44 protein-coding genes (1 of these 44 running past the window's edge) are annotated in these 47,988 nt (G+C 60.9%); 24 read left to right on the top strand and 20 right to left on the bottom strand.

Annotated elements, in window-relative coordinates:
• Positions 1–84 precede the first annotated feature (84 nt).
• Positions 85–2,037 carry a M13 family metallopeptidase gene (locus MOD31_RS07770; RefSeq protein WP_223940369.1) on the bottom strand — a complete coding sequence of 651 codons (1,953 nt, stop codon included), beginning with the start codon at positions 2,035–2,037 and terminating at the stop codon, positions 85–87.
• 249 nt (positions 2,038–2,286) lie between these two features.
• On the opposite strand from MOD31_RS07770, the gene leuA reads away from it, so the two are divergent.
• The 3 genes from leuA (at position 2,287) to MOD31_RS07755 (ending at position 5,691) form a co-directional block, all read left to right on the top strand.
• On the top strand, positions 2,287–4,026 hold the full coding sequence (leuA, locus tag MOD31_RS07765; protein WP_091467727.1) for a 2-isopropylmalate synthase: 1,740 nt from the start codon (positions 2,287–2,289) through the stop codon (positions 4,024–4,026).
• An 85-nt stretch (positions 4,027–4,111) separates the two neighbouring features.
• Positions 4,112–4,864 carry a DNA repair protein RecO gene (gene recO, locus MOD31_RS07760; RefSeq protein ID WP_142939115.1) on the top strand — a complete coding sequence of 251 codons (753 nt, stop codon included), beginning with the start codon at positions 4,112–4,114 and terminating at the stop codon, positions 4,862–4,864.
• Positions 4,865–4,866: 2 nt separating this feature from the next.
• Entirely contained in the window at positions 4,867–5,691 is an 825-nt protein-coding gene (locus MOD31_RS07755) for an isoprenyl transferase (protein ID WP_142939143.1), read from the top strand.
• A 31-nt stretch (positions 5,692–5,722) separates the two neighbouring features.
• Here MOD31_RS07755 and MOD31_RS07750 read toward each other — a convergent pair whose 3' ends face one another.
• Genes MOD31_RS07750 through MOD31_RS07740 form a run of 3 tightly spaced genes read right to left on the bottom strand, consistent with a single transcriptional unit; the run spans position 5,723 to position 9,510 of the window.
• On the bottom strand, positions 5,723–6,796 hold the full coding sequence (locus tag MOD31_RS07750; protein ID WP_250820239.1) for an alpha/beta hydrolase: 1,074 nt from the start codon (positions 6,794–6,796) through the stop codon (positions 5,723–5,725).
• The gene (locus MOD31_RS07745) at positions 6,793–7,818 is read right to left on the bottom strand and encodes an alpha/beta hydrolase (protein ID WP_250820238.1); all 1,026 of its coding nucleotides are present in this window, start codon (positions 7,816–7,818) and stop codon (positions 6,793–6,795) included. Before MOD31_RS07745 ends, MOD31_RS07750 begins: the two co-directional genes overlap by 4 nt.
• Positions 7,819–7,827: 9 nt before the next feature.
• Positions 7,828–9,510, bottom strand: a complete 1,683-nt coding sequence (locus MOD31_RS07740; protein ID WP_250820237.1) for an FAD-binding dehydrogenase — start codon at positions 9,508–9,510, stop codon at positions 7,828–7,830.
• A 68-nt stretch (positions 9,511–9,578) separates the two neighbouring features.
• Between MOD31_RS07740 and MOD31_RS07735 the strand changes: the two genes are divergently transcribed.
• Positions 9,579–10,658, top strand: coding sequence for a quinone-dependent dihydroorotate dehydrogenase (locus MOD31_RS07735; RefSeq protein WP_250820236.1), 1,080 nt, complete (start codon positions 9,579–9,581; stop codon positions 10,656–10,658).
• A gap of 84 nt (positions 10,659–10,742) precedes the next feature.
• Here MOD31_RS07735 and MOD31_RS07730 read toward each other — a convergent pair whose 3' ends face one another.
• Positions 10,743–11,336: a DUF3043 domain-containing protein gene (locus tag MOD31_RS07730; RefSeq protein WP_142939120.1), complete on the bottom strand. Its 594-nt coding sequence runs from the start codon at positions 11,334–11,336 to the stop codon at positions 10,743–10,745.
• 132 nt (positions 11,337–11,468) lie between these two features.
• Here MOD31_RS07730 and MOD31_RS07725 point away from each other — a divergent pair, with 132 nt between their 5' ends.
• The 5 genes from MOD31_RS07725 (at position 11,469) to MOD31_RS07705 (ending at position 16,648) form a co-directional block, all read left to right on the top strand.
• The gene (locus MOD31_RS07725; RefSeq protein ID WP_142939121.1) at positions 11,469–12,902 is read left to right on the top strand and encodes a dipeptidase; all 1,434 of its coding nucleotides are present in this window, start codon (positions 11,469–11,471) and stop codon (positions 12,900–12,902) included.
• 164 nt (positions 12,903–13,066) lie between these two features.
• Positions 13,067–13,459: an iron-sulfur cluster assembly accessory protein gene (locus MOD31_RS07720; protein ID WP_011774901.1), complete on the top strand. Its 393-nt coding sequence runs from the start codon at positions 13,067–13,069 to the stop codon at positions 13,457–13,459.
• A 183-nt stretch (positions 13,460–13,642) separates the two neighbouring features.
• Positions 13,643–14,515, top strand: coding sequence for a cytochrome c oxidase subunit II (gene coxB / locus MOD31_RS07715; protein WP_062069602.1), 873 nt, complete (start codon positions 13,643–13,645; stop codon positions 14,513–14,515).
• A gap of 10 nt (positions 14,516–14,525) precedes the next feature.
• Positions 14,526–16,250 carry a cytochrome c oxidase subunit I gene (ctaD, locus tag MOD31_RS07710; RefSeq protein ID WP_011774899.1) on the top strand — a complete coding sequence of 575 codons (1,725 nt, stop codon included), beginning with the start codon at positions 14,526–14,528 and terminating at the stop codon, positions 16,248–16,250.
• Positions 16,247–16,648 (top strand): cytochrome c oxidase subunit 4, encoded by a 402-nt coding sequence (locus tag MOD31_RS07705; RefSeq protein ID WP_142939122.1) that lies wholly within the window; start codon positions 16,247–16,249, stop codon positions 16,646–16,648. Before ctaD ends, MOD31_RS07705 begins: the two co-directional genes overlap by 4 nt.
• Before the next feature lie 141 nt (positions 16,649–16,789).
• On the opposite strand, the gene MOD31_RS07700 is transcribed toward MOD31_RS07705, so the two are convergent.
• Positions 16,790–17,083 (bottom strand): HPr family phosphocarrier protein, encoded by a 294-nt coding sequence (locus tag MOD31_RS07700; protein WP_165450194.1) that lies wholly within the window; start codon positions 17,081–17,083, stop codon positions 16,790–16,792.
• 156 nt (positions 17,084–17,239) lie between these two features.
• On the opposite strand from MOD31_RS07700, the gene MOD31_RS07695 reads away from it, so the two are divergent.
• A complete protein-coding gene (locus MOD31_RS07695; RefSeq protein WP_142939124.1) occupies positions 17,240–18,028 on the top strand; it encodes a GntR family transcriptional regulator in 789 nt (262 codons plus the stop codon).
• 82 nt (positions 18,029–18,110) lie between these two features.
• Here MOD31_RS07695 and MOD31_RS07690 read toward each other — a convergent pair whose 3' ends face one another.
• The 4 genes from MOD31_RS07690 to MOD31_RS07675 form a co-directional block, all read right to left on the bottom strand.
• Positions 18,111–19,784 carry a ubiquinol-cytochrome c reductase cytochrome b subunit gene (locus tag MOD31_RS07690; protein ID WP_142939125.1) on the bottom strand — a complete coding sequence of 558 codons (1,674 nt, stop codon included), beginning with the start codon at positions 19,782–19,784 and terminating at the stop codon, positions 18,111–18,113.
• Entirely contained in the window at positions 19,762–20,832 is a 1,071-nt protein-coding gene (locus MOD31_RS07685) for a ubiquinol-cytochrome c reductase iron-sulfur subunit (RefSeq protein WP_142939126.1), read from the bottom strand. Before MOD31_RS07685 ends, MOD31_RS07690 begins: the two co-directional genes overlap by 23 nt.
• Before the next feature lie 93 nt (positions 20,833–20,925).
• Entirely contained in the window at positions 20,926–21,714 is a 789-nt protein-coding gene (locus MOD31_RS07680) for a c-type cytochrome (protein ID WP_142939127.1), read from the bottom strand.
• An 88-nt stretch (positions 21,715–21,802) separates the two neighbouring features.
• Entirely contained in the window at positions 21,803–22,441 is a 639-nt protein-coding gene (locus MOD31_RS07675) for a heme-copper oxidase subunit III (protein WP_142939128.1), read from the bottom strand.
• Between the two features lie 148 nt (positions 22,442–22,589).
• Here MOD31_RS07675 and trpD point away from each other — a divergent pair, with 148 nt between their 5' ends.
• Complete coding sequence (gene trpD, locus MOD31_RS07670) at positions 22,590–23,648, top strand: anthranilate phosphoribosyltransferase (RefSeq protein WP_142939129.1); 1,059 nt, start codon at positions 22,590–22,592, stop codon at positions 23,646–23,648.
• 18 nt (positions 23,649–23,666) lie between these two features.
• Here trpD and MOD31_RS07665 read toward each other — a convergent pair whose 3' ends face one another.
• The gene (locus MOD31_RS07665; protein WP_017197606.1) at positions 23,667–23,945 is read right to left on the bottom strand and encodes an Lrp/AsnC family transcriptional regulator; all 279 of its coding nucleotides are present in this window, start codon (positions 23,943–23,945) and stop codon (positions 23,667–23,669) included.
• A gap of 72 nt (positions 23,946–24,017) precedes the next feature.
• The gene (locus MOD31_RS07660) at positions 24,018–24,407 is read right to left on the bottom strand and encodes a DUF3054 domain-containing protein (protein WP_142939130.1); all 390 of its coding nucleotides are present in this window, start codon (positions 24,405–24,407) and stop codon (positions 24,018–24,020) included.
• A 159-nt stretch (positions 24,408–24,566) separates the two neighbouring features.
• Here MOD31_RS07660 and MOD31_RS07655 point away from each other — a divergent pair, with 159 nt between their 5' ends.
• Positions 24,567–24,989: a VOC family protein gene (locus MOD31_RS07655; RefSeq protein WP_142939131.1), complete on the top strand. Its 423-nt coding sequence runs from the start codon at positions 24,567–24,569 to the stop codon at positions 24,987–24,989.
• A 21-nt stretch (positions 24,990–25,010) separates the two neighbouring features.
• Here the strand turns inward: MOD31_RS07655 and MOD31_RS07650 are convergent, their stop codons facing one another.
• Positions 25,011–25,994 carry an Lrp/AsnC family transcriptional regulator gene (locus tag MOD31_RS07650; protein WP_142939132.1) on the bottom strand — a complete coding sequence of 328 codons (984 nt, stop codon included), beginning with the start codon at positions 25,992–25,994 and terminating at the stop codon, positions 25,011–25,013.
• A gap of 102 nt (positions 25,995–26,096) precedes the next feature.
• On the opposite strand from MOD31_RS07650, the gene MOD31_RS22145 reads away from it, so the two are divergent.
• From MOD31_RS22145 to MOD31_RS07635, 3 genes are all read left to right on the top strand, one after another.
• Positions 26,097–26,978 (top strand): sigma-70 family RNA polymerase sigma factor, encoded by an 882-nt coding sequence (locus tag MOD31_RS22145; RefSeq protein WP_374206980.1) that lies wholly within the window; start codon positions 26,097–26,099, stop codon positions 26,976–26,978.
• Between the two features lie 226 nt (positions 26,979–27,204).
• Complete coding sequence (locus tag MOD31_RS07640; protein ID WP_250820234.1) at positions 27,205–28,380, top strand: site-specific integrase; 1,176 nt, start codon at positions 27,205–27,207, stop codon at positions 28,378–28,380.
• Complete coding sequence (locus tag MOD31_RS07635; RefSeq protein ID WP_250820233.1) at positions 28,332–28,685, top strand: helix-turn-helix transcriptional regulator; 354 nt, start codon at positions 28,332–28,334, stop codon at positions 28,683–28,685. Before MOD31_RS07640 ends, MOD31_RS07635 begins: the two co-directional genes overlap by 49 nt.
• 52 nt (positions 28,686–28,737) lie before the next feature.
• Here the strand turns inward: MOD31_RS07635 and MOD31_RS07630 are convergent, their stop codons facing one another.
• A complete protein-coding gene (locus MOD31_RS07630) occupies positions 28,738–28,947 on the bottom strand; it encodes a hypothetical protein (protein WP_250820232.1) in 210 nt (69 codons plus the stop codon).
• Between the two features lie 114 nt (positions 28,948–29,061).
• Here MOD31_RS07630 and MOD31_RS07625 point away from each other — a divergent pair, with 114 nt between their 5' ends.
• Positions 29,062–30,144 carry a tyrosine-type recombinase/integrase gene (locus MOD31_RS07625; protein WP_250820231.1) on the top strand — a complete coding sequence of 361 codons (1,083 nt, stop codon included), beginning with the start codon at positions 29,062–29,064 and terminating at the stop codon, positions 30,142–30,144.
• 627 nt (positions 30,145–30,771) lie between these two features.
• Here the strand turns inward: MOD31_RS07625 and MOD31_RS07620 are convergent.
• Positions 30,772–33,165 (bottom strand): excinuclease ABC subunit UvrA, encoded by a 2,394-nt coding sequence (locus MOD31_RS07620; RefSeq protein WP_250820230.1) that lies wholly within the window; start codon positions 33,163–33,165, stop codon positions 30,772–30,774.
• Between the two features lie 131 nt (positions 33,166–33,296).
• Between MOD31_RS07620 and MOD31_RS07615 the strand changes: the two genes are divergently transcribed.
• The 3 genes from MOD31_RS07615 to MOD31_RS07605 are packed head-to-tail and all read left to right on the top strand — an operon-like array spanning position 33,297 to position 36,266.
• On the top strand, positions 33,297–34,433 hold the full coding sequence (locus MOD31_RS07615; RefSeq protein ID WP_142939144.1) for a type III polyketide synthase: 1,137 nt from the start codon (positions 33,297–33,299) through the stop codon (positions 34,431–34,433).
• Entirely contained in the window at positions 34,430–35,143 is a 714-nt protein-coding gene (locus tag MOD31_RS07610; protein ID WP_142939145.1) for a class I SAM-dependent methyltransferase, read from the top strand. Before MOD31_RS07615 ends, MOD31_RS07610 begins: the two co-directional genes overlap by 4 nt.
• Positions 35,136–36,266: an NAD(P)/FAD-dependent oxidoreductase gene (locus MOD31_RS07605; RefSeq protein WP_250820229.1), complete on the top strand. Its 1,131-nt coding sequence runs from the start codon at positions 35,136–35,138 to the stop codon at positions 36,264–36,266. The genes MOD31_RS07610 and MOD31_RS07605 overlap by 8 nt, the downstream gene beginning before the upstream one ends.
• A gap of 16 nt (positions 36,267–36,282) precedes the next feature.
• Here MOD31_RS07605 and MOD31_RS07600 read toward each other — a convergent pair whose 3' ends face one another.
• Positions 36,283–36,690: a nuclear transport factor 2 family protein gene (locus tag MOD31_RS07600; RefSeq protein ID WP_250820228.1), complete on the bottom strand. Its 408-nt coding sequence runs from the start codon at positions 36,688–36,690 to the stop codon at positions 36,283–36,285.
• 53 nt (positions 36,691–36,743) lie between these two features.
• On the opposite strand from MOD31_RS07600, the gene MOD31_RS07595 reads away from it, so the two are divergent.
• On the top strand, positions 36,744–37,418 hold the full coding sequence (locus MOD31_RS07595) for a peptide deformylase (RefSeq protein ID WP_250820227.1): 675 nt from the start codon (positions 36,744–36,746) through the stop codon (positions 37,416–37,418).
• Positions 37,419–37,424: 6 nt separating this feature from the next.
• Here MOD31_RS07595 and MOD31_RS07590 read toward each other — a convergent pair whose 3' ends face one another.
• Positions 37,425–39,440 carry a S9 family peptidase gene (locus MOD31_RS07590; protein ID WP_250820226.1) on the bottom strand — a complete coding sequence of 672 codons (2,016 nt, stop codon included), beginning with the start codon at positions 39,438–39,440 and terminating at the stop codon, positions 37,425–37,427.
• Between the two features lie 68 nt (positions 39,441–39,508).
• Between MOD31_RS07590 and MOD31_RS07585 the strand changes: the two genes are divergently transcribed.
• From MOD31_RS07585 to MOD31_RS07570, 4 genes are all read left to right on the top strand, one after another.
• Positions 39,509–40,351, top strand: a complete 843-nt coding sequence (locus tag MOD31_RS07585) for a putative RNA methyltransferase (protein ID WP_250820225.1) — start codon at positions 39,509–39,511, stop codon at positions 40,349–40,351.
• Positions 40,352–40,431: 80 nt separating this feature from the next.
• A complete protein-coding gene (locus MOD31_RS07580; protein ID WP_105691804.1) occupies positions 40,432–40,893 on the top strand; it encodes an NfeD family protein in 462 nt (153 codons plus the stop codon).
• A 92-nt stretch (positions 40,894–40,985) separates the two neighbouring features.
• On the top strand, positions 40,986–41,963 hold the full coding sequence (locus MOD31_RS07575) for an SPFH domain-containing protein (protein ID WP_166840685.1): 978 nt from the start codon (positions 40,986–40,988) through the stop codon (positions 41,961–41,963).
• Between the two features lie 256 nt (positions 41,964–42,219).
• Positions 42,220–42,567, top strand: a complete 348-nt coding sequence (locus tag MOD31_RS07570; protein ID WP_011774875.1) for an RNA polymerase-binding protein RbpA — start codon at positions 42,220–42,222, stop codon at positions 42,565–42,567.
• Between the two features lie 100 nt (positions 42,568–42,667).
• On the opposite strand, the gene MOD31_RS07565 is transcribed toward MOD31_RS07570, so the two are convergent.
• The 3 genes from MOD31_RS07565 to MOD31_RS07555 form a co-directional block, all read right to left on the bottom strand.
• The gene (locus MOD31_RS07565; protein WP_166840687.1) at positions 42,668–43,411 is read right to left on the bottom strand and encodes a polyprenol monophosphomannose synthase; all 744 of its coding nucleotides are present in this window, start codon (positions 43,409–43,411) and stop codon (positions 42,668–42,670) included.
• Between the two features lie 149 nt (positions 43,412–43,560).
• Complete coding sequence (locus tag MOD31_RS07560) at positions 43,561–45,219, bottom strand: amidohydrolase (protein WP_250820224.1); 1,659 nt, start codon at positions 45,217–45,219, stop codon at positions 43,561–43,563.
• Between the two features lie 47 nt (positions 45,220–45,266).
• Positions 45,267–47,988: the 3' portion of an RNA helicase gene (locus MOD31_RS07555; protein WP_142939153.1), read on the bottom strand. It continues 254 nt past the right edge of the window; the window shows 2,722 of its 2,976 coding nt (coding positions 255–2,976); its start codon lies off the right edge, out of view; its stop codon occupies positions 45,267–45,269.

The following is a 47,988-nucleotide window of genomic DNA, read 5'->3' as shown; positions in this document are numbered from 1 at the left end:
GATCAGCAATAGGTTCCATGCATTAGGAGCAAACAACAACGGCCGGCCAGTTTTTGACTGGCCGGCCGTTGTGTCATGCGGATACTACCAGATGCTGACGCGTTCCCCGGGTTCCATCCACATGCCGTCGGTTTCAGTCACGGCGAATGCTGCATGGAATGCGTCGAGGTTACGGGCAATGGCGTTGGTGCGGAACTCGTTGGGGGAGTGGGGGTCGGTAGCCAGTCTCCGGATGGCTTCTTCAGTGCGGATCACTTGGCGCCAGCCGGCAGCCCACGACATAAAGAATCGTTGGAATCCCGTGAAGCCGTCAATGACCTCCGGCTCGGCTCCGTTCAGGCTCAGGAGGTAGGCCTTGTAGGCAATCGTCAGGCCTCCGAGGTCGCCGATGTTCTCGCCCAGGGTCAGCTTGCCGTTGACCTTATGCTCCGGCGCAGCATAGGGGGACAAAGCGTCGTATTGGGAAACCAACTTCGCCGTCAGGGCTTCGAAGGCTGTCCGGTCGTCCTCGGTCCACCAATTGCGGAGCGCGCCGCTGCCATCGAATTGGGATCCTTGGTCGTCGAAACCATGGCCGATTTCGTGACCGATCACCGCGCCGATGCCGCCATAGTTCACTGCGTCGTCTGCATCCGCAGTGAAGAACGGGGGCTGAAGGATAGCCGCAGGGAAGACGATCTCATTGAGCATTGGATGATAGTAGGCGTTGACCGTCTGGGGTGTCATGAGCCACTTTGTCAGATCGACCGGCTTGCCGATTTCATCCAAGTGCCGGTTCACGTCCGCATCATGGGCACGCTCGACGTTGCCAAGAAGATCCGTGGGGTCGATCTCGACGGCAGAGTAGTCGATCCATTTTTCCGGGAAGCCGATTTTTGGACGGAATGCGTCCAGCTTTTTCAGGGCTTCCTTCTTGGTTTCCGCACCCATCCACGCCAGGGAGGAGATGCTCTCCCGGTAGGCTTCGATCAGGTTTGAGACCAGCGTCTCCATTCTTGCCTTGTGTCCCGCAGGGAAGTGCCGATCAACATAGATCTGGCCCACGGCCTCGCCGAGGGCTGCTTCGACCACTGCCACCCCGCGCTTCCACCGCTCTTTGTTCTGTGGCGTACCGCTAAGCGTGGTGCCGTAGAAGTCGAAGTTCGTGGAGACGAACCCTGATGACAGGTACGGGGCGGCCGAGCTGAGAACCCGGAGTGTCAGCCATTCCTTCCATGCTTCCAGCGACTCGGATTCCAGCAAAGCCGCAGCGCCTGCAAAGAAGTCCGGAGTGCTCACCACTATTTCACTCCGCTTTGCTGCGTCTACCCGCGCTGCCTGGAACCACGTGTCGAGCAGGGGGAAGATTGCCACTGCTTCATCTGCGGTCTTGAGGTTGTAGGTCTTTTGGGGGTCGCGCAGGGTGACGTTGTCCCAGTGGTGGGACGCCAGGGCGGTTTCCAGTGCGACGATGCGCTGTGCGGAAGCTTGCGCGTCCGCGATACCCGCGAGATTGAAAAGCTTTGAAATGTATTCACCGTAGGCAGCCACGATGCCCGCGAACTTTTCTTCGCGGTAGTAGGACTCGTCCGGCAAGCCCAGGCCCCCTTGCCCGATATACAGGAGGATGCGTTCGGGGTTGCCGGCGTCCGGAGCAGGATAGATGGAGAAGAGCCCGGAGACGTCTGAGCGGAACAGGCGTCCCATCAGGGCAGCCAGTTCCTCCACAGAGCCCACCGCCTGCACCTCATCAAGGCGGCTTCGCACGGGGTCCATACCTTTTGCTTCGACTGCTTCTTCGTCCATGAAGCTGGCGTAGAGACCGCCGACTTTCTGTTCGACGCCGGTGGCTGACTCTCCCTTGGCGGCCGCTTCTTCGATGATCGCCTTGACGGCCAATTCGGCGCCATCCCGCAAGGCGGTGAAGGTACCTTCCAGCGGCCTGTCGTCGGGGATCGTTGTGCTGTTGAGCCACGCGCCGTTGACGTGCTGATAAAGGTCGTCCTGGGGCCGGACGCTGTGATCGATATTCGAAAGAGAGATCCCCGATTGTGGCACTGTGGCTCCTTGTGTGGACACTGCAGCCGGCGTTGCCACCGTCGCGGCGTCTGCATAGTGGACGTTGCATGAGGTGTTGCACTGTCATCATACGCATCGTGTTACTGTGAATTTGTGCGTACGGCGATGCTTCTTCTTAGCTGCCGCGGCGAGGCCTGAAAGCTATCTGAAGCTGGGCCATCCTCGCCGCGGAGTTCCGTTGTGTCCGGCTAAGCTTTCACTTAGTTCTTAGAGAAAAGGCCACACGTCATGCGTAATGCACAAAAGCCCTCCGGTATGCCGATTCACCGCTACCTGCCGTTCCAGGACCAGATCTCCGTTGAGGTTCCGGACCGTACTTGGCCCGACAAAGTCATCACCAAGGCTCCGCGCTGGTGCGCAGTTGACCTGCGGGACGGCAACCAGGCGCTGATTGATCCCATGAGCCCGGCTCGCAAGCTGAAGATGTTCCAGCTGCTCGTCAAGATGGGCTACAAGGAGATCGAGGTTGGTTTCCCGTCAGCGTCGCAGACCGACTTCGACTTTGTTCGCCAACTCATTGAGGGTGGCCATATTCCGGATGATGTCAGCATCCAGGTTCTGACGCAGGCACGTGAGCATCTGATTGAGCGCACCTACGAGTCTTTGGTTGGCGCCAAGCAGGCAATTGTTCACCTGTATAACTCCACGTCCGTTCTGCAGCGTCGCGTGGTGTTCAACCAGGACGAGGACGGCATTTTGGACATTGCGCTTCAGGGTGCGCGCTTGTGCAAGAAGTACGAAGAGACCCTGACGGATACGCACATTACGTATGAGTACTCGCCTGAGTCCTTCACCGGAACCGAGCTCGAGTACGCCGCTCGCGTGTGCAACGCCATTGCCGACGTCTTCGAGGCATCGGCTGACAAGCAGGTCATCATCAACCTGCCGGCCACTGTCGAAATGGCAACGCCCAACGTCTACGCCGACTCCATCGAGTGGATGCACCGAAACTTGCACCCTCGCGAGGGAATCATCATTTCCCTCCACCCGCACAATGACCGCGGCACCGGCGTCGCTGCTGCTGAACTCGGTTATCTGGCCGGTGCCGATCGCATCGAAGGCTGCTTGTTTGGCAACGGCGAACGAACCGGCAACGTGGACTTGGTAACGCTGGGCTTGAACATGTTCGTCCAGGGTGTGGACCCCATGATCGATTTCTCCGATATTGATGAAATCCGCCGCACCGTGGAGTACTGCAATCAGTTGCCCGTTCCGGAGCGTTCACCCTACGGTGGCGACCTCGTCTTCACCGCCTTTTCCGGTTCACACCAGGACGCCATCAAGAAGGGCTTCGAGGCGCTGGAGAAAGACGCTGCTGCCGCCGGAAAATCGGTTGATGACTTCACCTGGCAGGTGCCGTACCTGCCCATCGATCCCAAGGATCTGGGCCGCAGCTACGAAGCTGTGATCCGCGTCAACTCGCAGTCCGGCAAGGGCGGCGTGGCTTATCTGCTGAAGAACGAGCACAACCTCGATCTGCCCAGGCGGGCCCAGATCGAGTTCTCCGGAGTTATCCAGCGTCGTACGGACGCCGTGGGTGGCGAGGTCAGCGGTGCCCAACTGTGGCAAATCTTCCAGGACGAATACCTGCCCTCTGAAGAAGAGCAAGCACAGTGGGGCCGCTATGGACTGGGCAGTGTAAGCACTGAGACTGACGAGTCGGGTGCTATGACCATGAACGCAAACCTGCGCATCGACGGCGTCGAAGTCCGCCGGACCGGCCACGGCAATGGTCCCATAGCGGCATTGTTGGACATCCTGCACCACGACGGCGTTGACGTGCGGGTGCTGGACTACAGCGAGCATGCCCTGTCCGAGGGCGGCAGCGCAAGTGCGGCGGCGTACGTCGAATGTGCTGTTGGAGAGCGCGTTTTGTGGGGCGTTGGAATTGACCCCAGCACCACCACGTCTTCCCTCAAGGCGCTGATTTCGGCCGTAAACCGGGCTGTCCGCGACGCTCAGGCTTAAGCACATGCCGTGTGGTGACGGGAAATACTGTCACCACACGGTCCGGCGAACACTGCCGGACCCCGGCAAAGTGCGAAGATTAGTTGTGGCCAATCCGTCGTTTGCAGCACGGTCCTATCGGGACGATGCCGTGGTGCTCCGCACCCACAAGTTGGGCGAGGCGGATCGCATCATTACGTTACTGACCAAGCACCACGGCCAGGTTCGTGCCGTGGCCAAGGGCGTCCGCAGGACCAGCAGCCGGTTCGGGGCGCGGCTTGAGCCTTTCATGGTGGCTGACCTGCAGCTTGTTCAAGGCCGGACCTTGGACATTGTGACGCAGGCCGTAGCGAAGGGTGCGTACGGAAGCAGCATCGCCGCCGATTACGGACGTTTCACAGTGGCTGCAGCCATGACAGAGACTGCTGAGAAGCTCACTGATGTCGACACCGAATCAGGGACTGCGCACTACAATCTGCTGGTGGGTGCTTTGGCTGCCTTGAGCCGATCGGACCATCCGCCGGAACTGATTCTCGATTCCTATCTTTTACGGGCGTTGGCCACAGGTGGCTGGGCACCGAGCTTCACCGATTGCGCACGTTGTGGCCGCCCCGGCCCTCATACAGCATTTGCAGCTCCCGTGGGAGGCATGGTCTGCAGCGACTGCAGGCCCCCGGGTTCGCCGGCCCCCGCGCCGGAGACTGTGGTGCTGCTTGGTGCCTTGCTGACTGGCACGTGGAGCGTCGCTGATGCGTCGGACCCGCGGCACAGACGGGAGGCGGCGGGCTTAGTGGCAAGCTACCTCCAATGGCACTTGGAACGGGCCTTGAAATCACTCAAACACGTGGAGCGAAGCTGACAGTGGCACTTGGTAAGAAGAATAAAGCAACCATGGCTAGGACGGCTCCGGTAGTCGCCCCTTACAGGCACCCTTCCGGGGCGGTACCGCCAAGCATTCCAAGTGAGCTCATCCCGCAGCATGTGGCGATAGTCATGGACGGCAACGGGCGGTGGGCCAATCAGCGGGGCCTGCCGCGGATAGAGGGGCACAAGGCGGGGGAGCCGGCCCTCCTGGACGTCATGGCAGGAGCCATTGAACTCGGAATCAAGTACGTCAGTGTCTATGCGTTCTCCACAGAGAACTGGCGCCGATCACCCGAGGAAGTCCGTTTCCTCATGGGATTTAACAAGGATGTACTACGCCGCCAGCGCAACCAGCTGGACGAGTGGGGTGTGCGGATCCGCTGGGCCGGTCGCCGACCCCGCTTGTGGGGTTCGGTGATCAAGGAGTTGGAAGAGGCCGAGGACTACACTCGCGCCAATGACACCTGCACCCTGACCATGTGTGTTAATTACGGCGGCCGCGCAGAAATTGCCGACGCCGTCTCAGCCATCGCGCACGACGTCGCCGCCGGCCGTCTGAAGCCGGGATCGGTGTCGGAGAAGACGATTCAGAAGTACTTGGATGAACCGGACCTTCCTGACGTGGATCTTTTTCTCCGCAGCTCCGGGGAGCAGAGGCTGTCCAACTTCCTCCTGTGGCAATCCGCTTATGCGGAGTTCGTCTTCATGGACACCTTGTGGCCGGACGTCGACCGGCGGACGTTGTGGGACGCCGTCGAAATTTATGCAAAACGGGACCGTCGCTATGGTGGGGCCGTGGACGCTGCGACGGCCGTGAAGTAGCACGCCAGCGAAGTAGCATGCACTTGCTAAATCAGTACGGATAAGCAGCCAGCCACACCGCCACGTCCCGGTAAGCCTGTTGGCGGACGGTCCGCCGTGAGAGAAAGACGTCGTGCAGGGCTCCGGGATAGCGGAACACAGCAGTTCGCCGGGCAAGGCCCAGGGCCCTCCGTGAGGTCTCCTCGACGTCGATGACCGCATCGGCGCGCATTAGGTCCGGAGTCCATTCGGCTTGGATCCGTGTCCGCCCGGACAGAAGAACCAACACGGGCGCGTCGATGTTGAGCTTGCGCTCTACGGCTGCGTGGCCTGCCAGCACCGCTTTTGTCCATCCAGCCCGGATGGGAAACGAAGCCCGCGGCCGCCACACCGGATCCAGGATCCACTCACCATGTCCCTCGTTGCTGACGCTTTCCCAGTACGCAGGCATTTCCGGAAATCTAAAAGGACGCTTGGGATCGGTCCGGGCGAATGGTTCAACCAGATGCATGGCGATGCTGCGGACCAAGCTACTTCCCTGGAGTTCGAGCCATGGCGAGTTCAGGACGAGTGTACCCACCCGGCCGGGATGGCGGTCCGTCCAGAGGGCAGCGATCAACCCGCCCAAGGAGTGGGCGAGCATGTGGATGGTAGGCGACGTGGAACTACCCGTCCTTCGCGCGACATCCCGTTCGATCTCGCGTAAGGCTGCTGCGAGGTCTTCGTCGTAGACGCCGAGGTCCGAGGTGTAGCCAGGTGTCTGCCCTGGCAGCAGGCTGCGGCCGAACTTCCGCAGGTCCAGGGCATAGAAATGAAAGCCGGATGCCGTCAGGTACTCGGCAAGTTCGGTTTGCAGGAAATAGTCAGCCCACCCGTGCAAATAGAGAACTACTCTGGGTGCTCCGCCGGGATCAGCTGGTGCGGGGCGTCGTTTGCGCTTCGTAAAGGAGGCCAGGAAGTCAAGCATCCCTGGCGGGGACGGTTGGGTTGCCGGCGGTGCGTACCTGACGAGCGTGGCCGTGACCGGCCCTTCTTCATCGGCTTTCATAGGCAAGCGCATGCACTCGTATCCGTGGCCAAGAATGTCCGGTTGCCACAGCGAAACCGACTCCTCCGTGGTGGTCATGTGTCTCCTCCCCGCCGATGCTCCGGCTCCTTGTTGTCCATGAATCCGTTGACCCACCGGGCAAGCCGTGCATAGGCGTCTTTCCGCACGGCCGGGGCAGAGAGAAAGACATCGTGGAGGGCTCCATCGATGCGTTCCAGGGTAACTGTCCGCCCCAAAGCCATGGCCCGCAAAGCGATGACACCCACGTCGAGCACGGCATCGGAACGGCGCATCGATTCCTGCCACACCATACCGTTGGCGCTGGTGGTGGACGTCAGCACGAGGACCGGCATCTCCAGCATCAAGCCGCGGGCCACTTGTGCATGGCCGGCAAACACAGCACTCAGCCAGCCGGCTCGGACCGGAAACGCAAGCGGAGGCCGGTAGTTTTCATCCAGGGTCCATTCCCCTTCAGCGGTACTGCTGATGCTCCGGAAGTAGAAGCCGCGCTCAGGCAGCCTCAAGATGGTCTCGGGGCGGATCCTAGCAAGCGGAGACACCATGGCTTGCGCGGCGCGTCGCACCAGTGAACTGCCGTGCATCTCCAGCCATGGGCTGTCGAGGACCAGGTACTGGACCCTATCGGGATGGCGGCTGGCCCACAGCGCTGCCACCAAGCCCCCGGTTGAATGGCCCATCAGTGTCAGGCTTCCGGTTGGGGAAACACCACGATCCGCATGAATGGTGGTGATGGCTTCTTCAATCTCGGCGTCGTAGTCGGTCAGGTTGGCAACATAGCCGCCCGGCATGTCGGCACGGAGGCTCCGGCCATGGTTGTGCATGTCCAGCGCGTAAAAATCGTAGCCTTGGTCGGCCCAGAAGCCCGCCAGCTCCGTATTGAAGAAGTAGTCACTCCAACCGTGCAGGAAAAGTATGGCGCCGTAGCGCTTTGCCGGTGACGGGGGGTCGTCGCTGGCCTGAATTCCTGGCTGGGCCCTGTACCGGATCAGCGTGGCATGCCGGACCACGCCATCCGGGCCCGCGGCCTCAAGGCCGCAGGATTGGAAGTCGGTTCCCAATATGTCAGCGGTCCACTCCATGGCTCCAGCTTAGACACTGGCAGCGGCGTGCCGGCCGGCAGCCCTCCCGGTGAAGAGGCAACCTCCCAGGAATGTTCCTTCCAAGGCCCGGTAACCGTGGATACCACCTCCTCCAAAGCCGGCCGCTTCGCCGGCAGCATAGAGGCCGGGGATGGCCATACCGTCTCCGTCAAGCACCCGGGAGTGCAGATCAGTGGTGATTCCGCCCAGACTTTTCCGCGTCACCACAGAAAGGCGGATGGCAATCAGGGGACCGTGTTGGGGATCAGTCAGTCGGTGCGGGGGAGCAACCCGCATGAGTTTGTCGGTAGCGAATCGGCGCGCCGCCCTGATGGCGGCCATCTGGGGGTCTTTGCCCAAGCCGCTGCTCACCTGGTCATCCCGTGCACGGATCACTGCCCCAAGTTCAGCAGCGTCAATCAAGAAGGCTCCTGAGAGCTGGTTCATACGTTCGGCAAGACCCGCAGGAGATGAGGCCTGAAGAAAGTCAGCGCCCCGGTCCAAGAAGCGTTGAATGGGCGCGTCCGTCGTGGGTCGCAGACGGGATGCGAGCAGCCGTACGTCCTTATTCGTGAGGTCAGGATTCTGCTCGGACCCGGACAGTGCCAGTTCTTTGAGGGCGATGGTGCGGTTCAGGACAAACCAAGAGTATCCATGTCCCGTTCCCACAATGTGTCGAAGTGCTCCCTGTGAGTCGAAGCCCGGGAACAATGGCGCGGGCAGCTGATGGCCTTCTGCATCCAGCCATAGGGAGGAAGGCCCGGGCAGAATCCGGATTCCATGATTGGGCCACACGGGGTGGTAGTTGTGAATTCCTTCAGGGTAATGCCACATTCTGTCGGCGTTGATCAAGGAACCGCCGGCGGATTCAACCGCGGACAGGAAGTCGCCGTCAACGGACGCCGGTACTCCGCTGAGCATGTCATCCGGTGCAGTGTTGCCCGGCCATTGTCGGCGGACTGCAGCGTGGTTACCTCCGATGCCTCCGGTCGTCACCACCACGGCGCCTGCCTTTGCCTCAAAGCTGCCTGCGACCCTGCGTCCGGACTGCTGGCCTCGCGCCGCCGTCGACCCCTCCAGTACGTCGCCGGAAACGCCGGTGACCCTGCCCGCTGCCCTGGTCAGCGACGCTGCGCGGTGCCTGAAGTGGAGACTTATTCTGCGGTTATCAACGCCCTCGCGCACCTTGGCGAGGAACGGCTCTACCAGCGCGGGTCCGGTTCCCCACATGACATGGAATCGGGGGACTGTGTTGCCGTGGCCCCGCGGCCCGTAGCCGCCACGCTCCGCCCATTGCACCAGCGGAAAAATGCCAACACCCAGGCTCCGCAGCCATTGACGTTTCTCGCCTGACGCGAAGTCGACATATGCTTCGGCCCATTTCCTTGCGTTGCCGTCTTGGATCCGATCAAATGCTGCCGACGCAAGCCAATCTGATAGGGCGAGTTCAGTGTTGTCCTTCACTCCCAACCGCCGCTGCTCCGGCGTGTTGACCATGAAGAGTCCGCCAAATGACCAGTGCGCCTGGCCGCCGACGGATGCCTCCGGTTCCTGGTCCAGGACTGCCACGGTCTTGCCGGCTGCATACGCCGTGGCAGCGGCAACCAGCCCGGCTAAGCCCGCGCCTATCACCACAATGTCTGCACTGACCTTTTGGGTTCCATGATCTGCATCACGATTATCCAGCGGCATGCCTACATGCTAGCGCCAGGGCAGGTCACGGGTTTGGTGAGTGGTGGGTAAGCGGGAAAACTAGGATCATGCGTGTTTACCCCACATTCTTTAAGTTGGCCTTCTCCTGGATGGATGCCGAGAAGGCCCACAAGATCGGCTTCCAAGGAATCCGTGCGGCCCACCGTTCCGGTGTTGGGAGGATCCTTGCCAAAATGACAACTCCTGATCCTTCCCTCCGCACGGAGGCGCTGGGGCTTACCTTTCCCTCCCCGTTCGGCCTGGCGGCAGGATTCGACAAGGAGGGCCACGGCATCGAAGCCTTGTCCGAGCTTGGATTCGGACATGTAGAAGTGGGGACCATTACGGGCCAGGCACAGCCCGGTAATGAAAAGCCGCGCCTCTTCCGCTTGATAGAGGACAAAGCGGTCATCAACCGGATGGGGTTCAATAACGACGGCGCCGCCGCAGTCGCGCCCAGACTCAAGGCAGCACGGGCTGCTTTGCAGCGGCTGCACCCGGACGTCCGGCCGATTATCGGGGTCAATATCGGCAAGACCAAGCTGGTTGAGCTCGAGGACGCTACCGAGGACTACCTGGTCAGTGCCCGGAGCCTGGCGCCCGTGGCAGATTACCTGGTGGTGAATGTAAGCTCTCCCAACACTCCGGGGCTGCGTCTGCTGCAGAACGTGGAAAGCCTGCGGCCCCTTCTCCGCGCTGTTGGCGACGCCGCCGACGAAGCGGCCGGGCGGCACGTTCCCCTGTTGGTCAAGATTGCGCCGGACCTCTCCAATGAAGATATCGACGACGTCGCGCGGCTTGCCCTGGACCTGAAACTTGACGGAATCATAGCCACCAACACCACCATTTCCCGCGACGGGCTCGTCTCCGACGCTGCGAAGGTGGAGTCTCTTGGCGCGGGCGGCTTGTCGGGTGCGCCCCTCAAGCAGCGATCCCTCGAGGTGTTGCGCAGGCTCAAGAACTCGGTAGGGGATCAGCTTGTCCTCATTGCAGTTGGTGGCGTTGCCACCCCGCAGGATGTTCAGGACCGGCTCGATGCCGGGGCCACGTTGGTGCAGGGCTACACTGCTTTCCTTTACGAAGGTCCTTTCTGGGCTTCGAGAATCAACAAAGGTCTTGTGAAACTTCGCCGACGGGCGGCCGCATAGTCGTGGCCACCTAACCTGGAAGCATACAAAGAGACCCCGGACCAATGGTCCGGGGTCTCTTTATTTGCTTGAGGGTTGTGGCGCCTAGGCGGGGTACTGTCCGCGCTTCACCTGAGGTTTCGGAAGACGTAGCTTGCGGAACTGAAGGGCGCGCATGCAGCCGTACCAGATGCAACCACGTTCCACTTCACCGAACTTCTCCGTAAGGCGCTTGCGAAGTTTGCGGGAGAGGATGAAGACGTCCACAAAGACTGCAAGGAACATGATCCAGAAGCCAATAAGGACGTAGCTGATGCCGGCGCTGGTGGGCGGGATGATCAGGGAGATCACTACGAACAGCAAAGCGCCGAACATGAGGTACTCACCCAGGCTGAAGCGTGCGTCAACGTAGTCACGTGTGTACCGCTTCTGGGGGCCCTTGTCCCGATAGGGGAGAAATTTCTCGTCTCCCGTATCAAGGGCCTGCCGCATTTTCTGCCGCTGGTCCTGGATGGCCACCCTTTCCGCTGCCTTGGAGGCCTTACGATCGGTGGGAACCAAAGGGCGCTTGCGGGCCGCTTCCTGGTCCTTCCGCTTGGGCGTAGGGGCGCCCTTTCCAGCACCGGGCTCCGGTGCGGTGGCGTAGGCCTGATCTACTACTGATTGAGCGCTGGGCTCTTCCTTTTTGCGTCCGAACACCCATACAGAATACCCCTCAGGAAGGTGGTGCAGGTTACGTGTCCCATAGCCCGGACCCTCTGGCTTATGTGCAGCCTTGTGGTTCGGGCCGTGCTGCCTCGGGGGAGAATCCCCGACGGTAAAGTGTGGCCCATGACTTCAGCACATGCGGACATCCCGCAGAACAAGCAAGGGCTCTCCGGCTCCACTCCTGTCGAGGCACTGACCACGGCTGTCAACGAATCCTTTGACGCTACTGTCGCATCGTTGGAAGACCTGGTGGCTATTCCCGGTATCGCGTGGCCGAGTTTTGATCCCAAGGAACTTGACCGGAGCGCTGACGCCGTCGCCTCCCTGGTCAAGGAATCCGGTATGGAGGACGTCCGTATCCTGCGATGCAACAAGGCTGACGGTACGCCCGGTGGTCCTGCCGTCGTCGCGCGCCGACCTGCCGCCGCAGGCAAGCCGACCATCCTGCTGTACGCCCACCACGACGTCCAGCCTCCGGGTGACAGCAGCCTCTGGAACTCCGAGCCCTTTGTCGCTCAAGAGCGGAATGGCCGCTTGTATGGTCGGGGTGCCGCCGACGACAAAGCAGGCATCATGGCGCACCTTGCCGCCTACAGTGCCGTGACAAAAGTCCTGGGGGACGACTTCGGGCTCGGCGTGACCTTCTTCTTTGAAGGCGAAGAGGAAGCCGGATCACCTACCTTCCGCACTTTCCTTGAGGAGCACCAGGAACTTCTCCGGGCCGATGTGATCGTCGTTGCCGACTCCAGCAACTGGAAGGTGGGCGTGCCTGCCCTCACTACCAGCCTTCGCGGCCTGGTTGACGGAACTTTCGAAGTGCGCGTCTTGGAGCACGCGGTCCATTCAGGCATGTTCGGCGGCCCCGTGCTCGATGCCCCTACTCTTTTGTCGCGGCTCATAGCCACCCTTCACGACGACGCCGGGAATGTCGCAGTGGCCGGCCTCGTCGGCCGGGACGAGGTGGCAGTTGATCTCACCGAAGCTGACTACCGGGCCGATGCATCCGTGCTCGACGGCGTGAGGCTCGCCGGAAGTGGAACCATCGCCTCGCGTTTGTGGACCAAGCCGGCATTGTCCATCATTGGCATGGACGTCCCGGCCGTAGATGTTGCATCCAACACCCTCATACCGTCGGCGCGGGCAAAGTTCAGCATGCGGTTGGCGCCGGGGCAGGACCCGGAAGCCGCCATGACGGCGCTCAAGCAGCACGTCGAATCCCATGCCCCGTTCGGCGCCAGGGTGACGTTCACGCCGGGGGAGAGGGGCAATGCCTTTTCCACCGATACGACGTCCGCTGCAGCGCGGGTGGCTTTGTGGGCGCTGGGGGAATCGTGGGGAGTCCAGCCGGTGGAAATGGGGATCGGAGGCTCCATCCCGTTCATCGCCGATCTCCTGGAGATGTATCCGGATGTCCAGATCCTGGTCACCGGCGTCGAGGACCCTGATTCCCGTGCGCATAGTGCCAACGAATCATTGCATATAGGAGACTTCCGGCATGCAGTGTTGGCGGAGGCCTTGATGTTGGCCCGGCTGAACGCCGAAGGCCTGGCCGGGTAGGCTCCTGCGGCGCGCGGGGAACAACCACTTGCAGTCTGTGGTTACGTCAAGAGTTATAGCTAAGGGCCTGCGCGACGTAGCATTAGCTATAACCCGTACGTAATTGGGTAAGGGCAGGCAGCGTTCCGGCGCCGCCGCCAAGAGCTTCATAAGAAGGTAGGCCAATGAGCACTGCAACCAACGAAAACAGCACCGGAGCACAGCTCGTCACCAACGACGACGAACTGGCCACGCACGAGGTCAATCTGACCGACGTCGCCGCGGGCAAGGTCCGCAGCCTCCTCGAGCAGGAAGGGCGCACAGACCTCCGACTGCGCGTTGCAGTCCAGCCTGGCGGATGCTCGGGCCTGATCTACCAGCTCTACTTCGATGAGCGCTTGCTCGACGGAGATGCTGTGCGCGATTACGACGGCGTTGAGGTGGTAGTGGACAAGATGAGCGTTCCTTACCTCAGTGGTGCCAGCATCGACTTCGAAGACACCATTTCGAAGCAAGGATTCACCATCGATAACCCGAACGCCGGCGGGTCTTGCGCCTGCGGCGATTCGTTCCACTGATGTGAGCCATCGCCGCATGTCGGCGCCCCTTCGAGCGAGTTTGAATTCGTTCGGAGCCACGGCGCTGACATGTGCGCGAAAACCGCGTGATAGCGGTAAGCTCTACATCGGGTAGTAAAACTTTTAGTGTGCCCGGTGAGCCTTCGGCCTGCCGGGAGACAGCAACAAGAGGAAGGGCCGTCTGTGAGTTCGCAGAACCGAACCGGCAGCCGACGCATAAAGATCACATCGATCACTGGCTTGGCACTAGCCGGCGCGTTGGTTTTGACCGGATGTTCACCAGAGGTAGAGAAGGGTTGGCTGCCTACAGAGCGCGGCACGACCAACCACACTGACCGGATCATGGACCTCTGGGTCAACTCATGGATCGCCGCCTTGGCAGTCGGTATCATCACGTGGGGCCTCCTGGTCTGGTGCATCATCGCTTACCGTCGCCGCAAGGGCACCACGGGTTTCCCCAAGCAGCTCAGCTACAACCTGCCGCTCGAGGTCTTCTACTTGACCATCCCGCTCTTCATGGTGCTGGTGTTCTTCTACTTCACCGACCAGGACCAGCGTGCGATCGATGACCGCTCCCAGCCCGCCGACGTCGTTGTTGACGTCCGCGGCAAGCAGTGGGCATGGGACTTTAACTACAAGCAAGGTGAGGTCATCAATGAAGACCTCCACGAGGCGGGCGTTCAGGCCCACCTGACCGGCAATGAAGTCGACAAGGAACTGCTCCCCACCCTGTACTTGCCCGTAGGCAAGTCTGTGGACCTGGAGCTCAACTCCCGCGACGTCATCCACTCATTCTGGGTACCCGCCTTCCTTCAGAAGCGCGACATGATCCCGGGCAAGACGAACTACATCAGGTTCACCCCCACCAAGGAGGGCACCTTCGATGGCAAGTGTGCCGAACTCTGCGGTGAATACCACTCCGAAATGCTCTTCCGCGTCAAGGTTGTCTCCGAGTCTGAATTCCAGGCTCACATGGACAAGCTTCGCCAGGAAGGCAACACGGGCCTCCTCGGTGCGGAATATGACCGCAACCCGAACCTGAACGAATCCAAGTAAGGGAAGCGACGTGGCTACGTACACTCAATCCGCACCGGGGGTTCTCGAAGCTCCGGTAGTTCCTAAGTCCAAGGGGCGCATCGTCGTCAACTGGATCACCTCCACCGACCACAAGACCATCGGGTACATGTACCTGATCGCGTCCTTCGTGTTCTTCTGCCTCGGTGGCGTCATGGCGCTGTTGATCCGCGCTGAACTGTTCGAACCCGGCATGCAGATCCTGCAGACCAAAGAGCAGTACAACCAGATGTTCACCATGCACGGCACCGTCATGCTCCTGATGTTCGCAACGCCGCTGTTCGCCGGCTTCGCCAACGTCATTATGCCGTTGCAGATCGGCGCCCCCGACGTCGCCTTTCCCCGTCTGAATGCTCTGGCGTTCTGGTTCTTCCTTTTCGGTTCCACCATCGCCGTGTCCGGCTTCATCACCCCGCAGGGTGCTGCATCCTTTGGCTGGTTCGCTTACGCGCCGTTGTCCAACACGACGTTCAGCCCCGGCGTAGGTGGTGACCTCTGGGTCTTTGGCCTGGCGCTGTCCGGGTTCGGAACCATCCTTGGTGCCGTCAACTTCATCACCACCATCATCTGCATGCGTGCACCGGGCATGACCATGTGGCGTATGCCGATCTTCACCTGGAACACGCTTGTTACGGCGATCCTGGTTCTGATGGCCTTCCCGCCGCTTGCAGCTGCCCTGTTCGCGCTCGGTGCCGACCGCCGCTTTGGAGCGCACATCTTCGATCCCGAGAACGGCGGTGCAGTCCTTTGGCAGCACCTGTTCTGGTTCTTCGGACACCCCGAGGTGTACATCATCGCGCTGCCGTTCTTCGGTATTGTCTCGGAGATCTTCCCGGTCTTCAGCCGGAAGCCGATCTTTGGCTACAAGGGTCTTGTTTACGCAACTATCGCCATCGCCGCTCTGTCCGTTACCGTGTGGGCTCACCACATGTACGTGACCGGATCCGTGCTGTTGCCGTTCTTCGCGTTCATGACCATGCTCATCGCTGTTCCAACAGGTGTGAAGTTCTTCAACTGGATCGGTACTCTCTGGCAGGGCTCCATCACGTTCGAAACTCCCATGCTGTGGAGCATCGGCTTCCTGGTGACATTCCTCTTCGGCGGTCTGACCGGCATCATCCTGGCGTCGCCGCCACTGGACTTCCACGTCTCCGACTCCTACTTCGTGGTGGCTCACTTCCACTACGTCGTCTTCGGTACCGTCGTGTTCGCGATGTTCGCAGGCTTCTACTTCTGGTGGCCCAAGTGGACGGGCAAGATGCTCAACGAGCGCCTTGGCAAGATTCACTTCTGGCTCCTGTTCCTGGGCTTCCACGGCACCTTCCTGATCCAGCACTGGCTCGGTGTTGAAGGCATGCCGCGTCGATACGCGGATTACATGCCGCAGGACAACTTCACGTGGATGAACCAGTTCTCCACCATCTCCTCCTTCGTCCTGGGTGCTTCGCTCCTGCCGTTCTTCTGGAACGTCTACATCACGTGGCGAAGCAACAAGAAGGTTGAAGTGGATGATCCTTGGGGCTTCGGCGCTTCGCTTGAATGGGCAACATCCTGCCCGCCGCCGCGCCACAACTTCACCTCCTTGCCCCGTATCCGCTCCGAGCGCCCGGCCTTGGACCTTCACCACCCGGAGTTGGCCCAGGTTCACACCGCCGAAGCCCCGTCACCCGCAGCAGCTGTTTTGGGTAACGCAGACCAGAGGGACGTCAGCAAATGAAAATCGAATCGTGGCTCTTTGGGGCCGGAGTCTTCTTCTTCATCCCCGTAACCATCGTTTACGGTTTCTTGACGGAATGGACTGAATGGGTCGGCGTACTGGGAATCCTCCTGGTGGGTGGTCTGGCCGGCATGATCGGCGCCTACCTCGGGTTCACCGGTAAGCGCATTGGTCTTCGGCCCGAGGACCGCCCCGACGCTGAGATTCATGAGGGCGCCGGTGAGCAGGGCCACTTCAGCCCCTGGAGCTGGTGGCCGCTGGTTCTGGGCCTGGCATGTGCCGGTGGCTTCCTCGGATTGGCAGTGGGTTTCTGGATCACCTACGTGGCTGGTGGCCTCGCCATCATCGCCCTGGTTGGTTGGGTCTTCGAATACAGCCGTGGAGACCACGCCCACTAAGTAATTGGTGACACAAAGATGGGCCCCACCTTGTGGTGGGGCCCATCTTCTTTAACTTCATCCCGTAGGTCAGTTGCCCACAGGGCCGAGCGCGTCCGCCCAAGGGGCCAGAGGCGTCTCGCGAGTGCGCCGAGATGGCTCTTAGCGGGCCTGTGTGCCCTCCAGGACGGCTGAAAGAGCGAGGAGCGCCCTCTCCGCCATCGGGATAGTCTGATCGCCGCTGAGATCCTCAGGAGCGATGTTTAGGTAGACTTCGCAACCTTGGTCGAAGTCCTCGGTCATTACTTCAAGAAGAGAACGGGCATCAACGGGTGCTCCGTTGTGCTTGCGGATGGTCACCGGCAGCCCGGTTTCCGTCACAGCACGAACAAATACCGCGGCCGCCCGTGCATGCAAGCCAATCTCGGCGGCCACGAAGGTTTTCTGCTCCGGCAACCCGGCTCCTTTGATACGCGACGGACTCCGTCTGAAAAATGTTCCACACAAGCCTAGCCGCCGGGGTGGTGGTCTTCCACCGCGGACTTCGGTGGTCTAGACCTGCGGTCCTGCTGAATTATCCTTGGAACATGACTCAATTGCTGGACATCTGCCGTGGCTGAGGCAGCAAGCATAGCCGGTGAGATCGACCGCGCCAGCGGCACCCCCATCTATGTTCAGCTCCGCGAGATCCTCAGGACGTTCATTGTCCAGTCCTGCCCGCCCGGGTCCGCGCTTCCATCCGAGCGGGACCTGTCGGAACGGTTCGGGTTGGCGCGAATGACTGTCCGGCAGGCAATTGACGCCCTCGTAGGCGAAGAGGTCATTGAGCGGGTGGTCGGCCTCGGAACGTTTGTCAGGAAGCCAAAGCTGGATCTGCAGGTGAAGTTGACCTCCTACAGCGAGGAGATGCAGCGTCGCGGGATGGTGCCCGCCGCCAAGGTCCTGAGCTTCGAACAGATTGCTGCCAGCGCTTTCCTGGCCAGGGAACTTCAACTGGACGAGGGCACTCCACTGGTGCGGTTCAGGCGTTTACTGCTTGCCGATAACGAGCCTATGAGCGTAGACGAGAACTTCATACCTGCCCATCGAGTGCCTGGCTTGCTCGACGAGGCACCTCCAACCTCGCTATATAACGTTCTGAGCGAACGATTCGGCTTGGTTATGGAGTGGGGCGAAGACATGATTGAGGCCACTGCGGCTTCTCCGTCCACTGCCAGGCTTCTGAATGTTGACGTCGGAGCACCGCTGCTCAAAATACAACGTCACGCGTTTGTAGCCCGTGCGATGGTGGACTATTCGGTTTCCTACTACCGGGCTGACCGATACAAGCTCTGGGTGCCCTTGCAGCGGCCTGGCATCCGTCCCACACGGAACTATTCCTCGGGGTACCGCACTCAATAACCCCGGCAGTACCTGTAGCGGCACAAACGAAGGGCCCGGTCCATGTGGACCGGGCCCTTCGTGTGGTTTGAGTAATGAACCGCTAGTGGCTCAGACTCTTCTGCTCTTCTCCAGCTGCTATGGCCTCGTGGTGGCCATGAGCGTGGGCTGCTTCGAGTTCCGCAGGCGTTGCAGGGGCAACACGGTCTTCGAAGAACCAGCGGGAGAGTGCCGCACGGCGCTTCTCCTTACGGGTAACAACGCCATGCTCGTTCGGCTGGGCCGGGATGGGAGCCGGTGACTCGAACCCGACAAGCTTGTAGCGCTTGTATTCATCCAGCGGGGCGTGGACCTCGATGAACTCACCGTGGGGCAGCCGGACGATACGGCCTGTTTCGCGGCCATGAAGTGCGATTTCACGGTCCTTGCGCTGAAGGGCAAGTGCGATTCGCTTGGTCACGATGAAGGCGATGATGGGGCCAATAAAGAACAGGGTCCGAAGCCAGTACGTCACATCATTCAACGACACGTGGAAGTGCGTGGCAATGAGGTCCGAACCGGCAGCTGCCCACATCACGCAGTACCAGGTGAATCCGGCAACACCGATAGCAGTGCGGGTAGGGGCGTTGCGCGGACGGTCCAGGACGTGGTGCTCGCGGTTGTCCTTGGTAACCCAGCGCTCGATCCACGGGTACATGAACAGCACAGTGAAGATGATTCCTGCCGGCACAAGAGCGGGAAGCAGGACGTTCAATGTGAGGGTGCGACCGAAGATGACCCATTCGAAGTGGAAGTCATTGATGACACCGGGCATGAGGCGCAGGGCACCGTCAACGAACCCGATGTACCAGTCAGGCTGGGTACCGGCCGAAACCGGGGAGGGATCGTAGGGGCCGTAGTTCCAGATCGGGTTGATCGTGAATGCAGCAGCCATGAGTGCCAGGACACCGAAGACGATGAAGAAGAATCCGCCGGCCTTGGCAGCGTACACCGGTCCGAGGGGGTAGCCGACGACGTTACCGTCGTTGCGTCCTGGGCCGGGGTACTGGGTGTGCTTGTGTACAACCACCATGAACAGGTGGATGACGATCATCAGGAGGATGAGGGCCGGTACCAGCAGGATGTGCAGTACGTACAAACGGCCGATGATGGCCGTGCCCGGGAACTCTCCACCGAAGAGGAAGAAGGACGTGTACGTTCCGATGACCGGGATGGACTTGATGACGCCGTCAATGATGCGCAGGCCGTTGCCGGACAGAAGGTCATCAGGGAGGGAGTAACCGGTGAAGCCGGCAGCCATTGCGAGGATGAGCAGCACGCCGCCCACAACCCAGTTCATTTCACGGGGCTTACGGAAAGCACCGGTGAAGAAGACACGCAGCATGTGAACACCGAGGGAGGCCACGAACAACAGCGCTGCCCAGTGGTGAACCTGGCGCATGAACAGGCCGCCGCGAACGTCGAACGAGATGTTCAGCGACGAGCTGTAAGCAACGGACATTTCGACGTTGTACAGCGGCGTGTACGAACCCTGGTAGTGGGTTTCCGCCATGGACGGGTCGAAGAAAAAGGTCAGGAAGGTACCTGACATCAGCAAGATGACGAAGGAGTACAGCGCCACCTCACCGAACATGAACGACCAGTGGTCAGGGAAGACCTTCCGGCCGAACTCGCGCAGGATGCCGGAACCGCCAACACGCTCGTCCACGAAGTTGGTGAAACTACCAACTTTGGTCTTCGGAACGAAGGGGGCTTCAGCTGTTGATGAGGCGCTCATGCTCGTCACGCTCCCAGTAACTCGGTCCTACAGGTTCTCTGAAGTCGCTGGTAGCGACGAGGTAGCCCTCTGCGTCAACTGCGATGGGCAGCTGCGGGAGCGGACGGCTTGCCGGTCCAAAGATGACCTTGCATTCTTGCGTCAGGTCGAATGTGGACTGGTGGCAGGGGCACAGAAGGTGGTGCGTCTGCTGCTCGTAAAGAGCAACCGGGCAACCGACGTGCGTGCAGATCTTGGAGTAAGCAACGATGCCGTTGTAGCTCCAGTTTTCACGACCCTCTGAGGGGTTCAAGGAGTCCGGGTCCAGGCGCATCAACAGAACGACAGCTTTAGCCTTCTCGTTCAGTTTGCCTTCGTGGAGTTCATTGAGACCTTCGGGGATCACGTGGAACGCAGAACCAATGGTGACGTCCGAGGCCTTGATGGGGGTGCCATCAGGATCACGGGTCAGGCGCTTGAGTTTGTCGCCCTCAGGCGCCCACATTGTGTGTGCCAAAGCGTCGTCCGGCCGCGGACCCAGATCGCCGAAGATAGCGAGGGCAGGCAGGGGAGCGAGGGCAACGGCACCAAGAAGGGTATTGCGGATCAGCGGGCGACGCTTAATGCCGGTCTCGTCCACGATGTCGTCAACGATTCGCACAGCAGCCTGGCGATCTTCTTCAGTACGGATAGCGTGGCGCTCTTCCGACACTTCGTGATCGGGCATCAGGGCCTTGGCCCAGTGCACGATTCCAGTGCCAATACCCAGCATTGCGAACGCAGTGCCCAGACCCAGAAGGAGGTTCTGGGTGCGGATGGTCGCAATCGAGGTATCGTCGCCCAAATCGATGGCAAAGTATGCCACCAGGAACACCAGCGTACCGATGACGGAGGTGCCAAACAGAATGGCTACCTGACGCTCGGCGCGCTTTGCGGCTACCGGGTCCGTGTCAGCCAGGCGCAAACGATGCGGAGGAAGTCCAGGATCCTGGAACTTCTCCACCTCATTCTGACCAGCCGTAGCTACGGTGCCCGAGTGGTTCGGACTGCCGTCACTATGGTTGCCCATAATTCGCCTCATCCTTCTCTCGTTGTCTCGGCCGGGGCCGAGTTATTTTCAGTTTCAAACTGCTGACCGTGCAGCAGAAGTTTCGTGTCCGGATTAGGACGTGCGGGACGTCAACCAGATGGTGAATGCGATGATGACGCCCAACCCGGCGACCCAGACAAACAGACCTTCGGATACCGGACCGAGTGCGCCAAGATCCGCGCCGCCGGGAGAACCGTTGGATTCAATGGTCTTCAGGAAGGTGATGATGTCGCGCTTGTCTTCAGGCGTGACGTTGGAGTCGCTGAAGACGGGCATGTTCTGCGGACCGGTAACCATGGCCTCATAAATGTGTTCAGCACTCACGCCTGCCAACGCGGGGGCAAACTTGCCCCGGGTCAGGGCACCACCGGCAGCTGCGGCATTGTGGCACATGGCGCAGTTGACGCGGAAGAGTTCGCCACCGTTGGCTGCGTCTCCCTTTCCGTCGAGGAGGTTTGCCTCGGGAATGGCCGGACCTGCGCCGAGGGATGCAACATAAGCAGCAAGTTGCTTGGTCTGCTCCGCGTTGAACTGCGCGGGCTTCTTCTGGGCCTGCGGGCCACTCATCTGCATGGGCATACGGCCGGTGCCAACCTGGAAGTCAACTGCAGCAGCACCCACGCCGACCAGCGAGGGGCCGTCCTGGGTTCCGCTGGCACCCATGCCGTGGCAGGTGGCGCAGTTGGCGGCAAAAAGCTTGCCGCCTTCTTCTACGTCACTCGCGCTAAAGCTTGTGGTGTCGGCCTTGGCCTGGTTGACAGTTGTGGCAACGGCGTACAGCCCACCAGTGAGGAGGAGGCCCATCAGCAACAGCGCAATGGCTGCCAGTGGGTGACGTCGCTTCTGCGATAGTGCCTTCACGTGGTGGTTCCTTTTTTCGATCCTGCGTCGGCTCCGCGAGCCGCTTCTTGAAATTCTGCCTCTTGTAGAAAAAGAGTCAAGGCCGGGCTTACTTGAGTACGTAGATGACCAGGAAGAGGCCGATCCACACAACGTCGACGAAGTGCCAGTAGTACGAGGTGACGATCGCCGATGTTGCTTCAAAGTGGCCGAACTTCTTGGCTGCAAAGGCTCGACCCATGATGAACAGGAACGCGATCAGGCCGCCAATGACGTGCAGGCCGTGGAAGCCGGTAGTCATGTAGAAGGCAGAGCCATAGGCGTTGGACGACAGGGACACGTGCTCTGAGACGAGCATGGCGTATTCCGTGGTCTGGCCGGCCACGAAGAAAGCTCCCATGATGAACGTCAGGGCAAACCATTCGGTCATTCCCCACCGTGTGAACTGCAGGAGCCCGCCGGTACGGCGCGGCTCGAGTCGCTCGGCGGCAAAGACGCCCATCTGGCAAGTAAAGGAACTTGCCACAAGGACGATGGTGTTGACGAGCGCAAACGGGAAGTTGAGCTTGGCCGTCTCCTCGGCCCACATCAATCCGGATGTGGAGCGCAGGGTGAAGTACATGGCAAAGAGGCCGGCGAAGAACATCAACTCACTGGACAGCCAAACAACGGTTCCAACAGAAACCAAGTTGGGGCGGTTCAGCGTCGGGTGCGCCGGGGTACTGGGGGCATGGGTCGCAGATGTCACAAGGACATTATGTCTGTAAAAGTCCAGACTTCCCAATGCAAACCACCGATTCAGGAGACTTTTTCTACAAAGACGCGAATTCGCGCGGAAAAGTTCCCGGTCGCGTTCACATTGGTCATCGGCGTGGCTGGGTCGATAGCATCAGGGAGTGACTTCTCCGGCAACGGCACCTGCAGCCAGCAATACCTGGCCAGGGCTCATCTCAGCACTGATCAACGGCGACAACCTTGCAGTGGGCAACACAGAGTGGGCCATGAACACCATCATGTCCGGAGAGGCGACGCCGGCTCAGATTGCGGGGTTCCTTGTTGCGCTCCGTGCCAAGGGCGAGACGGTCGAAGAGCTGGCCGGTCTTGTGGAGGCCATGGTCCAGCATGCCAACCCCATCAATATTTCCGGTGAGAAGCTGGACATTGTCGGAACCGGTGGAGACCGCCTGAACACGGTAAATATCTCCACCATGGCTGCCCTTGTTGCTGCCGGCGCGGGGGCCAAAGTGGTAAAGCACGGCAACCGAGCTGCATCTTCCACTTCCGGGTCGGCCGACGTTCTAGAGGCGCTGGGCGTTCGTTTGGATCTGTCAATCGAGCAGGTGGCCCGGAACGCAGAGGAGGCGGGAATCACTTTCTGCTTCGCGCAGGTCTTCCACCCCTCATTCCGGCATACCGCTGTTCCGCGCCGTGAACTGGCTGTTCCCACGGCTTTCAATTTCCTTGGGCCGATGACCAATCCCGCGCACGTTCAAGCTTCGGCTGTGGGTGTTGCCAACGCCCGCATGGCGCCGTTGGTGGCAGGAGTCCTGGCCCGCCGCGGCAGCCGGGGGCTTGTATTCCGAGGAGACGACGGCCTCGATGAGTTGACCCCCACAGGGTCATCGACGGTCTGGGAAATCAGGAACGGAACCGTCAGGGAGCAAATCTTCTCGCCTCAGGTCCTCGGTATTCGTCCTTCGACGGTTGCTGACCTTCGCGGAGGGGACGCCGCTGCCAATGCGGCCGTAGTGCGCGATATCCTCGACGGCAAACAGGGGCCTGTACGCGACGCCGTACTACTGAATGCGGCTGCTGGATTGGTGTCAATCGATCTGGACGCCGAAGGGAGCCTTGAGGACCGGATGCGGACCGCTTTTGCCCGGGCGGCGGAATCCGTGGATTCAGGCAAGGCTGCCGGAGTGCTCGCCAAGTGGACTGCTCTTAGCCAAAGCTGAAGACCAGCCGTCCCGCTGCTACTCGAAGCCGAGTGCGAAGGCTGCGTCGAGGTCGTGCTGGGAATAGGCGCGGAAGGCAATGTGTGTGGTGGTGTGGACCACCGAGGCAACCTTTGACAGGCGGTCCGCGATCACATCGGCAAGCTCGTCGTGTTTAGTCACCCTGGCCACCGCAATGAGGTCCCACTCTCCGGTGACGGAGTACACCTCGCTGATGCCCTGAATGGCCGAAATCTGCTCGGCGGTCTCCGGTATGCGTGAGGCATCGGTTTTGATCAGGACGAAAGCGGTGATCACGTGGGGCCTTTCCGAAAATGCATCGTTGCGGACGTTTTCCAGCCTAGTGCATTCCCTCGTACAGGGGGTTGATCAGACCCGGCGTTGCCGTCGGCGCGATACCCTCATGAGCGATGAAGTGATAAGCCGGTATCCGAGCAGGAAAATGCCAAGGGTGACCAAAGCCACCAGGACAAAAGGCAGCACGACGGTTTGGCTTGTAACAGCCCGCAGCAGCATTCCCACAGCGACTGCGCCGAGCCATATGAAAACTCCGGACGGCCATGCAGCCATGGGCGCCCGCCAAGCACGTGCAACCACCCAGGCGATCGCTGCCCCGGCCAGGAACGGCCACGCTGTGGCAAAAGCTCCCGAGATGATGTCACCGCGGGCGTGCGCGTCCCGTCCAACGGCGGCGAAGGCAAGAATCAAGAAAAGATCGGCAAGGGCTGCGGGTATCCACAGTCGTGAGGGTGAAGACATACTCCCGACACTATCCGGGGCATCCCTCCCACGCGAAAGTTACCTCCAGGTGCTGCTGCGGTGATCAGGGGAATTCGCGTCGGCCGTTGTGTGGGCGATGTCACGGTATTAGCCTCTGACGGGGGACCAAGGAGTCTCAACAAGAAGGAGAGCCGACCAATGACAACCCGCCTCAATCCGTACATTTCATTCCGGGACAATGCTCGGGACGCCATAACGTTTTACGAGTCCGTCTTTGGCGGTGAACTGAACATCAGCACTTTCGGCGACTACCAAGCCAGTGACGATCCAGCAGAGGCCGGCAAAGTCATGCACGCCATGTTGGAAACTCCCGGCGGATTGACGTTGATGGCTGCCGACACCCCGAATGGCATGGAGTACAACCCCGGCGACAATATCTCCGTCTCCTTGAGCGGAGAGTCGTCGGATGAAGCCGAGCTCCGCGGTTACTGGGACAAACTCGTCGACGGCGGTACGGTCACCGTGCCGCTCGAGATGGCCCCTTGGGGTGACACCTTTGGAATGTGCGTCGACAGATTCGGGATCGGCTGGTTGGTCAACATTGCAGGAGCCCAGGAGTAGTAGCTGGGCGCTGTGATCACCCTAGGTGATGCGCCTTCCGTCAGAGGTGAGCCTGTTGCCCATGTGTTTGGGAGTTCGCAGCACTATGCATCTGTCGAGGATCTCTGCGAACGGAAGCCTCTCGCCCAGCTGCCTCTCCAGGGGTGTCATGTCTTCAACCCGCCGAAGCCATACCAGCATCAGGATTGAGTAGAGCCCGCCGGTGGTGGCGACCAGACGGACCTCGTGCAGGCCGACGAGCTTTTCTGCAACGGATTCCACCATCGTGGCCGGAACGCGCAGGAAGTACCAAACGGCGACTGGCCAGGGGGAGTAGGGTCGCGCCACCTCCAAGCGCAACACCATGCGCTTCTCGGCAAGGATGGTGGACAGCGCGTTTCTTGCCCGCGTGGTGCTGATCCCAAGCGTTTCGGAAATCTCCGCCACGGAGGCTCGGCCGTTGGAACGCAGAATGCCGGCAAGTTGGTCTTCGATCTCTGCGGAGATGCCTCTTGGGGCGGCTGCAGGCTGTGGAATACTCGATTCCAGTTGGCGCGCCTCGTGGTCCTGGAGCGAGCGCAGCCGCCAGAGCTGCGCATCGGCGAGGAGCCGGATACCACGGTGTGTACGGGTGCCGATCACGCCTGTCACGTTTGTAAGCCGGTCCAGCACAAACCCTGCCAAGTCGGCGTCAGTCCGGCACAGTAACGTCACCACCAGATCCCGGCCGCCGATGGTTTGGTCAATGGAAAGTACTTCGTCGTCGCGGGCGAGATCCTCTGTTGCCTCGGCAATGCGTGAAGGTGTGCATTCCACCTCAATGATTGCGCCCACATATTTCGCTCCGGGTCCCCGGTAGCTTGCCAACCAGGCCAGCCCCTGATCCTGAAGAGCGCTCCAGCGCCTGGCGAGGGTAACAGCGTCTGCCCCGACGATGGGCGCGAGTGTGGCCCAAGGTGCTCGCGGACGAATCTGCAGGGCATGAAGAAGCCTCAGGTCACGGCTGTCCAAGTCGTAATCCTGCATTGAACACCCACTTCCCCTCAATTCGCTGCGTTTTCCGTGGCGTTTTGATCGTGCTGCCTAGATTCTAGGGTCCGCGAAGAACTCTGACGACCAAGAGGGGCCATGTGCGCTGCGAACCTGATCTACCCGCAGTTAGCCGCGGATCCAAAGCCATGCTCCTGCGGAGGGACATTGTGCGGCCAGCGGCGGGGGAGTGGGGCGACCGTGCCGAACCCCGGCCTGCAGGCGGTCGAGGGTCTGGAGAGGGCCGAGCCGCTTGGGTGGTGTGACGTGTCTTTAGTTTCCGCGGTGCGGGCTGGGCAGTTTTCTGCCTTTGCCGAACTTTTTGGTAGGTACAAAAAACTCGCCGCGTACGTGGCCCGGGTGGAGACCGACAATCTGTCGGACGTGGACGATGTTGTGGGAGAGGCAATTGCGTCTGTGTTTCAGGCTCTGGCTAGTGGCAGGGGACCGGCGGACTCTTTCAGGGCCTATCTGGTGACCACTGTGCGAAGAACGGCACATCGTCGCAACGTACAGGCGAGGCGCGCTGGCTTCTTGAGCGACCTCCTGAATGGGGATGGCGACACCGGATATGAGGATCCCTATCTCCGTTCCTTGGAGACGTCCTCGCTCATTGAAGCATTCCGGTCCCTGCCGATGCGTTGGCAGGCTGTGCTTTGGTACAGCGAGGTGGAAATCATGAAACCGGCAGCGGTGGCGCCGATCATGGGATTGACGCCGAACGGTGTATCGGCGTTGCTCATACGCGCGCGGAAAGGACTTCGGCAGGCATATTTCCAGGATCACGTTCTCGTAAAGGCAACGGACTCTTGTGCTGACGTGTCGCAGCATTTCGGGAAATTCGTCCTCAACGACGGACGAATGCCAGGCAGCGCCAGGATTCGACGGCATGTGGATGAGTGCCCGAAGTGCGAGGCGGCACTAGCTACTCTGCACCAGATGCGCAGCGCAATAAAGGGTTCAGGAAAATCGACGGGGTAGGGTCACTTTCAGACTACTTTACATAATGTAGATTATCGGCGTTCGAGTGGGACGAGTAGAAGTGGATGAGATAACTCGTCTCAACCTGCCATGCAGCGTTTTCCCACGTAAGGGATCGTTCGCATGTGATGGGATTGAATGATGACCAGCAGCTCGACCGCGTCATTGCGCGCTCTAGCGGCGTAATCTCTCATTTAATGAGAGATTCTTGCGTAGAGTTTGGCTTGTGAACATCGAACCTGGCCGGATTCCTGCCTTTCTGAACACTGAGAACGTTGGGCTGCTGCGGGCTGAAGACCGGGTTTTCGAGGCGATGCTTGATGGTTGGCGGGCGCAGATGCTGGCACGCGGGCTCTCAAACGCCTACATCAAAAGCTCCTGCAGTGTCGTTGAGCGGTTCCAGGAGCACGCGAACGAGTATCCGTGGACATGGTCGGCACATAACGTGGACGAATTCCTCGCAGACCGTCGCAGTTCAGAGAAAGGCCTGGCGTTGTCCACGCTCAGGTCCAACGCGGGAGCTATCAAGGCGTTCTGCGCGTACGTGACCGACGGGCGCTATGGGTGGGCAGCGTTTTGCGAACGGGTGTTCGCCGACATCCCGGTGCAGGTCGTATTTGAGTGGAACTCACCGCGGCATACCACTGACGATGCCATGCCGCCGCGCCGGAGGGCCTTCGCCCGGGCAGAGCTTCAAACGTTCTTTGATGCCGCTGATGATCTGATCGATACGGAGTTTGCCAAACGCTCCAAGCGTTGGTTGCCGGCGTTGAGGGATTCGACGGCGTTCAAGGTTGCCTATGCTTACGGGCTGCGCCGTCGTGAACTGACCATGCTTGAGTACGTCGATTTCGGCCCTAATCCCCACGTTGAACAGTTCGGCCGGTTCGGTGCGCTCCAGGTGCGGTGGGCCAAAGGAACAAAAGGCTCAGGCCCTCGGCGCCGGACCGTGCTGACCGTCCCGGAGTTCGATTGGGTCGTCGGTCAGTTGGAGTACTGGCTCTCCCCCGATGGCCGTAAACGCTTCGCCACCGCGGACCGTTCAGCCAGCATGTGGCCCTCGGAGCGCTCGGGTTCCACGGTCTACCGCAACTTCGACCGGGCCTTCCAACGCATCAGGAAAGCCGCTGGATTGCCGGACGAGTTGTCCCTGCACACCCTGCGGCATTCCTACGTCACCCACCTGATCGAGGCCGGCTACGATCCGTTGTTTATCCAGCAGCAGGTCGGTCACAGCTACTCATCGACGACAGCCCTCTATACTTCCGTGTCGGCGGACTTCAAACAGAAGACCGTCCAGAAGATGATCGCTCAGCGGCTACGCGGCAGCGGCACTGACGAAGGGAACGGCCCATGGCTGAACAGCGACGGATCGGCTACCGATGGAACCTTCGGCAGATGATGGCCCAACGGAACCTCTGGAAAACCACCGAGCTCCTCCCCCTCCTCAAAGCCCGCGGCATCAACCTCTCCAACGCCCAGGTCCACCGGCTCGTCACAGGAACCCCTGAACGCATCCCGGCCCAGACCTTTGCAGCGCTCTGCGACATCCTCGAATGCACACCCAACGACCTGTTCGAACCCTACGTCCAGATGCGCGCAGCGAAGACCGCCAACGCCCCCAAACGGCCAGAAGACCTCGGAATCCAGCCAGGCTCACCGGTCGCCCGCCGGATCAGGGTCCTGCCGCCGGACGACGATGCCTAGACCCCGGAAACCCAGCGACCCCGCGAAATGGCCCGAACCATGCGGACGCTGCTCAGAACACCACCAAATCGTCGTCCGCTGGCCCGACAGCGGAATCTGTGGCTACTGCTACCAGCAAGCCAAACGAACCCGGGGCAGCTGCGCCTGCGGCCACGAGGGTATCCTGCCCGGCCGGGTAGACACGCTCCCGGCCTGCCGCAAATGCTCCGGCGTCAAACTCAACATCGACTGCATCGGCTGCGGCAACGAAGATGAGATCCACTCCGGAAACCGCTGCTGGGCCTGCGTCCTCGCAGCAACAGTCGACCGGCTCCTCACGCCTGAAGAAAAGGCACCTTCCTCCGAACTGCAAGCCATCGCAACAGCGCTGAAATCCATGAAACGAGCCAACAGCGGCCTTACTTGGATACAGCAGCCCCACGTCACCGGCTTCCTCCGCCAACTGGCAGCATCGCCCGACATCACCCACACAGGCCTCGACCAACTCCCCGCTTCGCCAACCCGCGAATACGTCCGCGGCCTCCTCGTCGAACACAACGTCCTGCCCCGCCGTGACGAGCTCAGCCAGCGATTCACCAGCTGGGCCGGCCAAGCGATCGACAGGGTCACGACCCAGAACCATCGCGACGTGATCCGCCGCTACATCCGCTGGCACCACCAACGCCGCATGAACCAAATGGACGAAGTCACCCAAGGTACCTTCCTCAGAGCCAAACAATCAGTCACGGTCGCCATCGAACTGCTCAACTGGCTCACTGAACAACACACCGACCTGGCAACCATGACGCAGGCACACCTGGACCGCTGGCAAGCAGAAGGCCCCACCACCCGGGGAATCGCATCCCGCTTCCTCGACTGGGCAACCAAAACCAACCTCATCGACCCCTCACTGAAGCTGCAACCCCACCGCCGCGGCACCAGCCCCCGACTCGACGCAGCCACACAACAAGACCTTGTCCAAGGCCTCACCCACACAACCGAAATGAGCCCACGAGACCGCGCGGCAGCGATCCTTGTCCTGGTCTTCGGCCAGCAGATCTCGGACGTCGTTAAACTCACCTGGGACCACGTCAAGGTCACCGACGAAGAAGTCACCATCACCCTCGGAACCGTCGAGATTGCCCTCACACGGCCACTCGATGAACCCTGGCGCGAGTTGGTGGCCACTCCCACACATGATCAGACCGCCGCGCACCCCAACAGCAACTGGGTCTTCCGCGGCGGCTCACCCGGAAAACATCTCCGAGCCTCCAGCCTCACCGAACGACTCAGAACAGCCTTCAGCAGCCGAGCAGCCAGGCTCGGAACCCTCCACGAACTCACCAAACTCGCCCCGGTAGCCATCATCGCGGAAGCTCTTGGCTACGCCCCGGCAACAATTGACCGCCATGCGCTGGCCTCTTCGGCAAACTACATGGAATATATGGACTCTGTCCGGCCGGCAAACGTAAGTGAGTGAGTATCAGCCACTGTGGACCTTGATAAACGAAGGTCGCCTCAGGAAACTAGAAGCCGGAGATTCCACTGGACTGGCATCGGGCGCGCTCACCGCTGAGAAATCCTATCGAGGAACTGGTTTACCTGCCGTCAGAGAGGTGCTGATGCCTGAGCGTTTTTACGTCTCCGGATTTCCTTCCTCGTTGCGAAGGCTTGGAAGAACCACAGGACTGCCAGGGCTGCATAAAGAGAAGCGGGCCATTCAGGAAGTCGCAAGACACCGACGACGGCGAACCCCACGCCTATGAGAACGTAGGCATACCCAAGCCATACGAGATCTCTAATGTCATACTTCGGAAATCGGTAAGCACTCCGCAACCATCGCAGCATCGGTCGTCCTCTCAGGGAATAGCGCCAAGATACTCGCACCGACCGCTGCTTCCAAGTACTAGTCGGGCATACCCGCGCGCATCGATAGTAGCCTGACTGTGCTCGAATCAACTGCTGTCCACTCCATGCCGGCGTGGGCCAAAGGAATCTAGAACTGCAACTCGTCCCACTTCAACACGTCTCGCTGCCAGTCAAAGCGCGGGAGTAGAAGTAGCTGCCGGCCAGCGGGTTCTATGCCAGCCGGCAGCTCGCGGAGGTGTCAGGCGCCTACGTACGCTGCCAGGTGTTTGCCGGTCAGCGTCGATTTCCCGGCCACAAGCTCTGCGGGCGTTCCGGCGAAAACGATCGTGCCGCCGTCGTGACCCGCGCCAGGTCCGAGATCTATGATCCAGTCCGCGTGTGCCATTACAGCTTGGTGGTGTTCGATCACAATCACTGATTTTCCCGACTCCACCAGTCGATCCAGCATGCCCAGCAGGTTCTGGACATCCGCCAGGTGCAGGCCGGTAGTTGGCTCGTCGAGAATGTAAATGTCACCTTTTTCAGACATTTGCGTGGCCAACTTGAGCCGCTGGCGCTCACCGCCGGACAGTGTGGTGAGGGGCTGGCCGAGTGTTAGGTAACCGAGCCCAACGTCGGCAAGGCGATCGAGAATTTTGTGGGCAGCCGGGGTTCGGGCCTCCCCCTCGCTGAAAAAGACTTCCGCCTCATCTACAGACATTGCAAGCACCTCTGCAATATTCCGGCCCCCCAACTGATACTCAAGAACAGCCGCCTGGAAGCGCTTTCCTTCACATTCTTCACAGGGTGATTCAACGGTGGCCATGACGCCGAGATCCGTGTAGATGACACCTGCACCATTGCACGTGGGGCAGGCGCCTTCGGAGTTCGAACTAAAGAGCGCCGGCTTATCGCCATTGGCTTTGGCGAATGCCTTTCGGATAGGTTCCAGCAGTCCGGTATACGTGGCGGGATTACTCCTGCGCGAGCCCCGAATGGCACCCTGATCGATCACGAGGACGCCGTCCCGCTTGGCTACGGAACCATGAATCAGGGAACTCTTGCCGGAGCCGGCCACCCCGGTGAGGACACAAAGAACGCCAAGGGGGATGTCGACGTCGACGTTCTTGAGGTTGTTCGTTGAGGCGTCCCGGATTTCCATGTGGCCCGTAGCGGAACGAAAGCTGTCCTTGATGGCCGCCCGGTCGTCCAGATGGCGTCCCGTGATGGTGTCGCTCCCCCGCAATCCCTCGAGGTCGCCCTCAAAACATACTGTGCCGCCTCCGGTACCGGCACCGGGCCCAAGGTCAACCACGTGGTCGGCAATCGCGATCGTCTCCGGCTTGTGTTCGACCACCAGCACAGTGTTGCCCTTGTCCCGAAGCTGTAGCAGCAGTTGGTTCATGCGCTCGATGTCGTGGGGGTGAAGGCCTATGGTGGGTTCGTCAAAGACGTAAGTGATATCGGTGAGTGATGAACCCAGATGGCGGATCATCTTGGTCCGCTGGGCCTCTCCCCCGGACAACGTGCCGGCCGGCCGGTCAAGGGACAGATAACCCAAACCAATTCCGGTGAAGGAATCCAGAAGGTGCTGGAGGCCCTTCAGTAATGGAGCAACGGAGGGTTCATCCAGCGAGCGGACCCAGCCTGCGAGGTCGCTGATCTGCATAGTGCAGACGTCGGCGATGCTCTTGCCGTTGATCTTGGAGGACCGGGCTTCGGGGCTAAGGCGTGTACCTTCGCATTCCGGGCACGTGGTGAAGGTGATGGCACGCTCCACAAACGCGCGGATGTGGGGCTGCAGGGCGTCTACGTCCTTGCTGAGCATCGACTTCTGGATCTTGGGGATGACGCCTTCGTAGGTGAGGTTGATGCCCTCCACTTTGATCTTGGTGGGCTCCCGGTACAGGAGATCGTGGAGTTCCTTCTTGGTGAATTTGGCAATGGGTTTGTCCATGTTGAAGAACCCTGAGCCGCTGAAGATTCGCCCGTACCAGCCATCCATGGTGTATCCGGGAATGGTGAGCGCGCCTTCGCTCAAGGACTTGGAGTCGTCATAGAGGGCCGTGAGATCAAAGTCATTGACCGCCCCCATGCCCTCACATCGGGAACACATTCCGCCCAGGCGATTGAACGAGGCCTTCTCGGTCTTCGTTTTGCCTTCGCCGCGTTCGACGGTGATGGCGCCACTCGCCTTCACCGTGGGAACATTGAAAGAGTAGGCGTTGGGTGAGCCGATGTGGGGTTGGCCGAGGCGGCTGAACAGGATCCGCAGCATGGCATTGGCGTCTGTTGCGGTACCCACTGTGGAGCGCGGGTTGGAGCCCATCCGTTCCTGGTCCACAATGATCGCGGTGGTCAAACCTTCAAGGACATCGACGTCGGGGCGGGCCAGGGAGGGCATGAAACCCTGCACAAAGGCACTATAGGTTTCGTTTATCATGCGTTGTGACTCTGCCGCGATAGTGGCAAAAACCAGTGAACTCTTCCCGGAGCCGGAGACGCCTGTGAAGACAGTGAGCCGGCGCTTCGGGATTTCGATGCTGATGTCTTTGAGGTTGTTTTCACGTGCACCTTGGACCCGGATCAGATCGTGGGTATCCGCAACGTGGGACCCCGGAGATTGTGTGTCCGTGCTCGCGGCAATAGTCATGATTTCTCCATCTGTTAGGCGGCGCTGCAAAACAGTCCCTCGTCGGCGTCGCCTGGCTCACACTGACCAGCCTCGGCCAGTAGCTTCGATTCTGCCATTGTCTTCCAAGGTTTACTCGCTAAGAATGAAGCATGCCGGTATACATGAGGTCCCTTGAAACCGCAGTTCCGCAAACCATCCTTGTCCAGCAGCAAGCCCGAGACGTCTTCGCATCACAGCCCGGACTGACACGGCTGGGAACCCGACTAGTCAGCACATGCTTCGACTCAGCAGCCATAGACACCCGATACACCGCCGTAGCCGAACTCAGCCTAGATGCGCACCCCGAAAATCCGCAGTTTTTTGACCCCGAAACCAACCAGGTCCTCAGCCCCAGCACCAAGGTCCGGAATGAGATCTTCGCAACCGAAGCCACCAAGTTGTTCGTCGAGGCCGGCAAAGCTGCAGTGGCCCAGGCGCCGGGTATAGATCTTGATGACATCACCCACGTGATCACGGTGTCCTGCACCGGTTTCTTCAACCCCGGTCCTGACTACAAGGTGGTCCGCGCTTTAGGCCTCAATCCTGCCGTGCAGCGGTACCACCTGGGATTCATGGGCTGCTACGCGGCCTTCCCTGCCCTCAAAGCAGCCAAGCAGTTCTGCGTTGCAGACCCCACAGCGGTTGTCCTGGTGATCTGCGTAGAACTCTGTTCCCTGCATGTGAGGACGTCGAACGATCCCGACACCATCATGGGATCGGCGATTTTCGGTGATGGCGCGGCGGCCGCGGTCGTAAGTGCCCGGGAGCTGCAAGGGCCGGAACCGGCCATCCGGCTCGATCACTTCGAAACGGTCCTGACGCCGGTGGGCGAGGAAGCCATGGCCTGGAACATTGGGGACGAAGGATTCGAAATGGTCTTGGGATCGTACGTTCCGCACATCATTGAAGAACACATCACCGGTGCCTTGGCGCCACTGCTCGCCAAAGAGCCATCGTTGGATGGCTTGCCCTACCGAGATATTACCCACTGGGCCATACACCCTGGCGGCCGAAGCATCCTGGACAAAGTCGAGTCCAAACTGGAACTGACGCAGGAGCAGCTGGTCCCGGCCCGGGAGACTTTACGGGAATACGGCAACATGAGCAGCGCCACGGTGTTGTTCGTCCTCAAGTACATGTTGGAGAGGGCAGCAGCCGAACATGAGGAACGGATCTGCTCCATGGCATTCGGCCCGGGTCTGACGGTGGAAACGGGACTCTTCACGCTGGTCTCCCCTGCTCTGTGAGTCCATTTGGGTCCCTGCGGGTCAGGGATGTGAAAGCCGTCGAGGAGATGGACAGGGCCGATTGCGACCCCACACGCCTCTACAGGACTTATGCGCGCTTCCCGGTGGTGAACGCCTTGCTGTCGGGATGGCACGGGACGTATCGTCAACGTCTCCTTCCGTTGCTGGCCGAGCACAGTGCGGTTTCGGTGCTGGACATCGGGTGTGGCAGCGGCGACGTAGCCCGGAGCCTGGTTCGGTGGGCCCGGCGGGACGGATTCCGGCTTACGGTGACGGCAATCGATCCGGACGAGAGGGCCTTCACCTTTGCGTCCCGCAAGCCTCCAGTGGAGGGGGTCGTGTACCTCAATGCCCACAGTTCCGAGCTCGTCGCTGACGGCCGGAAGTTCGACGTTGTCATCTCCAACCACATCCTTCATCACCTCGACCCAGGGCAGCTTGCGGAGGTCCTTCACGATTCCGAGTCGCTGAGCCGGGGGCTGTGCCTGCATAACGATCTCAACCGAAGCAACATCGCATACATGCTGTTCATGGCAGGCTTCTGGCCTTTGGGTGTGGGCTCATACATCTGTGGTGATGGCTTGACGTCCATCAGGCGCAGTTACACCGCGGAGGAACTAAGAGCTGCCGTTCCGGCCTCGTGGTCGGTTGAGAGAAACGGCCCGTGGCACCACTTGCTCGTCCGTGCGCTCGAGGATGATCGTGACTGACGTCGTGATCGTTGGTGCCGGGCCGGTAGGGCTGTTCATGGGCGTGCTGTTGCTTCAGCAGGGGCATCAGGTCCGGATCCTTGAGCGCCGGAGCAGCAGGAGCAACCGTTCGCGGGCTATCGGAATTCACCCGCCGGCACTGGCGGAGCTGGCGCGCGCAGGTGTTGCGGACCATCTGATAGCAGCCGGTGTCCGCATCAATCGGGGTGTCGCTTACAGTCAGAGGCGCAGGGTGGCCGAACTCGGGTTCGACGGAGATGCCCGCTATCCCTACATTCTGGCTGTGCCGCAGACGGTCACTGAGGAGACGTTGGAGCTGGCGGTGCATGATCTGGACGCCGGAGCCATTGTCCGGGGTGCCCATGTTCGGGAGGTTGCGGAAGAACGCGGCTCCGTGCGTACCGTTGCGAATTGTCTTGGCGGCGTTCAGGAGTTCAGAAGCCAGCTGGTGGTGGCTGCCGACGGCGCGCACTCAGCCATTCGCCGCCATTACCTGCCGGGTTCGCAGGCACGGGGCTATCCGGACTGCTACATTATGGGCGATTTCCCGGATGCCACCGGCCATGGCTCCGATGCGGTGCTGTACTTGGAGCCTGCCGGAATCGTGGAGTCCTTCCCCTTGCCACAAGGTCTCCGCAGATGGGTGGTGAGGCTGGGCTCGCCGGAAGAGAACCCGACGGCGGATAAGCTGGCCGATTTGGTCCTGGCCAGGACCGGTGAGGTGCTCCATGTTCCCGGCAACTCGATGCTCAGTGCCTTCGAAGTACGGTCGCGCCTGGCTCAACTCATGGTTCACGGCAGAGTGGTGCTGTTGGGGGACGCAGCCCACGAAATCAGCCCCATCGGAGGGCAGGGCATGAACCTTGGCTGGTTGGATGCTGCGGCGCTGGCCCCGATCATCGATGCTTCTTTCCGCGGTGCCGACGTCGGGCCCGACCTAGCGGCCTTTGAGAAGTCCCGCAGAAAGGCGGCGCGCCGCGCATCGCGCCAGGCTGGACTCAACATGGCTCTGGGAAGACCTCTCCCGCCTTACGTGATGTCAGTCAGGAATGCAGCTTTCGCAAGGGCCTTGGACATGCCGGCAATTTCAGGGCTGGTGGAGCGACGCTTCACCATGCGTTAGGTGCTCCGGGGCTGGGCTATTCGGGGGTTGTGTAATAGCAGTCGTACGTATCCTGGCTGGCGATCAACCCGTCCCGAAGCTCAAAGACAGCAGTGCTCCTGGCTCGGATGGTATCGCCACGGTCCCAGTGGGGAAGGTCAAGCAGCAAGGTGGCAGACCAGTTCATTTCCAGCACCACACGGTTGTCCTGGCTCGTTGTCCGGACCACCTCAAACTTCTGATCGGAAACGATGTCCTTGCTGTGGTCGGCGCCGGCCAGGGTCTCGGCAAGGTTCCGCGTTGAGCCGGTTTTGGACAGAGCATGCGGCCACTCGGTGAGCTTGAAATCGTCCGCCAGGAAGGGTCGGATTTCAGCGGCCCCGCCGCCGGCTTCCACCGTTCGAACGAACCCGAGTACACAATCCAAAGGGGTGGAATCCATCATCCATTGAGCCTAGCCCAACTCGGGAACGCCTTGTGGAGCGTTAGGCTCACTGTATGACGCACCAACCTCATCCGGGGGCCACGAGCCCTGCCACGGACTACAACCCGATCCGCATTCGTGACGCTGTTCGCCGGTTGCTGGATACGGAGGGGCTTCCGCCCATTATTCAGGCCGGACACCCCGTATTGCGTCAGCTGGCAGCGCCATACGAAGGCCAGCTCGACGATGCGGAGTTGGCGGCTTTCATTGAGCAGATGAGGGCTGTCATGCATGCCGCACCGGGAGTCGGTTTGGCAGCTCCCCAACTGGGCATCCCATTGCAAGTGGCCGTACTGGAGGACAAATACCCGGTGGAACCGGAGTCAGCTGCCGTGCGTCACCGGGAGCAGCTGGAATTCCTGGCCATCGTCAACCCGCAGTACCGCCCGCTCGGAACCGAGACCGCCTCGTTCTATGAGGGGTGCCTCTCGGTCAGCGGGTATCAGGCGGTAGTGACCCGTCACCGGAACGTGGAATTGCGCTACACCAGTCCAACGGGCGAGTCCACGGAAGCCTGGTATTCAGGGTGGCAGGCCCGCATTGTGCAGCACGAAACGGATCACCTTCACGGCATCCTTTACCTGGACCGGGCCGAACTGCGATCGTTATCCAGCAATGCCGAGCACTCGGCGCGCTGGTCTGCTCCGGAGATTGACGAGGCTCGCCGGGCGCTTGGATTCTTTCGCTGACTCCGGCTAGTCATCCAGGTTATTGACCTCGGTGGGGAGGTACCGTGCCCACCAGCGGAGGATGTGCTCGAAGCGTTGCCTTCGGTGATGGGGGGTGCCGGACCGTGACAACTCGTGATCCTCGCCGGGGAAGATCAGCAAGGAGGTGTCCACTCCCTTCGCCTTCAGATGCGAGTAGTAGCGCTGGCCCTGTTCGATGGGGCACCGAAGATCGTTCTCGCTGTGAATGACCAGGGTGGGTGTATCGACACTTGAGACTACGGCCATGGGACTTTGAGCCTCCATTTGTTCCGCTGTTCCTCCGGTGTATTCGGTCCCGAAGAACCAGCCGATGTCAGCTGAACCTGCAAAGCTGACGGGGTCCAGGAAACCGCGCTCCACGATCGCGCCTTTGAACCGGTGGTCGTGCGCGATGGTCCAGGCGGTGAGATAGCCGCCGTAGGAGCCCCCCATGATTCCCACGCGTTCCTTATCCAAGGCGTCAAACGAGGCCAACGCTGAGTCCAGGAATGCCAGCACGTCCTGCATGTCCACAGTCCCCATGCGCTCCTTGACGGCGCGGCCGTGGGCTTGTCCGTAGCCGGATGAACCACGTGGATTGCACATCACAACGGCGTAACCGGCAGCAGCATAGACCTGGGCTTCGTCAAAGAAAGCACCGGTGTATTGGGCGAAAGGGCCGCCGTGGATGGAGAGGAGGACGGGGTGGGGACCAGGTCCGTCAGGGAACACCACCCAACCGTGCACAGGGTGCCCATCGGCGGATTCGGCATCGAAATCCAAGGGCTCCACCACCCGGGAGTTGTTGCGCATGGGGGCGGAGAAGTCCGTGAGGAGGCGGATCTCGCCGCGTTCCAGGGAGGCGACGTCCCCCACCGTGGAAGCGTCCGAGAAACTCACGGCCATTTCGCCGTTTGCAGCCACTGTGGCCCCGGTAACCACCTTGGCGCCATGAACCAGGGGTGTGATCCCGCCGATTGCGTTGATATCGAGCAGCTCGACGCTTCCCAGCGCTGTATTCAGAACCAGAACGCTGTCGGGACCGCTGGGCTCCAGCGGTCCCGACACATCCAAATGCTCGACGTCGGTCAGCGCCACCGCTTCTCCCCCAGCAATGGGCATGGCATACAGAACCGCGTTCCGGGCCACGAAGTCCTTGCCGGTGTCACCCAGGTCCTGCGCGGTGTAAAAGAGCCACTGGCCATCCGTGGAGGGGCGCACAGCCGTGACGGTCTGCAGGCTCTTGTTGGAAGGTTCGACGGCGGTTGGCTGGCCGCCGTCGGCGTCCACCCGATAGACGGAGGTGACAAGATCGTCGTCGTGTCCTTCATGGAGGGCGGCGACGAAGTAAAGGCGGGTGCCGTCGGCTGAAAAGCATGGTGACTCATGGTCTGAGTCACCAAAAGTGACCTGCCGTGCAGAGGGAAGTCCTGTCATCCCATGTGCGGGCTGTTCGTGCGCAGCCCTACCCCTCGCAGCGACTGCCGGCTCGCCGCCCAGTTCCGGCACTTCGACCACAAACAACTGCTGGCGCTGGTCAGCGGTGTAGCCGATGCCGTTCATCCGGTACTGGTTGGCGGTGATCAATCGGGCGTCTTCTCCGCCGGAGGTGACCCCATCCATAGTTCCGTAGCGTCCTTGTTCCGGCACCCGGGATTGGAACACAATGCGGTGGGAATCAGGTGCCCACACGAACCCACCTACGCCCGCGTGCTGCTCGGTGATCTGCTGCGGCTCGCCACCTGCGGCTTCCACGACAAAGAGTTGCGGCTTACCGTCCGGATCGCACCTCAGGAAGGCAAGAACAAGGCCGTCCGGGGAGAACGCCGGGGAACTGTCCCTGAATCCTCGTGTGATGCGTCGCGAATACTTGGTGGTGTCCAAGGGAATGCTCCACAACTGACCCACATAACTGTCAGCATCAAAATCCGGCCGCGTGACGGAAACCACCGCCTTGGTGCCATCGGGGTGGATTGCCGGGGCGGATACGGAGTTCAGCAGATGCAGTTGCTCGGGTTTCACGATGGTGAGCCTAGCCCGGCACTTCGGCCCCAGGCCCTAGACACTCCGGCCGCCGTAGGATTGGAGCCATGTTGTCCGATGCCGTTGCTGCCCTCCGTTGTCCTGTTTGCCAAGGGGTGCTCCAACTCAGACAGGGCCAACAGCAAACGCTCGCCTGTGAGGCCGGGCACCAGTTCGACGCCGCAAAACAGGGCTACTTCAACCTGCTGACGGGCAAAGGCACGGTCTTCGAAGCGGACTCGGCAGACATGGTTGCCGCGCGGTACAGGTTTCTGGACGCAGGGCACTACTCCGGCCTCGCGCAGGCTGTTGCAGCAGCGGCCGCCGGATCACTTCAGCGCCCGGGGGCCGTGGTTCTCGACGCAGGTACTGGCACAGGCCACTACCTGCGGGCGGTCCTTGAACGGTCCGGGGCATCAGGAATCGGTGTGGACATCTCCAAATTCGCGCTGAGGCGTGCCGCCCGGCTCAATCCGGAAGCAGCCAACCTGGTATGGGACATCTGGCGTCCGCTGCCCATGATGGACAACACCGCGGACGTTGTCACGGTAGTTTTCGCACCGCGAAACCCCGCAGAGTTTGCCCGGGTGCTTCGGCCGGGCGGCTCGTTGATCGTTGTGACGCCCCGGCCCGGCCACCTTGCCGAGATCGCAGCCCGGGCAGGCATGCTCAGCATTGAGGATGGCAAAGAGGAGCGGCTGGTGGACTCCATGCGCGACTATTTCGATTCGGGCACCAGCCAAAACCTCGACCTTCCCTTGACACTGAGTGGCCCGGAGGTGGCCGACCTCGCCTACATGGGTCCGGCCGGACACCACGTGCAGCGCGAAAAGTTGGCGGAGTTGGCCGCTGTGGAAGGTTCAGTGGCCACCACTGCGAAGTTCCGGATCAGCGAATTCGCCGTGTCCTGACGTGGGACGGAACGTCGGGCTAGGATGGAGGAACAGCGACTGTGATCCCGCCCGCGGGATCCGGGACCAAGGGGGAAATGATGTTCGAATGGCTCGGCGAGAATTGGTGGGCTCTCTGGCTCACAGTCTTCCTCGCGTTCGCAGTGGTGGAGATGCTTACCCTCGACCTCTTCTTCATCATGCTGGGCGGCGGAGCCCTGGCCGGGCTGATCGCCGACTTCGCGGGAGCCGATTTCTGGCTTCAAATTGTGATTTTCTCCGTGGTCTCCCTCCTGATGATTGTCTTTGTCCGTCCTGTCGCCATGAAGCACCTGCATAAGGGGCCCGCGGAACAGCGCAGCAATATCGACCGACTCATCGGTCAGTCCGCCCTCGTCATCGAAGCCGTGAGCGGAACCAGCGGACTGGTCAAGATCGGCGGCGACGTGTGGAGCGCCCGCAGCACGGCCGGAGTTCTTGATGCCGGTGCAACAGTCCAGGTCACACGGATTGACGGTGCGACGGCGGTAGTAGCCTCGCCCGCCGAGAACAGCCCGCGCTAAAGCGCGCCTTTGAATTTCAGCGGTTGCCGATGCGGGCAGCCTGCCCGCGTTCAGCCGCATCAAACCACGCAATTGGGGAATGAAGGAGATGTATGGACGGCTTAGGAGGAACAGCAGCAGCAATTGTGCTGATTGTTCTCGTCATTTTTGTCATCATCGTGTTGGTCCGTTCGGTGAGGATCATCCCGCAGGCACGTGCCGGCGTCGTTGAACGCCTCGGCAAGTATCAGCGGACACTCAACCCGGGACTGACCATCCTGATCCCGTTCGTCGACCGGCTCCTGCCGTTGCTCGACCTCCGCGAGCAAGTAGTGTCTTTCCCGCCTCAGCCGGTCATCACCGAGGACAACTTGGTGGTCTCGATCGACACCGTTGTCTACTTCCAAGTTACCGATCCCCGGGCCGCAACCTACGAGATCGCCAACTACATCCAGGCTGTGGAACAGCTGACCACCACCACACTTCGTAATGTGGTGGGCGGGCTCAACCTTGAAGAAGCACTCACATCCCGCGATCAGATCAATGGTCAACTGCGTGGTGTCCTGGACGAAGCAACGGGTCGCTGGGGCATTCGCGTGTCCCGTGTGGAGTTGAAGGCGATTGATCCGCCCCACTCCATCCAGGACTCGATGGAAAAGCAGATGCGCGCTGAGCGTGATCGTCGTGCAGCCATCCTGACCGCCGAAGGCACCAAGCAGTCGCAGATCCTTACCGCCGAAGGCCAGCGGCAAGCTGCCATCCTCGCGGCTGAAGGTGACGCGAAGGCGGCCATCCTGAGGGCTGACGGTGAAGCCCAGGCCATTCAGAAGGTCTTCGATGCCATTCATAAGGGCAACCCGGACCAGAAGCTCCTTGCGTACCAGTACTTGCAGACGCTTCCCAAGATCGCTGAGGGAAGCTCGAACAAGCTCTGGATCATTCCCAGTGAAGTCGGCGAGGCACTCAAGGGCATCGGCGGTGCACTCGGAGGCAACAACGGGGACTCCCCCGTCGGGCTCTTCGGCGGTGCTGAAGAGGCCAGGGCGTCCGAGCCTGCGGGAACACCCCAGCAGCCACGGCCTGCTGAATAACGCAAAGCGCAACGCCTCCGAGCGGTCAGCCATCCAGGCTGGCCGCTCGCTGTTTGTTCCTTCTTTTGAGTAGTGGGCGAAGATCCGCGTATAATGGGATATTTGTCCGGCTGGTTCAGCGTGGATGGAACATAAAAGCTTGGCCAGGCGTTGCAATTAGTGATGCAAGGTGTGCAGAAGTAGTCCGTAAGGGACGTGAAAACGGCTTACGGCTAGCGCGGGGTTCCTGCTCCGCGAACAGACAGAGGGAGTAATCATGAGCGATCGCAGCCTGCGGGGTATGCGTCTTGGCGCCCAAAGCATGGAAACAGAATCCGGCGTTGAACCGGCACCGCGCCAGCGGGTCGAGTACCGTTGCGAGGATGGCGAGCAGGTCTTCGTAACCTTCTCCTCCGAAGCCGAAATTCCCCCCGTTTGGGTATCCAAGACCGGCAAAGAAGCGCTGCTGGTTGATGGCGAGCGTCCTGTGGATGCCAACGAGAAAGCTGTCCGCACCCACTGGGACATGCTTCTGGAACGCCGCAGCCTTCCCGAGCTCGAACAGATCCTTGAAGATCGTCTGAACATCCTGCGTGAGCGCCGCGGAGAGCGCCGCTCCGCCTAGACGGTCACAGACTGTCAACAGAAAGGCCGGGTCCGGAATCCCTCACGGGAGCCGGACCCGGCCTTTCTGTGTTCTGAAAGTGTGGAGTTGCGTGTTGGGGTTACTTAGCTTCTGCCGATGACTTGCGGGTGAGCTTTGCCCACCGGGCTGCGAGTCCCCATTTGGTGACGTTGATCATTGCCTCAACCACGATGTTGCCGCTCATCTTCGATGCACCGAGCTCTCGCTCGACAAACGTGATGGGGCGCTCTTCGATGCGGAGCCCAAGCTTGGCCACGCGCCATGCAAGATCCACCTGGAAGCCATAGCCAACGGACTCCACCTCGTCCAGGTTCAACGCTTCCAGCGTGCTGCGTCGGAAGGCGCGGTAGCCCCCGGTGACGTCCTTGATCTTGACGCCCAGCATAATGCGGGCGTAGGTGCTGCCGATGCGGGAGATTGCCTGGCGGTAGAGCGGCCAGTTAACTACGCTGCCACCTGGAACCCACCGGGAGCCCATGGCAAGATCTGCCCCGTCCTCCACGGCCTTGAGCAGAAGAGGCAACTGCTCCGGCTTGTGCGAACCGTCGGCATCCATTTCCACCAGGACGTCATAGCCTGCGGCCAGTCCCCACTTGAAGCCTGCGATGTAGGCAGCTCCAAGGCCTTCCTTCCCTTTGCGGTGAAGGACATGCACCTGGCTGTCCTTTGCTGCGAAGTCGTCGGCAAGCTTTCCCGTGCCGTCAGGACTGTTGTCGTCGACCACCAGGACATCGGAGTGCGGCACTGCTGCGCGCAACCGTCCCAATGTCACGGGGAGCGATTCCAGCTCGTTGTAGGTGGGAATGATCGTCAAGACACGCAAGAAGAGGCCTTTCCTTGATGGAGCGGTCAGTGCGCCTGAGCAGCCTGGCGGCTTGCAATCTGGCGCAACTCTCCATTATAGGACGACGGCGGGGACGCATTTGGCGGCTGTGATGACAGACACAGGCCACGCTTTCGTCGCCGCGGACATCAGACCCGCAGTGACTCGTGGGCGAACAATTCGTGTCCCTCCCGGACGGTTTGTAGGCAACGGGGCTCGCTGCCGGTGTCCAGGGCCGGCAAGAGCGGCGTCCGAGCGCGGGGATCCGTGCTCCATGACTGCACCCGGCTATCAGCCACCTGGACCATCAGTTCATCCACTTCCCACACGGCGAAACTCGCCGGAGCGCCTGGTACCAGCTGCCCCATGAGGGGGTTCCGGTGCTTGGTAGCCCGCCACCCCGCCCGCGTGTGCCCCAGGAAAGCGGCACGAGCCGAAATTCTCTGTTCCGGGTTGCTGTGCTCCAAGCAGGCTCGAACGCTCGCCCACGGGCGGAGGGGGGTTACCGGGCTATCGCTTCCGAAGGCTATGGGGACGCCGCTCGCGTAAAAGGAAGCAAACGGATTCATCTTCTGGCTGCGGGCACCCAAACGCTGCTCGTAGAGACCACCTGCAGCACCCCATAAGGCGTCGAAAACAGGCTGAACACTGACCGACACGGAGTACTTGGCCAAACGATCGATGGCGGACTGGTCGGCCATTTCCACGTGTTCGAGTCTGTGGCCGGCTGCCCGGATACGCTGCTCCCCCACCTCGGCCGCTGCGGCGTCAAAGGCGTCCAGCACAGCGCCCAGACCGGCATCACCTATGACGTGGAAGCCGGCTTGGATCCCCAGCAGCGACGTGGCTACAAGGTGGTTGGCGGCCTCGTCCACTGAAAGGTACAAACTCCCGCGTTGACCGCCGGCATCGGAGTAATCCTCTGCGAGGGCCGCCGTGCGGGATCCGATTGAGCCGTCCATGTTGAGGTCACCAGCGAGGCCCAGCACCTTGGTGCCTAAGCTATCCAGAATGGCCTGCGCTTGCTCCTGTGAGGCGGCAAGCTCGCCCCAGTAAGGGAGAACCTCCGGCATGTTCGCGAGCTCGTTCCAGGACGTGGCCATTCTCAGGTCCTCAGGCCCGCAAATGTGAGGTGCGGACATCTCGGCCATGGCAACGTAGCCGTGGGAAGCTGCTTCCTGCAGCGCCGATTCCTGGTAGCTTCGCCGGTCCGGCTCCTTGAAATTCCTGGCAGTGAGGCGGGCGGCCGTATGTGCTGCCCGGACCACGCGGGCTTCCCCGGAAAAGCCGTCCAAGGTGGTAAGCCCAGCTGCCGCAGCAAGCGAGGCCGAAACGAGGGCTGAATGGACGTCGATGCGTGAGAGGTAGACGTGCCGTCCGCCGGCCGCTCTTTCGATCTCTTCCAACGTTGGGAGGCTGGGATCGTTCCACGTCGTTTCATCCCAACCATGGCCCAGCACTGGACCAGTGCCGCCGGCGGAGGCAACGGCGTCGAGCAATTCCCTCGATGAGCGGACCGCGTCCAGCTGGAGTCCCGACAGGGCAAGGCCCGTCTCCGTCAGGTGTGCATGGGAGTCGACAAAGCCCGGAGCAAGGAGGGCGCCCCGGAGGTCGATGATCTCCATGGACGAGTCGGCAATGGACGTCGCGGCCTGCTCGGAGCCCACCCAGGCAACGGTATCGCCGTCCACCACCATGGCTGTGGCAAAGGGATCTGCCGCAGTATAGATCGAACCATTTCTGTACATAGTGACCTTGCGGCCCGTGGTGTTGCGGTCCGGGCCGGTTGGCGCGCCTGGCTGGTTCATGCGTTCTGCTCCTTGAACATGGAAAGCTGTCTTTCGGGGAAGGTGGGCTAAGCCACCGTGGAGTAGGCCACCACACCGCGGCGGACCACATCAATTGATTCCCGGCATATGCGTGCCACACGTGGGTCCAGCTGCGGGATCTTGGCCAGCTGGTCAAGGAGGTCCACCACTTGCTTGGCCCACCGTACAAAGTCTCCGGCTGCGAGGTCGGTGCCGCTCAGCACGTCCTGAAGGTGGCGGCCTCTGGCCCACTTGTACATGGGCCACACCAGTCCAAGTTCCGGTTCGCCGGTCAAAGGCAGCCTGTTGCGTTCCTCAGTATCTTCGAGTTGGGACCACTCGCGGATAACGATGTCGACGGCCGATTCCAGTGACACAGAAGGCATCTTGGGCCGCAGCCCGCGGTCTTCCCGTTTGGCCTGGTACACCAAGGTGCTCGCCAGAGCGGCCAGTTCAGCAGCGTCGAGGTCGTCGATGGCGCCGCGACGAACTGTCTGGGAAATGAGCAGGTCCTTCTCGCCGTAGATCCGGCGAAGCCTCTGTCCGTCGGCACTTATGGTGACGTGTCCGGCGTCGTTCGTTTCCAGGTAACCGTAAACCGAAAGAACATCGCACACACGGTCGAACGTCTTGGCAATAGTGTTGGTCCTGCTTTGGATTTGGCGGACCAGCCCGTCGGTCTCCCGGCGCAGCTTCCACCAACGCTCCGACCACCGTGCGTGGTCTTCGCGTTCGCTGCAGCCATGGCAAGGATGGGCCCTCAGCGCCCGCCGAAGATCCGCGATCTTCTTTTCCTGATCCGGCAGGCGGGCTCCGAGACCAAAGTCTTCGTGCCTGCTGTTACGCCGGCTGTGGGGAGCGTCTTCGCTGATGGCGTGCCGCATGGATGAAGCGAGGTCCCGGCGCGCCTTGGGAACCTTGGCGTTGAAGGACTTCGGGATGCGGATACGCGTCACCGGAGACACCGGGCCATCGAGGTCGTGGACGCCGATGCGTCGCAGCTGGTTGTCGGAGGTGAGCACCGAGGGCCGCGGTTCACGCGCATTCCGGTCCACCTCCAGCACCACAGCGTGTCCCGCGAGCCGGCCGCTGTAAATGCTGATCACATCGCCGGGAATTAATCGCGTGAGGGAATCAGCAACATGGGACTTCCGGGCGCGTTGGTGGTCGCGGGCGGCGAAATTCTCAGCATCGCTGAGTTCGCGCCGGAGCTTGCCGTATTCTGTGAAGTCGCCCAAGTGGCACTGCATGGATTTGGCGTAGCCTGCCAGCGACTCTTCACGCCCACGCACCTGCCGGGCAAGTCCAACAACGGATCGGTCAGCTTGGAACTGGGCAAAAGAGGATTCGAGGATCTCACGTGCCCGGACCCGTCCGAACTGGGCAATCAGGTTGATGCTCATGTTGTACGTAGGACGGAAACTGGAGTTCAACGGATAGGTGCGTCGGGAGGCCAGTCCGGCCACTGCGGCGGGGTCTGTACCCGGCTGCCAAAGCACCACGGCATGGCCTTCGACGTCGATGCCGCGACGTCCGGCACGCCCGGTGAGTTGGGTGTACTCCCCCGCCGTGATGTTGACGTGAGATTCCCCGTTGAACTTTTCCAGCTTTTCAAGCACCACGCAGCGCGCTGGCATGTTGACACCAAGAGCCAACGTTTCGGTGGCGAACACAGCCTTGACCAGGCCGTCGGCAAAGAGCTTCTCCACCACTTCCTTGAAGGTTGGAAGCATGCCCGCGTGGTGGGCAGCGAGGCCCCTGATGAGCCCGTCCCGCCAACCCCAGAACCCGAGGACATCGAGGTCGTCAGCCGGAATCTCGTGGCTGGCCTCGTCCACCCGCTGGGCGATGATCTGTTGTTCCTGCTCGGTGGTCAGCCAGAGGCCTGATGCTGCACACTGCGCTACGGCTGCGTCACAACCTGCCCTGGAGAAAATAAACGTGATGGCAGGCAAGAGGTCCTGGCGCCTGAGGCTCTCGATCACCTGGGGACGGCTTGCCTTGCGGACTGGACTACGCTGCTCTGACTGTTGCCGCTCGTCGCGATAGCGGTCCTGACGACGGCGGCTCCTGCCGCCGTGTCCAAACCGGCCATTCATGCTCATCCGGCTTTCCGAACGGGCCATGGCCAGCAGGTCCGGGTTGACCTCGAACTCGGGGCCGGTAACTGCCTGACGAGCCGTGACGGCTGATGAGCGCTTGGATGAGACGCGCCGGCGATCCGAGGTGGTGGGCTCGGCCATGACCTCTTCTGCATCGGAGAGGTCAGGCACCTCCGTTTCCTGTGCTCCCGGGGCTTGGGGCGCGATTTCGTCAAAAGAGGTGTCACCGGCAAAGAGATCCACTATCTCCCGTCCCACCATGACGTGCTGCCAGAGGGGCACAGGGCGGTGCTCGGAAACGATCACGTCTGTATCGCCCCGCACAGTGTCCAACCAGGCGCCGAACTCTTCGGCGTTGGACACTGTGGCACTCAGCGAGGCAACCTGCACTTCGCTGGGCAAATGGATGATGACCTCTTCCCACACTGCGCCGCGGAAACGGTCGGCCAGGTAGTGGACTTCGTCCATCACCACATAGCCCAGGTCTCCCAAAGTTTCAGAATCGGCGTAGAGCATGTTCCGAAGGACTTCGGTGGTCATAACCACCACAGGAGCTTCGCCATTGATGGTGGTGTCGCCCGTCAGCAGACCAACGTTTGCCGCACCGTATTTCGCGGCCAGTTCCGAGTACTTCTGGTTGCTCAATGCCTTGATGGGAGTGGTGTAA

The organism is Paenarthrobacter sp. TYUT067, from assembly GCF_023656375.1.
In the GTDB taxonomy this organism is placed as follows: Bacteria; Actinomycetota; Actinomycetes; order Actinomycetales; family Micrococcaceae; genus Arthrobacter.
This window is presented reverse-complemented; position numbering and strand designations above follow the sequence as displayed.

Bases quoted from the DNA above. Each gene is read 5' to 3' on its own strand.
- MOD31_RS07585 (WP_250820225.1), top strand. From the start codon at position 39,509: ATGTTGTCCGATGCCGTTGCTGCCCTCCGTTGTCCTGTTTGCCAAGGG.
- MOD31_RS07580 (WP_105691804.1), top strand. From the start codon at position 40,432: ATGTTCGAATGGCTCGGCGAGAATTGGTGGGCTCTCTGGCTCACAGTC.
- MOD31_RS07740 (WP_250820237.1), bottom strand. From the start codon at position 9,510: ATGCCGCTGGATAATCGTGATGCAGATCATGGAACCCAAAAGGTCAGT.
- MOD31_RS07600 (WP_250820228.1), bottom strand. From the start codon at position 36,690: ATGATGGATTCCACCCCTTTGGATTGTGTACTCGGGTTCGTTCGAACG.
- MOD31_RS22145 (WP_374206980.1), top strand. From the start codon at position 26,097: ATGTGCGCTGCGAACCTGATCTACCCGCAGTTAGCCGCGGATCCAAAG.
- MOD31_RS07660 (WP_142939130.1), bottom strand. From the start codon at position 24,407: ATGTCTTCACCCTCACGACTGTGGATACCCGCAGCCCTTGCCGATCTT.
- MOD31_RS07570 (WP_011774875.1), top strand. From the start codon at position 42,220: ATGAGCGATCGCAGCCTGCGGGGTATGCGTCTTGGCGCCCAAAGCATG.
- leuA (WP_091467727.1), top strand. From the start codon at position 2,287: ATGCGTAATGCACAAAAGCCCTCCGGTATGCCGATTCACCGCTACCTG.
- MOD31_RS07690 (WP_142939125.1), bottom strand. From the start codon at position 19,784: ATGAGCGCCTCATCAACAGCTGAAGCCCCCTTCGTTCCGAAGACCAAA.
- MOD31_RS07625 (WP_250820231.1), top strand. From the start codon at position 29,062: ATGAAACGAGCCAACAGCGGCCTTACTTGGATACAGCAGCCCCACGTC.
- MOD31_RS07635 (WP_250820233.1), top strand. From the start codon at position 28,332: ATGGCTGAACAGCGACGGATCGGCTACCGATGGAACCTTCGGCAGATG.
- MOD31_RS07685 (WP_142939126.1), bottom strand. From the start codon at position 20,832: ATGGGCAACCATAGTGACGGCAGTCCGAACCACTCGGGCACCGTAGCT.
- MOD31_RS07650 (WP_142939132.1), bottom strand. From the start codon at position 25,994: ATGCAGGATTACGACTTGGACAGCCGTGACCTGAGGCTTCTTCATGCC.
- MOD31_RS07705 (WP_142939122.1), top strand. From the start codon at position 16,247: ATGAAAATCGAATCGTGGCTCTTTGGGGCCGGAGTCTTCTTCTTCATC.
- MOD31_RS07560 (WP_250820224.1), bottom strand. From the start codon at position 45,219: ATGAACCAGCCAGGCGCGCCAACCGGCCCGGACCGCAACACCACGGGC.
- MOD31_RS07595 (WP_250820227.1), top strand. From the start codon at position 36,744: ATGACGCACCAACCTCATCCGGGGGCCACGAGCCCTGCCACGGACTAC.
- MOD31_RS07575 (WP_166840685.1), top strand. From the start codon at position 40,986: ATGGACGGCTTAGGAGGAACAGCAGCAGCAATTGTGCTGATTGTTCTC.
- MOD31_RS07725 (WP_142939121.1), top strand. From the start codon at position 11,469: ATGACTTCAGCACATGCGGACATCCCGCAGAACAAGCAAGGGCTCTCC.
- MOD31_RS07735 (WP_250820236.1), top strand. From the start codon at position 9,579: ATGCGTGTTTACCCCACATTCTTTAAGTTGGCCTTCTCCTGGATGGAT.
- MOD31_RS07620 (WP_250820230.1), bottom strand. From the start codon at position 33,165: ATGACTATTGCCGCGAGCACGGACACACAATCTCCGGGGTCCCACGTT.
- MOD31_RS07720 (WP_011774901.1), top strand. From the start codon at position 13,067: ATGAGCACTGCAACCAACGAAAACAGCACCGGAGCACAGCTCGTCACC.
- MOD31_RS07745 (WP_250820238.1), bottom strand. From the start codon at position 7,818: ATGGAGTGGACCGCTGACATATTGGGAACCGACTTCCAATCCTGCGGC.
- MOD31_RS07750 (WP_250820239.1), bottom strand. From the start codon at position 6,796: ATGACCACCACGGAGGAGTCGGTTTCGCTGTGGCAACCGGACATTCTT.
- MOD31_RS07655 (WP_142939131.1), top strand. From the start codon at position 24,567: ATGACAACCCGCCTCAATCCGTACATTTCATTCCGGGACAATGCTCGG.
- MOD31_RS07615 (WP_142939144.1), top strand. From the start codon at position 33,297: ATGCCGGTATACATGAGGTCCCTTGAAACCGCAGTTCCGCAAACCATC.